Annotated in this window: 36 protein-coding genes and 1 tRNA gene; 19 read left to right on the forward strand and 18 right to left on the reverse strand. The window is 63.4% G+C overall.

What is annotated here, in order from left to right:
- Positions 1 to 70 precede the first annotated feature (70 nt).
- Together LB565_RS27890 and LB565_RS27895 are read right to left on the reverse strand one after the other, a co-directional pair.
- Positions 71 to 823, reverse strand: a complete 753-nt coding sequence (locus tag LB565_RS27890; RefSeq protein WP_224589300.1) for a sulfite exporter TauE/SafE family protein — start codon at positions 821 to 823, stop codon at positions 71 to 73.
- 134 nt (positions 824 to 957) lie between these two features.
- A complete protein-coding gene (locus tag LB565_RS27895; protein ID WP_040997220.1) occupies positions 958 to 1,425 on the reverse strand; it encodes an Hsp20 family protein in 468 nt (155 codons plus the stop codon).
- Between the two features lie 515 nt (positions 1,426 to 1,940).
- Between LB565_RS27895 and LB565_RS27900 the strand changes: the two genes are divergently transcribed.
- Complete coding sequence (locus LB565_RS27900) at positions 1,941 to 2,897, forward strand: alpha/beta fold hydrolase (protein WP_224589301.1); 957 nt, start codon at positions 1,941 to 1,943, stop codon at positions 2,895 to 2,897.
- Positions 2,898 to 3,194: 297 nt separating this feature from the next.
- Positions 3,195 to 3,647 (forward strand): hypothetical protein, encoded by a 453-nt coding sequence (locus LB565_RS27905; RefSeq protein WP_224589302.1) that lies wholly within the window; start codon positions 3,195 to 3,197, stop codon positions 3,645 to 3,647.
- A gap of 64 nt (positions 3,648 to 3,711) precedes the next feature.
- On the opposite strand, the gene hisN is transcribed toward LB565_RS27905, so the two are convergent.
- On the reverse strand, positions 3,712 to 4,485 hold the full coding sequence (gene hisN, locus LB565_RS27910; protein WP_224589303.1) for a histidinol-phosphatase: 774 nt from the start codon (positions 4,483 to 4,485) through the stop codon (positions 3,712 to 3,714).
- A 356-nt stretch (positions 4,486 to 4,841) separates the two neighbouring features.
- Positions 4,842 to 5,798 (reverse strand): N-formylglutamate amidohydrolase, encoded by a 957-nt coding sequence (locus LB565_RS27915; protein WP_224589304.1) that lies wholly within the window; start codon positions 5,796 to 5,798, stop codon positions 4,842 to 4,844.
- 149 nt (positions 5,799 to 5,947) lie between these two features.
- Here LB565_RS27915 and cpdR point away from each other — a divergent pair, with 149 nt between their 5' ends.
- Entirely contained in the window at positions 5,948 to 6,310 is a 363-nt protein-coding gene (gene cpdR, locus LB565_RS27920) for a cell cycle two-component system response regulator CpdR (RefSeq protein WP_006199474.1), read from the forward strand.
- A 127-nt stretch (positions 6,311 to 6,437) separates the two neighbouring features.
- Positions 6,438 to 6,512, forward strand: a tRNA-Val gene (locus LB565_RS27925).
- A 436-nt stretch (positions 6,513 to 6,948) separates the two neighbouring features.
- Here LB565_RS27925 and LB565_RS27930 read toward each other — a convergent pair.
- Together LB565_RS27930 and LB565_RS27935 are read right to left on the reverse strand one after the other, a co-directional pair.
- Positions 6,949 to 7,242 (reverse strand): DUF1330 domain-containing protein, encoded by a 294-nt coding sequence (locus LB565_RS27930; RefSeq protein WP_224589305.1) that lies wholly within the window; start codon positions 7,240 to 7,242, stop codon positions 6,949 to 6,951.
- Between the two features lie 180 nt (positions 7,243 to 7,422).
- Complete coding sequence (locus tag LB565_RS27935) at positions 7,423 to 8,577, reverse strand: dihydrodipicolinate synthase family protein (protein ID WP_224589306.1); 1,155 nt, start codon at positions 8,575 to 8,577, stop codon at positions 7,423 to 7,425.
- Positions 8,578 to 8,820: 243 nt separating this feature from the next.
- Between LB565_RS27935 and LB565_RS27940 the strand changes: the two genes are divergently transcribed.
- The 14 genes from LB565_RS27940 (at position 8,821) to LB565_RS28005 (ending at position 24,996) form a co-directional block, all read left to right on the forward strand.
- Positions 8,821 to 9,864, forward strand: coding sequence for a LacI family DNA-binding transcriptional regulator (locus LB565_RS27940; protein ID WP_224589307.1), 1,044 nt, complete (start codon positions 8,821 to 8,823; stop codon positions 9,862 to 9,864).
- A complete protein-coding gene (locus tag LB565_RS27945; protein ID WP_224589308.1) occupies positions 9,861 to 10,877 on the forward strand; it encodes a Gfo/Idh/MocA family protein in 1,017 nt (338 codons plus the stop codon). The genes LB565_RS27940 and LB565_RS27945 overlap by 4 nt, the downstream gene beginning before the upstream one ends.
- Positions 10,874 to 12,475, forward strand: coding sequence for an acyl CoA:acetate/3-ketoacid CoA transferase (locus tag LB565_RS27950; protein WP_224589309.1), 1,602 nt, complete (start codon positions 10,874 to 10,876; stop codon positions 12,473 to 12,475). Before LB565_RS27945 ends, LB565_RS27950 begins: the two co-directional genes overlap by 4 nt.
- Positions 12,468 to 13,244 carry an enoyl-CoA hydratase/isomerase family protein gene (locus LB565_RS27955; RefSeq protein WP_224589310.1) on the forward strand — a complete coding sequence of 259 codons (777 nt, stop codon included), beginning with the start codon at positions 12,468 to 12,470 and terminating at the stop codon, positions 13,242 to 13,244. Before LB565_RS27950 ends, LB565_RS27955 begins: the two co-directional genes overlap by 8 nt.
- 10 nt (positions 13,245 to 13,254) lie before the next feature.
- Complete coding sequence (locus LB565_RS27960; protein ID WP_224589333.1) at positions 13,255 to 14,766, forward strand: aldehyde dehydrogenase family protein; 1,512 nt, start codon at positions 13,255 to 13,257, stop codon at positions 14,764 to 14,766.
- Between the two features lie 59 nt (positions 14,767 to 14,825).
- Positions 14,826 to 16,079: an ABC transporter substrate-binding protein gene (locus LB565_RS27965; protein WP_224589311.1), complete on the forward strand. Its 1,254-nt coding sequence runs from the start codon at positions 14,826 to 14,828 to the stop codon at positions 16,077 to 16,079.
- Between the two features lie 125 nt (positions 16,080 to 16,204).
- On the forward strand, positions 16,205 to 17,164 hold the full coding sequence (locus LB565_RS27970) for a carbohydrate ABC transporter permease (protein ID WP_224589312.1): 960 nt from the start codon (positions 16,205 to 16,207) through the stop codon (positions 17,162 to 17,164).
- A complete protein-coding gene (locus LB565_RS27975; protein ID WP_224589313.1) occupies positions 17,161 to 18,105 on the forward strand; it encodes a carbohydrate ABC transporter permease in 945 nt (314 codons plus the stop codon). The genes LB565_RS27970 and LB565_RS27975 overlap by 4 nt, the downstream gene beginning before the upstream one ends.
- Positions 18,106 to 18,126: 21 nt before the next feature.
- Positions 18,127 to 19,242 (forward strand): ABC transporter ATP-binding protein, encoded by a 1,116-nt coding sequence (locus LB565_RS27980; RefSeq protein ID WP_224589314.1) that lies wholly within the window; start codon positions 18,127 to 18,129, stop codon positions 19,240 to 19,242.
- A gap of 6 nt (positions 19,243 to 19,248) precedes the next feature.
- Entirely contained in the window at positions 19,249 to 20,751 is a 1,503-nt protein-coding gene (locus tag LB565_RS27985; RefSeq protein WP_224589315.1) for a GMC oxidoreductase, read from the forward strand.
- A gap of 208 nt (positions 20,752 to 20,959) precedes the next feature.
- Positions 20,960 to 21,721: a 3-ketoacyl-ACP reductase gene (locus LB565_RS27990; protein WP_224589316.1), complete on the forward strand. Its 762-nt coding sequence runs from the start codon at positions 20,960 to 20,962 to the stop codon at positions 21,719 to 21,721.
- Between the two features lie 6 nt (positions 21,722 to 21,727).
- The gene (locus LB565_RS27995; RefSeq protein ID WP_224589317.1) at positions 21,728 to 23,356 is read left to right on the forward strand and encodes a GMC family oxidoreductase; all 1,629 of its coding nucleotides are present in this window, start codon (positions 21,728 to 21,730) and stop codon (positions 23,354 to 23,356) included.
- 10 nt (positions 23,357 to 23,366) lie between these two features.
- The gene (locus tag LB565_RS28000) at positions 23,367 to 23,684 is read left to right on the forward strand and encodes a Dabb family protein (RefSeq protein ID WP_224589318.1); all 318 of its coding nucleotides are present in this window, start codon (positions 23,367 to 23,369) and stop codon (positions 23,682 to 23,684) included.
- A 94-nt stretch (positions 23,685 to 23,778) separates the two neighbouring features.
- A complete protein-coding gene (locus tag LB565_RS28005; protein ID WP_224589319.1) occupies positions 23,779 to 24,996 on the forward strand; it encodes an MFS transporter in 1,218 nt (405 codons plus the stop codon).
- A 10-nt stretch (positions 24,997 to 25,006) separates the two neighbouring features.
- On the opposite strand, the gene LB565_RS28010 is transcribed toward LB565_RS28005, so the two are convergent.
- The 12 genes from LB565_RS28010 to LB565_RS28065 all read right to left on the reverse strand — a co-directional run bounded on the left by LB565_RS28010 (position 25,007) and on the right by LB565_RS28065 (position 39,391).
- Positions 25,007 to 25,852: an EamA family transporter gene (locus tag LB565_RS28010; protein WP_224589320.1), complete on the reverse strand. Its 846-nt coding sequence runs from the start codon at positions 25,850 to 25,852 to the stop codon at positions 25,007 to 25,009.
- A gap of 6 nt (positions 25,853 to 25,858) precedes the next feature.
- Entirely contained in the window at positions 25,859 to 26,776 is a 918-nt protein-coding gene (locus LB565_RS28015; RefSeq protein WP_224589321.1) for an endonuclease/exonuclease/phosphatase family protein, read from the reverse strand.
- A 103-nt stretch (positions 26,777 to 26,879) separates the two neighbouring features.
- On the reverse strand, positions 26,880 to 28,433 hold the full coding sequence (locus LB565_RS28020) for a cation:proton antiporter (protein WP_224589322.1): 1,554 nt from the start codon (positions 28,431 to 28,433) through the stop codon (positions 26,880 to 26,882).
- Between the two features lie 145 nt (positions 28,434 to 28,578).
- Positions 28,579 to 29,643 (reverse strand): ABC transporter ATP-binding protein, encoded by a 1,065-nt coding sequence (locus LB565_RS28025; RefSeq protein ID WP_224589323.1) that lies wholly within the window; start codon positions 29,641 to 29,643, stop codon positions 28,579 to 28,581.
- Between the two features lie 28 nt (positions 29,644 to 29,671).
- On the reverse strand, positions 29,672 to 30,463 hold the full coding sequence (locus tag LB565_RS28030) for an ABC transporter permease (RefSeq protein ID WP_224589324.1): 792 nt from the start codon (positions 30,461 to 30,463) through the stop codon (positions 29,672 to 29,674).
- A complete protein-coding gene (locus LB565_RS28035; RefSeq protein WP_224589325.1) occupies positions 30,460 to 31,374 on the reverse strand; it encodes an ABC transporter permease in 915 nt (304 codons plus the stop codon). Before LB565_RS28035 ends, LB565_RS28030 begins: the two co-directional genes overlap by 4 nt.
- 60 nt (positions 31,375 to 31,434) lie before the next feature.
- Positions 31,435 to 32,541, reverse strand: a complete 1,107-nt coding sequence (locus tag LB565_RS28040) for an ABC transporter substrate-binding protein (RefSeq protein ID WP_224589326.1) — start codon at positions 32,539 to 32,541, stop codon at positions 31,435 to 31,437.
- A gap of 244 nt (positions 32,542 to 32,785) precedes the next feature.
- Positions 32,786 to 33,958, reverse strand: a complete 1,173-nt coding sequence (locus tag LB565_RS28045; protein WP_224589327.1) for an iron-containing alcohol dehydrogenase — start codon at positions 33,956 to 33,958, stop codon at positions 32,786 to 32,788.
- 18 nt (positions 33,959 to 33,976) lie between these two features.
- Positions 33,977 to 35,365, reverse strand: coding sequence for an aldehyde dehydrogenase family protein (locus LB565_RS28050; protein ID WP_224589328.1), 1,389 nt, complete (start codon positions 35,363 to 35,365; stop codon positions 33,977 to 33,979).
- Positions 35,366 to 35,537: 172 nt separating this feature from the next.
- Entirely contained in the window at positions 35,538 to 36,908 is a 1,371-nt protein-coding gene (locus LB565_RS28055; protein ID WP_224589329.1) for a glutamine synthetase family protein, read from the reverse strand.
- Positions 36,909 to 36,995: 87 nt separating this feature from the next.
- Positions 36,996 to 38,552 carry an amino acid permease gene (locus LB565_RS28060; protein WP_224589330.1) on the reverse strand — a complete coding sequence of 519 codons (1,557 nt, stop codon included), beginning with the start codon at positions 38,550 to 38,552 and terminating at the stop codon, positions 36,996 to 36,998.
- Between the two features lie 11 nt (positions 38,553 to 38,563).
- Entirely contained in the window at positions 38,564 to 39,391 is an 828-nt protein-coding gene (locus tag LB565_RS28065) for an N-formylglutamate amidohydrolase (RefSeq protein WP_224589331.1), read from the reverse strand.
- A 142-nt stretch (positions 39,392 to 39,533) separates the two neighbouring features.
- On the opposite strand from LB565_RS28065, the gene LB565_RS28070 reads away from it, so the two are divergent.
- Positions 39,534 to 40,358: a MurR/RpiR family transcriptional regulator gene (locus LB565_RS28070; protein WP_224589332.1), complete on the forward strand. Its 825-nt coding sequence runs from the start codon at positions 39,534 to 39,536 to the stop codon at positions 40,356 to 40,358.
- The last annotated feature ends 71 nt before the right edge of the window (positions 40,359 to 40,429 follow it).

Here is a 40,429-nt window from a genome sequence, read left to right on the forward strand (position 1 = left end):
AGCCAGCATCTTGAATCACAAATCCAACCGAGCGGGAATCCCTTCCGATTCTATCGAGCGGTGAAACGCTCTAGGCGAGGAAGGGCCGCAGCAACAGCTCGACGCCGAGCAGGATCAGAAAAACCAGGAACCAGCGGCGGAAAGCAGCCGGACTGATCTTCTGGCGCAGCACCTGCCCCAGCCACATGCCGAGCAAGGCCGGCAGCACCGCAAAGGCAGACATCGCCAGATGTCCGGCATCGAATGCGCCATGTGACGCCAGTCCCAAAGCCAAGGCGATGGTGGAGACGGTGAAGGAAAGACCGAGCGACTGGATGAGATCGTCGCGGCTTAAGCCGAGCGCCTGGATATAAGGGACGGCAGGCACAACGAAGACACCGGTGCCGCCCGTCACCAGGCCGGTGAGGAAGCCCACGGCCGGTGAAGACCAGCGCTCTGTCCTCTCTGGAACCGAAGGCTGCCGCGCCAGCAATGTATAGGCAGCGTAAAGAATGAGCGCCGCGCCGAGGCCCGCGGTCGTCCATTTGACGTTGTCGCTGGCGAGCAGCCGCGCGCCGACGATCGTGCCGGCGAGAATGCCTGCCATCATCAGCCAGAGCCGGCGCAGGATCGCGGAAAAGCTCGGGCCGGCGAAAAGCTGCCAGACATTGGTGACGAAGGACGGAACGATGAGCAGCGAGGCGGCTGTCACCGGCGGCATGATCGTGCCCAGGAGGCCCATGGCCAGCGTCGGCAGGCCCATGCCGGTAACGCCCTTGACTATACCGGCGAGCAGGAAAGTGATTGCGACGGCGGCCGTCAACAGCAGGGAAAAATCGGACATAGTCCTTCATGATCCGCCGCTGCATGCTTCAAAAGAGCCAGAAAGACCCGTTGCCGATGGCACAATAAAAAGCGGCGCCTCGCGGCGCCGCTTTCGTCTCGGGAGGAGACTGGTATTACGGATGGACCCGCGGATTACGCGGCGGCTTTGGCCTCGATCTGCTTGGCCTTGTCCGAGGACGAGGTGATCGCGATCTTACGCGGCTTCAGTTCCTCGGGAATGTTGCGCTTGAGGTCGACGAAGAGCAGGCCGTTCTTCAGCGTGGCGCCTTCCACTTCGACATGATCGGCGAGCTGGAAGCGGCGCTCGAAGGACCGCGAGGCGATGCCGCGATAAAGCAGCTCCGACCCCTCGCTGTTGTTCTCTTCCTTGCGCTCGCCCTTGACAGTCAGCACGTTACGGTGGGCTTCGATCGAGATCTCGTCTTCCGAGAAGCCGGCAACGGCCATCGAGATGCGATAGGCGTTCTCGCCGGTGCGCTCGATGTTGTAGGGCGGATAAGTCTGCGCGGTCTCGGGCTGGCCGAGCGAATCGAGCATGGTGAACAGCCGGTCGAAGCCGACGGTCGAACGATAAAGCGGGGAAAAATCAACGTGACGCATAAGGTGTTCTCCTGTTGAGCAACATGGTTTGCGTGTGACCCGGTGCGAAACCCTTGCAAGGCGTTCCGGATAGGCCAGCGGCCCCGACAATCGGCGGCCGCAAGCTTCATTTGGGAAGCTCAAAAACCCATTTCAAGGCTTTCGTGACGGTCGCAATGCAGCCACGTTAATGAATGGTGGATGAACCACCGCTTCGGCGTCCGTTCAGTCAAGCAGCGCTAGGCTTTGTCCAAGCTCGAGCAATTCCGGGAAAAGTGTGAAGCGGTTTTCCGTCCGGAATTGCCTCAAGACAGAGAGACAAACGGCGCCTTCCCCTGCGCCGCGACGAGGCCGAACCGGGTGCAACGTCCCTTCCTCCCGGATCGACGAGGCCGGAAGTGCGCCGCAGGCACTTCCGGCCTTCCTCTCCGTGGCTTGCCGCGTAAATCCTCGCAACGCTTTGCTTTTGGCGGCTGGCCGTCTATCACCATGCCGACGCCTCGCCCGTCCGGGCAAAGAACAAGCAACGACGCCGAATGACGGATCTTTTCCATCTGACCGACGACAATCCCCCGCCGCAGAATGCCGCGGGCGGCTTCTTCACCACGCGTGACGGCAAGAAGATCCGCTACGGCGTCTTCGCCGCGGTCGCCCGTCCGTTGCAGGGCACGGTGGTTCTGCTGACCGGGCGCAACGAGTGCATCGAGAAATATTTCGAGACCATCCGCGATCTCGCCGATCGCGGCTTCGGCGTCGCCATCTTCGACTGGCGCGGCCAGGGCGATTCCAGCCGCCTGCTGCGCGACCGCCAGCGCGGCTATATCCGCAGCTTCCGCGACTATACGCGCGACCTCGAGCAATTCTTCGAGGAGATCGTGCTGCCCGACTGCCGCGGCCCCTATTACATCCTCGCCCACTCGACCGGTGCCGTGATTGCGCTGCTTGCCTCGCCGTCGATGGTCAACCGGGTGCGGCGCATGGTGCTGCTGGCACCTTTTCTGGAGGTGCCGGACCTGCCGGTCTCGATCGCCACGGTGCGACGCGTCTGCGCGATCTTCTGCGCGCTGGGTCTCGGCCGGCTCTACGCCGCGCTCGGTCCGCGGCCGAAAGTGCCGCCGGCTTTCGAGGTGAACAAGGTGACTTCGGATCCCGCACGCTACCGGCGCAATGTCGGCATCTACGAGGCCTGGCCGCAGCTGGCGCTCGGCGGCCCGACCATCCGCTGGCTGAAAGCTGCAGCCGCGGCCGCGAAAGCCATCAGCGATCCGGATTTCATGGCAAGGATCAAGGTGCCGATGCTGATCGTCGCAGCCGGCGCCGACCGGGTGGTCTCGACCAAGGCGGTTGAGGCCTATGCCCGGCGGCTGCGCGTCGGCTCGCTGTTGATGATCGACGGCGCCCAGCACGAAATCCTGCAGGAGAAGGACATCTATCGCGAGCAGCTCCTGGCCGCTTTCGACGCCTTCATTCCCGGCACCGGCGATGCCACTTGACGCCCGGTCGTGGGCAGGCGCCGCCGGCGGCGCCTTACGGCCGGCGCACGAGCTTCATGGCTAATGGGTTCGCGACCTCGCCGCTCCGTCCGCCCAATCTCGGCTGAACGCCGCCAGCGTTGACGGCGTTGTCACCTGCACGGTCATTCCCAATCCTGCGGCAAACGCGTGCAGAAACGGCTGACTGGAAGGCGCGCTCGCGCGGGAGCGACACCTCGTTTCCGCAAAGGCGCGGAACGCTAGATACCTCCCGAGGCGCCATGCGCCTGCCGACAAGGACCAGGAGGAGGAACGGACATGAACGCATCGCTGTCACGTCAGGGGCATCGCCTGTTGCAGATCGGCGTCGCCCTGCTGCTGTTTTCGTCATTCGAAGGATTTGCAATCCCGTACCTCGCCGCACCGCGCCTGGGGCTGTCGGCGCATACGCTCAGCGGCCTGGAGGCCGTTCTCCTCCTGGCGCTGGGTCTCCTTTGGGAAAGGCTCAACCTCAGCGCCGCCGCATCGCGGGTTGCGTTCTGGTTCCTGATCTATTCGGCTCTTGCCATTCTGGCCGCCTACGTGATGGCGAGCGTCTGGGGCGCCGGCAATGAGACGATGCCTTTGGCAGCCGGACCCTTCCACGGCAGCGCCTTTGAGGAGACGGCGATCAAGGGCATCGGGTATTCGTCGGCGCCAACCGGCCTCATTGCTTTCGCGCTCATTCTGTGGGGCTTGCGCCTTACAGACCATTCGTCAACCGACAGCTAGAGCGTGTAGTGCGCCGCAGTCTTACGCAGGCTTTGCATAAAACGGTCTCTTGGGCGCCTGGTGCTCAACCGCGCAGCGCCGCCATCGCCGCCGCATGCAGTTCCGGCGTCGCGGCCGCCAGTATGTCGCCGCCCTTCTCGGCCGGCCCGCCCTCGAAAGTGGTGATGACGCCGCCGGCCTTTTCGATGAGCGGGATCAGCGCGACGATATCGTAGGGCTTCAGGCCCGGGTCGGCGACGATGTCGATGCTGCCGGCCGCCAGCATGGCGAAGGCGTAGCAATCGGTGCCGTAGCGGGCGAGCTGCACCTTTGTCTCGAACTGGTCGTAGCGCTTGCGCGCATCGCCCTGGAACAGGGCCGGCGTGGTCGTAAACAGCGTCGCTTGCGCGAGCTCGGTCGTCTTGCGAGTCGCGAGCCGGCGCGGGCCGCCCGGGCCTTCGTAATGCGACCCGGATGCGTTGGCGTAGAACAGCTCGCCGGTGAAGGGTTGCGACATCATGCCGGCGACCGCGTCGCCATCGACAGTCAGCCCGACCAGCGTTCCCCAGACCGGGATGCCGGAAATGAAGGCGCGGGTGCCGTCGATCGGGTCGATCACCCAGACATGCCGGCTGGCGAGGTTCTGGCTGCCATGCTCTTCGCCGAGAATCCCATGTTCGGGGTATTCGGAGGAGATCAGCGCGCGGATCACGCGCTCGGCCTCGCGATCGGCCTCCGTGACCGGATCGAAGCTTCCCGCAAGCTTGTTCGTCACCGTTCCCTGGCTGCGGAAGCGCGGCAAGGTTTCCGCGGCGGCGGCACGCGCGATGCGCCGCATGAAATCGGTGCTGATATCCAAGTCGCTCTCCCCATCGCGGCTCTTGCCAGCCGCTCTTTCTCGCAGAACAGGCGCTTTGAAGACCGGTCAGGCGCCCGCTTTCTGTTGCCTGAATGCCACATCTGAACCGCCGAAGCGGAATTTCCACATCATATTGAATTAAAAAACCCTGATGTCGATTGACATTTGTGCGACGCACAATAATTTTGTTATCGGACAGGTTTTCCTGTCCATGCCCTCCTTGGGCGTTTCCTCCCTAGACTTCGACCGTGTCGTGAAAACGATGCGGTCTTTTTTTCGAGCAATTCCAGGAAAAGCGTGACGCGGTCTTCCGTCCGGAATTGCGTTTATAAGAACTCGGCCCGCCGACCGCGCCGTCATTCCGCCGCGAGCGGCAAATCGACGAAATGATGGTCGGGCATCGACATCAGGTCGGCCGAGAAGCGGGTCAGGTCACCGGCCAAAGCGTCGAAGCCGGCCGATTTCTGGAACGTCCGCTCGTCCATGTAAAGCCCGCGATTGACCTCGATCTGCAGCGCATGCAGATGCCGCGCCGGCCTGCCATAGTGCTCGGTGATGAAGCCTCCGGCATAGGGCTTGTTGTGCGCGACCGTGTAGCCCATGCCGACAAGCAGGCCGATCGCAGTTTCGGTGAGCGCCGGCGAGGCCGAGATGCCGAACCGGTCGCCGATGATGAAGTCGGGCCGCACGCCGCTGTCGCCGACGCGGATCGAGGCCGGCATCGAATGGCAGTCGATCAGCACGGCATAGCCGAACCTGGCATGCGTCCTGGTCAGGAGCCGCTTCAGCGTCTCGTGATAAGGCTTGTACACCGCTTCGATGCGTCCGACCGCCTCGGCCAGCGGCAGCCGGCCGGGATAGATATCGAGCCCCTCGCCGACCAGCTTCGGCACAGTGCCCAGCCCGCCGGCGACACGCGCCGAGCGGATGTTGCAGAAGGACGGCACCGGCTCCGCGAACATGCGTGGATCGAGTTCCCAGGGCTCGCGGTTGACGTCGAGATAGGCGCGCGGAAAATTGGCCGAAAGCAGCGGCGCGCCGAGCGGAACGGCGCCGCCGAACAGCTCCTCGACATAGCAGTCCTCCGACCGGCGGATGGCGTTGCGGTCGAGCCGCGCCATGGCAAGGAAACGCTCCGGATAGTGGCGGCCGCTATGCGGTGAGTTGAACAGGAAGGGGACGCGCTGTTCGGCGCCCGATCGGATTTCGAAGGGTGGAACGACCGAAAAATCCTCGGCTGCCGTCTTCAATTTGTACGAACCAGGAAACAGCACTGCATCATGACGCAAAACTTGCCACCTTGCGCCCGGCATGTCCAGCATTTCAGGCGGTGAAACCGCGCTTTGAACCGGATGTTGGATGCCCTTCATTCACTTGATGTTTACCGGCTCCGTCTCATATAGAGGATGGTTAACGGCCTTGCCCGGCGGCAGGCTTGGGCGGGTGATTCGGACGGGATATGATGGCACGCATTCTGCTGGCGGAAGACGATGACGATATGCGCCGCTTCCTCGTCAAGGCGCTGGAACGCGCCGGCTACCAGGTAAGCGATTTCGACAATGGCGCCAGCGCCTATGAGCGGCTGCGCGAGGAGCCTTTTTCGTTGCTTTTGACCGACATCGTCATGCCGGAGATGGACGGCATCGAGCTCGCCCGCCGCGCCACCGAGATCGATCCGGACCTCAAGGTGATGTTCATAACCGGCTTTGCCGCGGTCGCGCTCAATCCCGATTCCAAGGCGCCCAAGGACGCCAAGGTGCTGTCTAAGCCCTTCCACCTGCGCGATCTCGTCAACGAGGTCGAGAAGATGCTGCAGGCCGCCTGAGCCATCTTTGGCCTGCATCGAGGATCGCATCGGCAGGGACTTCACCGATGCGACAAACGGAAGCCGTCTTTCCACATTCCCGCTATTGACGCGCCGGATCAAAAATGGTGTATGCGCGGCTTCGGATGGGCGTGTAGCTCAGCGGGAGAGCACTGCATTGACATTGCAGGGGTCACAAGTTCAATCCTTGTCACGCCCACCATCCTTCCAATAACTGGCCGATCTCCGCCACTGGGACCCGAGCACGCCGGCCAGGAGCATCGCAGCCTCCGGGTCAGCCACTGGTCGCGCCCGGCAGCGACGTGAGCAGGCGGCGTCTTGATATTTGTGAAAGTGCACGCAGCGTGCTGCGATAGAATCCCCTCGCTGAACAGCCCATAGGCCTCTGTCGGCGGGATTTTTGTTGCGGCCTAATTTCATTAGTTGTCACTAAAATCATTGATGCAGAAACCCGCCAATTGGCGCATAATATTCGCCTGCCCCGCACAGCAATCCGGGGTAAGGGCCCGGCCTGTCTGCCCTAGTCCCCCGACTTCCCGCAGGCCGGGTATCGTATGTCTGGCCAGCTAATTCAGCCTGGGCGCCTTGTCGACAACGAAGGGCGCCAGCGCCCCCCGGAGCGGCGCTACGCGCGCTGATTATCCGAGATCTCCTTCGAACATCACGAGCACGCGATTCGACGCCTTGAGCGCGAAACGCATGGCTTCCTCATAGGCCGGGTCGGCGTAGCAGGCCTTGGCGATCTCCAGCGACGGAAACTCCACAAGCACCATGCGCTTGGCATCGCGCGCCTCGACGAGCAGAGGCGGCTGCTTCGTCGTGTTGGTTCGTGCCTGGTATTTTTCGCCGATCGGCTTCCAGAGGCGGCTGTACTCAGCCTGCGCTTCAGGGTCCGAAATCTCGGTTCCGACGATGAGCCAGTATCCCTTCACGCTGAAGCGCTCCCTGACGATTGCCGGCCTATACCATGAACTCGCCGATTGAAAGCGTCTCGTTCGGACCGATCGCCGATCTTGGCAGCCGCCGCGATCGCCGCATTGCCGCGCTCATCCAGAATTTGACAAGCGAATACGATTTGCCGGCGGAACGCAAATCCCGTCACGGGAACCGGCTCACACGCCCGCCATCGCCAGCAGTGCCTTCATCCTGGCGATAGCAAGCTCGGGGTCGGCCAGCAGGCCGGCCTGGTCGGAGAGGCGGAAGACGTCCGCGTAATGGCATATGCCGCGCGCCGACTGCATGCCGCCGACCATCGTGAAATGGTCCTGATGCCCGTTCAGCCAGGCCATGAAGACGATGCCGGCCTTGTAGTATTCTGTCGGCGCTTCGAAGATCTTGCGCGACAGCGACACGGTCGGCGCCATCAGCGCGTCGTAAGCGGCCTTGTCGCCCTGCGTCAACTTCGCCAGCGCAGCGTTGGCGACCGGGGCGATGGCGTCGAAGATGCCGAGCAGCGCGTGCGAATGCCTCTTGCCGTCCCCTGCGATCAGCTCCGGGTAATTGAAATCGTCGCCGGTGAACATCACGACGCCCTCTGGCAGCCGGTCGCGCAGCAGCACTTCCTTCTCCGCGTCGAGCAACGATATCTTGATGCCCTCGACCTTGCTAGCATGCCGCTCGATGATGGCGACGACCGTATCGAGCGCGGCATCGAAATCGTTGCTGCCCCAATAATCCTTGAGCGCCGGATCGAACATGTCGCCCAGCCAGTGCAGGATGACCTTGCCTGACGCCTGGGAGAGCATCCGGTCATAGACGCGGGCATAATCGTCCGGCCCCTTTGCCACTGCCGCCAGCGCGCGGCTCGCCATCATGATCGCCTTGCCGCCCTCGCCTTCGATGAAGGCGAATTGCTCTTCATAGGCGCGGATGACGTCGTCGAGCGTGTTGGCCGCCGCCGGTGCCAGGTGATCGGTCCCCGCCCCCGATGCGAGATCGGCGCCCGGCACCGTTTTCGCCTCCGCGATTGAGCGGCGGATCAATTCCTTGGCGCTCGCCCAGTCGAAACCCATGCCGCGCTGGGAGGTATCCATGGCCTCGGCGATGCGGAAGCCGAGCCGCCACAGATGGTGGCGGAACGCCATGGTCCGATCCCAGTCGATCGCCGGCCGCGACCAGGGATTGGTCATGGCGATTGGGTCGGCAACGACATGGGCGGCGGCATAGGCGATGCGCGAAAAACGCGCGTCCTTGATCGGTTCGGCCGGTTTGCCGACGAGCCGGTAGCTGACCCGGTCGCCATTTGCCGCAGGCAAGATGATGTCCATGGAATTCTCCCGTCGCGGCCGCTATAAATGGAACGTTCCAATAAATCAAGAAGCTTTATGATTCAAGACGTCGAGCCGGCGGAGCACTGTGCCTCCTTGGGTAGGCTCCTTGCATTCGTTGGAGTTTTGAACCGCTTCAATCAATTTTTCAAATCTCCGATGGAATCGCGATTGACTCCTATTTGGATCGATGATTAGAACGTTCCAATAAATTTTGCTCAAAATACGGAGGGCGCGAGGAGGATGGCCAGCCGGGCCAAGGCGACGATCCTGGACATCGCCCGCGAGGCCGGCGTGTCCAAATCGACGGTGTCGCTCGTGCTGCAGGGCAGCGGGCTGATCCGGCCTGAAACCGCGACCAGGGTGCGCAAGGCGATCGAGGATGTCGGCTATGTCTACAACCGCGGCGCCGCCAATCTGCGCAAGGCCCATTCCAACGTCATCGGCATGGTGATCAACGATCTCACCAATCCGTTCTTCGCCGAGCTTGCCGTCGGCATGGAGCGCGTCTTCCAGGCGGCAGGCGTCGTGCCCTTCATCGCCAACACGGCTGAAAACCCGGTGCGACAGGAAGAGGTGCTGAAGTCACTGATGGAGCAGGGTGTAGCCGGGCTCATCGTCTCGCCGGCGCGCGGCACCACGCCGGGCGCCTTCCGCCGCATCGAGGCGGCCGGCGTGCCGATCGTCTTTACCATGCGCCGGCTGCCTGAGAGCCGCATCCCGGTGATTGCGCCCGACAATCATCGCGGCGCCGTGCTTGCCACCGAGCATCTGATCCGCAGGGGTCATCGCCGCCTTGCGTTCTTTGGTGGCTCGTCCGACCTCATTGTCTATCACCAGCGACTGGGCGGGTTCATCGAAGCCTGCGAAACGCTCGGCATTCCGGCCTCCGACCGGCTGATCGTCGAGGGCGAGACCAGCCGCAAGGGTGGCATGGCCTGCCTGGAGACGGCGCTTGCCGCAGCGCAGCCGCCAACAGCGGCGCTCTGCTTCAACGATGCGGTCGCCTTCGGCGTCATGCTGGCGCTGCGTAAACGCGGCTTCGAGGCAGGGGCGGACTTCGCCGTCGTCGGCTTCGACGATGTCGCCGAGGCCGAGCATTACAGCCCGGCGCTGACCAGCGTTGCCGTCAATACCGCGGGCCTCGGCGAGCGGGCCGCCCACGTCATGCTGAAGATGATCCAGTCGCGCACCACGCGCGCCGAGGACCATATCGGCGCCGTCAGCCTCGTCGTTCGCGAAAGCAGCGGTCCGGACCGCAATAGCCAAGTGGGAGACGCGGCATGAGCGTGCGATGGGGATTGATCGGCGCCAGCACGATCGCCAGACAGTTCATGATCGATGCCATCCGCGCGCAGGCCGATGGCGAGATCGCCGCTGTGATGAGCTCAAATCCGGAGCGCGCGGAGGCTTATGCGAGGGAAAACGGCATCGCACGCGCCGTCTCGTCTCTCGACGCGCTGCTCAACTCAGATATCGACGCCGTCTACATCTCGACCACCAACGAATTGCACCTCGAGCAGGGGCTTGCCGCCATCAAGGCCGGCAAGCATGTGCTGTGCGAGAAGCCGTTGGCGCTGACCAGCGCCGATGCGCGTGAGATGGTTGTCGCCGCAAAAGCCGCCGGCATCGTCTTTGGCACCAACCACCATTTGCGCAATGCCGGCGCGCACCGCGCCATGCGGGAGGCGATCGCCGCCGGCCGCATCGGCAAGCCGATCGCGGCGCGCGTCTTCCACTCCGTCTATCTGCCGGAAAACCTGCAGGGTTGGCGTATCGCCAGGCCCGAAGCCGGCGGCGGCGTGGTGCTCGACATTACTGTGCACGACGCCGACACGCTGCGCTTCGTGCTCGGCGACGATCCGGTCGAGATCTCCGCCTTCACGCAGTCGGCCGGGATGGCAGCCGGTGGCCTGGAGGACGGGGCCATGTGCATCTGGCGCTTCAAGTCCGGCGTCATCGCGCAGTCGCATGAGGGCTTCACCACCAAATTCGCCGGCACCGGCTTCGAGGTGCATGGCTCGGAAGGCTCACTGATCGCTACCGATGTGATGACGCAGAAGCCGATCGGTTCTGTGCTACTGCGTACCGCCAATGGCGAGGAAGAGCTGAACTTCGACCGCGAGGACCTCTACACCCGCTCGCTGCGCTACTTCCATGCCGCGATACGCGGCGAAGGCCAGCCTGCCGCCACCGGCGAGGACGGCGTCTGGTCGCTGGCGTCGGCCGAAGCAGCACTGCAATCGTCGAACACCGGCAAGGCCGTCGCCATCGACCCGCAACTTGGGGGCCTCGCGTGAGCAAGCTCGTCTCGGCGGCCCATGCCGCCAGCCTGATCAGGGACGGCATGGTCGTCTCGGTGTCATCGTCGAGCGGGCTTGGCTGTCCCGATGCCGTGCTTGCCGCGATCGGCGAGCGCTTCGATGCGGAAGGCCATCCTAAGGGGATCACCACGCTGCACCCGATCGCCGCCGGCGACATGTACGGCATCAAGGGCATCGACCATCTCGCCAAGCCCGGCCTGCTCAAGCGCACGCTCTGCGGCTCCTATCCATCCGGCCCCTCTTCCGCCGAACCGCCGCAGATCTGGAAGATGATCGGCGACAATTCGGTCGCCGCCTACAACGTGCCCTCCGGCATCCTGTTCGACATGCATCGCGAAGCCGCCGCCAAGCGGCCGGGCGTGCTGACCAAGGTCGGCCTCGACACCTTCGCCGATCCGCGTCACCAAGGCTGCGCCATGAATGCGGCGGCTAATGAGCCGATTGTTTCGGTCGAGCAGTTCGACGGCGAGGAATGGCTCTATTTCCGCGCCATCGTGCCCAACATTTCGATCATTCGCGCCACCACGGCCGACGAGCGCGGCAACCTCACCTACGAGCATGAAGGCGCCTATCTCGGTGGGCTGGAGCAGGCGCTGGCCGCCCGCAACAATGGCGGCATCGTCATTGCGCAGGTCAAGCGCGTCGTCGAAAACGGCACCCTGAAGCCGCATGACGTGCGTGTGCCGGGCGTGCTGGTCGACCACATCGTGGTGGCGCCCGACCAGTTGCAGACGACCCAGACCCCTTACGACCCGGCGATCTCCGGCGAGATTTTTCGGCCGCTATCGACCTTCCGCACGCCGGAGATGAACATCCAGAAGGTCATCGCGCGCCGCGTCGCCATGGAATTGCGCAACGGTATGGCCGTCAACATCGGTTTCGGCATCTCGGCCAACGTGCCGCGCATCCTTCTCGAGGAAGGCCAGCACGGCAAGGTTACCTGGGTGATCGAGCAGGGCGCGGTCGGCGGCGTGCCATTGCTCGACTTCAAGTTCGGCTGCGCCTCGAATGCCGAGGCGATCATGCCTTCGCCGCACCAGTTCATCTATTTCCAGGCCGGCGGCTTCGACGCCTCGCTGCTCTCCTTCCTGCAGATCGACCGGCATGGCTCGGTCAACGTCTCGAAGCTCTCAGCGCGGCCGCATGTGACCGCCGGCGCCGGCGGCTTCGTCGACATCACCGCGCGGGCGAGGAAGATCGTCTTTTCCGGCTTCTTCAATGCCGGCGCGAAACTCTCGCTGGCGAACAGCGCCATCCGCATCGACCAGGAAGGCAAGGTTAAGAAGGTGGTCGCGGAGGTCGAGCACATCTCCTTCTCGGGAAAACGCGCCGTCGCGCAAGGGCAGGACATCACCTATGTCACCGAGCGCTGCGTGATGAAGCTGACGCCGGACGGGCTGATGGTCACAGAGCTGGCGCCCGGCATCGATCTCGAGCGCGATGTGCTGGCGCAGGCCGAGATCCCGCTCGCTGTGGCGAACGACCTCAAGGTCACGCCTGCGGCGCTCTATCAGGACCGGCCGATCGGTCTGTCGCTCAATGGCGGCGCTTCGCTCGGAGGCACGCATGGCTGAGGGTCTCGTCATCTTCGAAAAGGACGGCGCCATCGGCATCGTCACGCTGCGCCGGCCGGAAAAGTTCAACGCGCTCGACATCCCGATGCTGCACGCGCTCGAGGCGGCGGTTGACGAAGCAGAACTGGCCGAGAACGTTCGCGCCGTGCTCATCCGCGGCGAAGGCAAGGGCTTTTGCGCCGGCGGCGACGTCGAGGCCTGGGGACGATTAAGCGCCGCCGATTTCCAGGTGCAATGGGTGCGCTATGGCCACCGCGTCTTCGACCGGCTGGCGCGGCTCAGGCAACCGACCATCGCTGTGCTCTCCGGTCATGCGCTGGGCGGCGGGCTGGAACTGGCCGCGGCCTGCGATTTCCGCGTCGCCGAAACGCAGGTGAAGCTCGGCTTTCCCGAAACCTCGATCGGCGTCGTTCCCGGCTGGTCGGGTACGCAGCGCGCCGTGCGCCGCTTCGGCGCACAGATCGTGCGTCGGATGGCGATTGGCGGCGAGGTTTTCCTGGCAGCCGACGCGCTGGCGCACGGCGTCGTCGACCGCGTCGTCGAGACCGGCAAGGCCTTCGACGAAGCCAAGGCCTGGGCCGAAAAAATCGCCGAGCGCGGCCCGCTGGCGACCGAGGCCGCCAAGCTGATGATCGGCATCGCCGAGGGCGAGGAAAACGCCGCCGCGACCGAGGCGCTGGCCAGCGGCTTCATCGCGCTGACAGGCGACCTCAAAACCGGCGTCGGCGCCTTCAAGGCCAAGCAGAAGCCAGCCTTTTCGAGATCCTAGAGAAGACATGATGAACGCACCTCTCAACATTGCCATGCCGGCTGAGGCGTCCCAGGCGCCGAAGGCCTACAAGCTCTTGATCGACGGCAAGCATGTCGATGCTCGCGACGGCTGCAGCATCGAACGCGCCAGCCCCGGCCACGGCTTCATTGTGTCCCGCTATGCGCAAGCGAGCGCGACGGAAGTCGAGGCGGCGGTGCAGGCCGCGCACAAGGCTTTCGAGACCGGCCCCTGGCCGCGCATGAAGGCGTCGGAACGCGCGGCGGTTCTGCTGAAGGCGGCCGATCTGATCGAGACCCGGCTGGAAGAGATCGCCCGCCTCGACGCGCTGGAATCCGGCAAGCCGATCGCCCAGGCGCGCGGCGAGATCGGCGGCGCGATCGACATCTGGCGCTATGCCGCTTCGCTTGCCCGCACGCTGCACGGCGAAAGCTATGCCAATCTCGGCGACTCCATGCTGGGCGTCGTGTTGCGCGAGCCGATCGGCGTCGTCTCGATCATCACGCCGTGGAATTTCCCCTTCCTGATCGTCAGCCAGAAACTGCCCTTCGCGCTGGCCCCCGGCTGCACGGCGGTGGTGAAGCCCAGCGAGATGACGTCCGCTTCCACTTTCGTGCTCGGCGACATCCTGCTCGAAGCCGGATTGCCGGCCGGCGTCGTCAACATCCTTGCCGGCTTCGGCGCCGACGTCGGTGCGCCGATGGTCAGCCACCCGCTGGTCGAGATGGTCTCCTTCACCGGCTCGACCCGTGTCGGCAAGATGACCATGGCCGCCGCTTCGAATTCCTTGAAGAAGGTCTCGATGGAGCTCGGCGGCAAGAACGGCCAGATCGTCTTCCCCGACGCCGATCTCGAAGCGGCGGCAGATGCCGCGGTGTTCGGCGGCTTCTTCAACGCCGGCGAATGCTGCAATGCCGGCAGCCGCCTGATCGTGCATGAGGCGATCGCCGACGACTTCCTCAATACGGTCAAGGCGCTGTCCCGGAAGGTCCGCGTCGGCGATCCGCTCGACGACCGCACCAAGGTCGGCGCGATGATCTCGGCCGATCATATGGAAAAGGTAGCCGGCTATGTAACGGCGGCGCAGACCGACGGCGGCAACGTTTTCACCGGCGGTGCCCGGCTTGCATCCAATGCCGGCCAATATCTCGATCCGACCATCATCCGTAACGTCACGGAGGACATGGCGATCGCCCGCGAGGAAGTGTTCGGGCCGGTGCTGTCCGTGCTCACTTTTGAAACGATTGAAAAGGCATTGCACATTGCCAACAACACGCCCTATGGTCTGTCTGCAGGGGTATGGAGCGCCGGCATAGACACGTGCATGTCGGTGGCGCGCGGTGTGCGTTCGGGGACGGTTTGGGTGAACACGTTCATGGAAGGTTACCCCGAGCTGCCTTTCGGGGGTTACAAGCAGTCCGGTCTCGGACGCGAACTCGGCAAACGCGCCGTCGAGGATTATACCGAGGAAAAGACTATCCAGTTTCATCGCGGCCAGCGCACCGGATGGTGGGTCGGCTGAGTTGGGAGACCCCGGCGGCCACCCCGCCGGTTCTGTGAATGCAACAAGGGAGGTAGTACATGTTGCGCAAACTGCTTATCGGAACGGCTCTTGCGACGAGCTTTGCGTTCTCGGCGCATGCCGCGGACGTCAAGGAAGTGCAGATGCTGCATTGGTGGACGTCGGGCGGCGAAGCGGCTGCTCTGAACGTGCTGAAGCAGGATCTGGCCAAAGAAGGCTATGCTTGGAAGGACGTGCCGGTGGCCGGCGGCGGCGGCGACGCCGCCATGACCGCGCTGAAGGCGATGGTCGCGGCCGGCAACTACCCGACGGCGTCGCAGATGCTCGGCTACACCGTGCTCGATTATGCCGCCGCCGGCGTTATGGGCGATCTCACCGAGACCGCCAAGAAGGAAGGCTGGGACAAGTCGGTTCCGGCCGCCCTGCAGAAATTCTCCGTCTATAATGGCAAGTGGGTTGCCGCTCCGGTCAACGTCCACTCCGTCAACTGGCTGTGGATCAACAAGGCGGTGATGGACAAGATCGGCGGCACCGAGCCGAAGACCTTCGACGACTTCGTGGCATTGCTCGACAAGGCCAAGGCCGCGGGCGTTATCCCGCTGGCGCTGGGCGGGCAGAACTGGCAGGAGGCGACCATGTTCGACTCCGTCGTGCTGTCGACCGGCGGGCCGGAGTTCTACAAGAAGGCGATGAACGACCTCGATGAGGAGTCGCTCAAGTCCGACACGATGAAGAAGTCGTTCGATAACCTCGCCAAGCTCGTCAAATATGTCGACCCGAACTTCTCGGGCCGCGACTGGAACCTTGCCACCGCCATGGTCATCAAAGGCGATGCGCTGGTTCAGGTCATGGGCGACTGGGCCAAGGGCGAGTTCCACGCCGCCAACAAGACCCCGGGCACCGACTTCCTGTGCTATCGCTTCCCGGGCACCGACGGCTCGGTGATCTACAACTCCGACATGTTCGGCATGTTCAACGTTCCGGAAGACCGCAAGGCTGCCCAGATCGCTCTGGCCACGGCCACTTTGTCGAAGAGCTTCCAGTCGGCCTTCAACGTGGTGAAGGGTTCGGTCCCGGCCCGCACCGACGTGCCTGACACCGACTTCGACGCTTGCGGCAAGAAGGGCATCGCCGACCTGAAGAAGGCCAATGAAGGCGGCACGTTGTTCGGCTCGCTGGCCCAGGGCTACGGCGCCCCGCCCGCCGTCGCCAACGCCTACAAGGATGTCGTGTCGAAATTCGTTCATGGTCAGATCAAGACCTCCGACGAGGCCGTGACCGAGCTGGTCAAGGCGATCGACGACGCCAAGTAAGGTTCGCTTGAAACAACCCTCCCCCGCTTCGGCGGGGGAGGTCTCCTGTCGACAAAAGGTGCGGGACAGACCCTGGCGCGTTTTCGCGCCGGGCGGGTTCCGACCAACCGGTACTGGATGAGCCGATGAGCACAGTTGCCGAAACCCAGATCAAGCTGACACCGGAGCACGACGCTCGTCCCGGCGCGACGGTCCGTTCGTGGCTGCAGGATCTGTTGCCGAAGATCGTGTTGGCGCCAAGCTTCGCGGCGACGATCGTCTTCGTCTATGGCTTCATCCTGTGGACGATCTATCTGTCCTTCACCAACTCCAAGACCTTCCCGTCCTATGACATAACCGGAGCCCGGGCTTATCAGCGGCTGTGGCGCTGGACCTTCGAGAGCGACCCACCTTCGAGCTGGTACACCTCGATCACCAATATGGGGATTTTCGGCTTCCTCTATATCTTGATCTGTCTGGCGCTCGGCCTGTTCCTGGCCATCCTGCTCGACCAGAAGATCCGCGGCGAAGGCGTGCTGCGGCCGATCTATCTCTACCCGATGGCGCTCTCCTTCATCGTCACCGGCGTCGCCTGGAAATGGTTCCTCGATCCCGGCCTCGGGCTGGAGCAGACGCTGCATCAATGGGGCTGGACCAGCTTCCATTTCGACTGGATCAAGAACAAGGATTTCGTCATCTACACGGTGGTCATCGCCGGCGTCTGGCAGGCTTCCGGCTTCGTCATGGCGATGTTCCTGGCCGGCCTGCGCGGCATCGACGGCGAGATCATGAAGGCGGCGCAGATCGACGGCGCTTCCACATTCCAGCTCTACCGCCGCATCGTCATCCCGCTGCTCAGGCCCGTCTTCCTGTCGGCCTTCATCGTGCTCGCGCATCTGGCCATCAAGTCCTATGACTTGGTCGTGGCGCTGACCAGCGGCGGGCCCGGCGGCTCGGCCTGGCTACCGTCCAACTTCATGTATGAGTTCACCTTCAAGCGCAACGAGATGGCGGTCGGATCGGCGAGCGCGGTGATCATGCTGATGACTATCACCGCCATCATCGTTCCGTATCTCTATTCCGAGCTCAGGGAGAAGTCGCGATGAGCGCTGTCGCTTCACCCGCCGGCCAGGTTGCAAGCGGCGCCCGTGCCAGGACGCTCAACCGCATCGTCATCTACGGCCTGCTCGCGCTGTTCGCGATCTTCTATCTGATGCCGCTCTTCGTCATGCTGGTCACCTCGTTCAAGACCATGGACGAGATCCAGAACGGCAACATGCTGTCGCTGCCGCATGCGCCCACCTTCGCGCCATGGATAAAGGCGTGGAGCGAAGTCTGCTCGGGCCTGACCTGCGTCGGCATGAAGGGCTACTTCTGGAACTCCATCAAGATGGTCGTGCCGGCGGTGCTGATCTCGACGCTGCTCGGCGCGCTCAACGGCTATGTGCTGACCAAATGGCGCTTCCGCGGCCACACGCTGGTTTTCGCCATGATGCTGTTTGCCTGCTTCATCCCCTTCCAGTCGGTGCTGTTGCCGATGGCGACGATCCTCGGCAGCCTCGGCCGCTTCGGCGTCACTCTGCAGAACGCGACCGGATTCAACTTCGGTCTCGGCAATTCGACCGTGAACCTGGTCTTCGTCCATGTGGTTTACGGCCTCGGCTTCACAACGCTGTTCTTCCGCAACTATTACGAAGCCTTTCCGACCGAGTTGGTGAAGGCGGCACAGGTCGACGGCGCGTCCTTCTTCCAGATATTTCGGCGCATCATGCTGCCCAATTCGCTGCCGATCATCGTTGTGACGGTGATCTACCAGTTCACCAACATCTGGAACGACTTCCTGTTCGCCTCCGCCTATGCCGGCTCCGGCGACGTGATGCCAATGACGGTAGCGCTGAACAATGTCGTCAACACCTCGACCGGCGTGGTCGAATACAACGTCAACATGGCGGCGGCGATGATTGCCGCGCTCCCCACCCTGATCGTCTATGTCGTCGCCGGCCGCTATTTCGTGCGCGGCCTGATGGCCGGCGCGGTCAAGGGCTGACCACATTCGGAAGGAACGACCATGGCTTTTCTGGAAATTGATGGGCTTAAGAAGCGCTTCGGGAATGTCGAGATCCTGAAGGGCATCAATGTCGAGCTCGAAAAGGGCGGCTTCCTGGTGCTGGTCGGCCCGTCCGGCTGCGGAAAGTCCACATTGCTCAACACCATTGCCGGGCTGGAGCAGATCACCGAGGGCCAGATCCGCGTCGACGGTCGCGCAATCAACGACCTGCATCCTTCCAAGCGCGACATCGCCATGGTGTTCCAGAGTTATGCGCTCTACCCCAACATGACGGTTGCCGGCAATATCGCCTTCGGCATGGAGATGCGCGGCGTGCCGGCGGCGGAACGCCAGGCGGCGATCGACAAGGTGGCGAAGATCCTGCAGATCGGCCATCTGCTCAACCGCAAGCCCAGTCAGCTTTCCGGCGGCCAGCGCCAACGCGTCGCCATGGGCCGGGCGCTGGTGCGCGACCCGAAACTCTTCCTGTTCGACGAGCCGCTCTCGAACCTCGACGCCAAGCTGCGCGTCGACATGCGCATCGAGATCAAACGCCTGCATGCCACCACCGGCACGACGATCGTCTATGTCACGCATGACCAGATCGAGGCGATGACGCTGGCGACCAAGATCGCCGTCATGCGCGATGGCGAGGTGCAGCAGTTCGGCACGCCGGCCGAGATCTACAACAACCCCACCAACATCTTCGTCGCCGACTTCATGGGCTCGCCGGCGATGAACCTGATCCCGGCCAAAATCGACGCTAATGGCAGCGGGCTGTCGGTGGTGCTGGACCGCGAGGCGCGCCAGCCGATCGTGCTGCCGATGTCCGGCGCGCCCTCAGGTCTTGCGGCCTTCAAGGACAAGCCGGTGATCTTCGGCGTGCGCCCCGAAGCGCTGACCGACCCGGAAGGTGCGGAACGCAACGCTTCGAACATCGCCACAGCCGACTGCCATATCGAAGTCGTGGAGCCGGCGGGATCCGACACTTTCGCCGTCACCAATCTGGGCGGCAAGGGCGTGGTGGCGCGGCTGAGGGCCGATGCGAATATCCAGCCCGGCACCAGCACGCCCTTGGCCTTCAACCTCAGCAAGGCGGTGTTCTTCGACCCGGCGACCGAGAAGCGCATTCTCTAAAAGGCTATGGCAAACCCGGATATCGTCATCATCGGCTCCGGCATCGGCGGCGCCACGATCGCCTCAGGCTTGGCCGGCAGCGGCGCCTCGATCCTGATCCTGGAGCGCGGCGAGCCGCTGCCCGCGACGCCGCATGCGCGCTCGACGCGCTCCATCTTCCTCGACGAGCACTACCGGCCGAAGGAGATGTGGCGCGAAGCCGGCGGCGCTGCTTTCAACCCGGGGAACTACTACTATGTCGGCGGCAATTCGAAGTTCTTCGGCGCGGTCCTGATCCGTTACCGCAAGGAGGACTTTTCCGAGCTCGAGCATTTCGGCGGCGTCTCGCCGGCCTGGCCGTTCTCCTATGACGAATTCGAGCCATGGTATTCGAAGGCCGAGCAGCTTTTTCGCGTGCGCGGCGCGCTGGGCGAAGACCCGACCGAGCCGTTCCATTCGATCCCCTACGCCTTTAAGCCGGTGCCGGACGAGCCGCCGATCGCGCGTGCCCGCGCCGAGCTGAAGAGCCTTGGACTGCACCCCGCTTCGCTGCCGCTCGGCGTCGACATCGAGACCTGGCTGAAGGAAGGCAAGACGGGCTGGGACGCCTTCCCCAACACCGGCCAGGGCAAGATCGACGCCCAGACCGGACCGCTGACGGCAGCACTAACCGACAAGAACATCCGCCTCCAGACCGGCGCGCATGTCGACTGGCTCGAAACCGCGCCGGACGGCAGGTCGATCGCCGCCATCCACTACACCCAGGACGGCGCGCAAAAGACGCTGTCGCCGAAGCTCGTCGTCCTGTCGGCCGGCGCGATCAATTCGGCCGCCATCCTGCTGCGCTCGCCGTCGGCGAAAGGCAAAGGCCTCGCCAACAGCTCCGACCAGGTCGGGCGCAATTTCATGAACCACAATTCGAGCGCGATGCTGGCCATCGATCCGCGCCGCCGCAACGACAGCGTCTACCAGAAGACGCTGATGCTCAACGACTACTATCTGTCCGACGGCAAGGGCGGGAAGCCGCTCGGCAATGTGCAACTGCTCGGCAAGATCGACGGCAACATGCTCAAGGCCAATGTGAAGACGATGCCGAAATTCGTGCTCGACTTCATGGCCGGCCACGCCGTCGACTGGTACCTGATGTGCGAGGACCTGCCCGATCCTGAAAGCCGCATCATGGTCGACGGCAAGGAGATCGTCATGCAGTGGCGGCGCTCCAACATGCAGTCGCTGGAAGGCCTGACCAGGGTCATGCGCGAGAACCTTCGGGCCTGCGGGTATCCGATCGTGCTGTCGCGGCCCTTCGACAAGCGCACGCCTTCGCATCAGTGCGGCACGGTGAAGATGGGCAACGACCCGGCAACGTCGCCGCTCGATCCCTTCTGCCGCGCCTGGGACCATCAAAACCTGTTCGTTGTCGACGCCGGCTTCCTGCCGACCTCGGCCGCCGTCAATCCGGCGCTGTCGATCGCGGCGCAGGCGCTGCGCGTGGCCGACTATCTCCGCAGGACGGAGCTTTCTTCATGATAGGCCGGCGCCACCCCTCATCCGCCTGCCGGCACCTTCTCCCCGTAAACGGGGAGAAGAAGGCTGGCCGCAACGCCGGCACCCATTCTGCAGCGCGGGCGATTGGCGAAAGCGCCGGCGACGGCATCCTTCTCCCCGTCACTATACGGGGAGAAGTGCCCGGCAGGGGGATGAGGGGCAGCGCTGACGTCCACAAGGCTAATCTCCAATGAACCGCCCCTCGGCCATTATCACAGGCGGCGCGCGCGGCATCGGGTTCGCCTGCGCCGAAGCGCTGGCAGACGCCGGTTTCGACATTCTGATCGCTGATCTTGCTCAGAAGCCTGCGGCTGGTCTCGCCGAAAACATCGCCGGGCGCGACGCGAAATTAGCCTACGCTCAATGCGATATCGCCGACCTTGCCGACCATTCGAAACTGGTCGAAGCAGCCACGGACACCTTCGGCCGCATCGACTGCTTGGTCAACAATGCCGGCGTCGGCGCCGTGGTGCGCGGCGATCTGTTGGAGCTGAAGCCGGAGAATTTCGACCGCGCCTTGAACATCAACCTGCGCGGCACGGTGTTCCTCAGCCAGGCCGTCGCCAAGGCCATGCTTGCGGCACCCGTAAACGCCGCCAGGTCGATCATCACCATCACCTCGGTGAGCGCCGCCATGGCTTCGCCGGAACGCGCCGACTACTGCATCTCCAAGGCCGGGCTTTCGATGTGGGTGAAGAACCTGGCGCTGCGGCTCGCACCCGAAAATATCGGCGTGTTCGAGGTGCGGCCGGGCATCATCCGCACCGATATGACGGCGGGTGTTTCCACCAAATATGACGCGCTGATCGAGGACGGCCTGGTGCCGGCAAAACGCTGGGGTGAGGCCGGCGACATCGGCGCTGTGGTGGCCGCGCTTGCCTCCGGAAAATTCGGCTTTTCGACAGGATCGGTCATCGATGTCGACGGCGCGCTCTCCGTGCCACGCTTGTGAGGAACAATGGCTGACTACATCATTGTTGGCGCCGGCCCGGCCGGCTGCGTTCTCGCCAACCGGCTGAGCGAGGATCCGGGCAATTCGGTCCTGCTTCTGGAAGCCGGCGGCAGGGACTGGCATCCGCTGATCCATATGCCGGCGGGCTTTGCCAAGATGACCAAGGGCATCGCCTCCTGGGGCTGGTCGACCGTGCCGCAGAGGCACATGAAAGATCGCGTCTTCTGGTACACGCAGGCCAAGGTGGTCGGCGGCGGCTCGTCGATCAACGCCCAGATCTACACGCGCGGCAATGCCCGCGACTACGACACATGGGAGAAGGAAGAAGGCCTGACCGGCTGGGGCTACCGCGACGTGCTGCCCTATTTCAAGCGCGCCGAAAACAACCAGCGTTTCGCCAACGACTATCACGGCGACCAGGGTCCGCTCGGCGTTTCGAACCCGATCTCGCCGCTGCCGATCTGCGAGGCCTATTTCCGCGCCGGCCAGGAAATGGGCATACCCTTCAACCCCGACTTCAATGGCGCGAGCCAGGAAGGCGTCGGCTATTATCAGCTGACCCAGAAAGATGCGCGGCGCTCATCGGCCTCCGTCGCCTATCTGAAGCCGATCGGCACGCGCAAGAACCTGACAGTCAGGACAGATGTCCTGGTCACCCGCGTCGTCGTCGAGAAGGGCCGCGCCGTCGGTGTGGAGATCGTCGACAGGCGGGGCGGCGAAAAGACGATCCTGCGCGCCGAACGCGAGGTGATCGTCTCGTCTGGCGCGATCGGCTCGCCCAAGCTCCTCATGCAATCGGGCATCGGCCCGGCCGATCACCTGAAATCGGTCGGCGTCACGCCGGTGCATGACCTGCCCGGCGTGGGTTCAAACATGCAGGACCATCTCGACCTGTTCGTCATCGCCGAATGCACCGGCGACCACACCTATGACAATTACGCCAAGCTGCACCGCACGCTATGGGCAGGGCTGCAATACCTCTTGCTCAAGAAGGGGCCGGTCGCCTCGAGCCTGTTCGAGACCGGCGGCTTCTGGTACGCCGACCCGACGGCCGCCTCGCCCGACATCCAGTTCCATCTCGGCCTCGGTTCCGGCATCGAGGCCGGCGTCGAGAAGCTGAAGAATCCGGGCGTGACGCTCAACTCCGCCTTCCTGCGCCCGCGCTCGCGCGGCACGGTGCGGCTGAAGAGCGCCGACCCGGCCGACCATCCGCTAATCGATCCGAACTACTGGTCGGACCCTTATGATCGCGACATGTCGATCAAGGGGCTGAGGCTCGCGCGCGAGATCATGCGGCAGAAGGCGCTGCAGCCCTATGTGCTGCGCGAGGTGCTGCCCGGCCCTGCCCTGCAAAGCGACGCCGACCTCTTTGACTATGCCTGCCGCTCCTCCAAGACCGATCATCACCCAGTCGGCACCTGCCGAATGGGCCATGACGCAATGGCGGTGGTGACGCCGGATTTGAGGCTGCGCGGCATCGAAGGCCTGCGCGTCTGCGATGCATCGGTGATGCCGCGCGTCCCCTCCTCCAACACCAACGCGCCCACCATCATGGTCGGCGAAAAGGGCGCCGATCTCATCCTCGGCCGCGAGCCGCTGCCACCGGCCGTGTTCAAGGGCAACCAGGCGGCATGAGGCGTCAACGATGATCCGGCATTGCGTCTTTGTCCGCTTTCGCAACGACGTTCCTGAGACCGAACGCGCGGCAATTCACGCCGATCTCGAAGCGTTGCGCGCCGTCATCGACGGCATGGGCAAGGTGGAGTTCAGCGCCAATGTCAGCCCGGAGCCGTTCGGGCGCGGCTTCGGCCACGGCTTCACCATCGATTTCCGCGATGCCGCCGCCCGCGACGCCTATCTGGTACACGAAGCGCATCAGCGCGCCGGCGCCCGTCTGATCGCCGCCCTCGAAGGCGGCACCGACGGGCTGATGGTCATCGATCTCGAGGTGACGCAAATGTGACCGCTCGCCGGCTCAAATCCGGCAGCCGTCCCGTTCTCTTTTGCCCGCCCTGGAACATATCGTTCCGTTTGGGGGATGCAAAAGGAGGACCGCCTTGAACCTCACCACTGGGCAGAAGAAAACCGTAATCGCATCGTTCCTCGGCTGGACGCTCGACGCTTTTGATTTCTTCCTTCTGACTTTCCTGCTCACCGATATTGCCGCTGAGTTCCAGACCGACGTTCCGGCGGTCTCCAAAGCACTGTTCCTGACGCTGGCGACGCGCTTCATCGGCGCGTTCTTCTTCGGCATGCTTGCCGACAGATACGGCCGCAAGCCCATCCTGATGCTCAACATCGTGAGCTATTCGGTGATCGGGGCTTTAGCCGCCTTCTCGCCCAACCTCGGCGTATTCCTGGCGCTGCGCGCGCTGTTCGGCATCGCCATGGGCGGCGAATGGGGCCTGGGCAGCTCGCTCGCCATGGAATCCATTCCGCCGAGCGCGCGCGGCACGGTCTCGGGCATCCTGCAATGCGGCTATCCGACCGGCTATCTGCTGGCCGCGGTGGTCTACGGGCTGCTTTACGGGCAGAAGATCGGCGACTTCACCTTCGGCTGGCGCGCCATGTTCCTGCTCAGCTTCCTGCCGGCGCTGGTTGTGCTGTTCATCCGCTCGCATGTGCCGGAATCGCCGGCCTTCGTCGAGGGCCGCGCCCAGACGCGGCCCGGCCTCCTCGAAACGCTGCGGAAGCACTGGCGCATCGCGCTCTACGCCGTGGTGCTGATGATGTTCTTCAACTTCTTCAGCCATGGCACGCAGGATCTCTATCCGACCTTCCTGAAGAAGCAGCACGGCTTTGATCCGCACACGGTGAGTTGGATCACCATCGTCGCCAATATCGGCGCCATCGTCGGCGGCCTGGCCTTCGGCGCGCTGTCGGAGAGGATCGGCCGCATCAACGCCATCACGCTCGCCTGCGTGATCGCCCTGCCGGCAATTCCGCTATGGGCCTACACGACCACGCCCTTCATGCTGGCAATCGGCGCTTTTATCATGCAGGTCGCGGTACAGGGCGCCTGGGGGGTCATTCCGGTGCATCTCAACGAATTGTCGCCGGGCTCGGTGCGGGCGACGCTGCCCGGCTTCATCTACCAGGCCGGCAATCTGGCGGCATCCTATGGCGGTCCCTACCAGGCCGGTATCGCCGAAGCGCCGGGAGGCAGCTATGGCTATGCGCTGGCCCTGTTTGCCGGCGTAGTCGCCGTCTGCATCATCGTCGTCATCCGCTTCAGTCCGGAAAAGCGCGGCCAGGTGATGACCGTGCTCGGCTGAGGGTCTGTTTTCAACCCATTCTGAGCGCCGCGACGCCGGCAACAATGCCGAGCGCCGCGGCTGCGCGCCAGACGGTCATCTTCTCGCCCAGCGCCAGCACCGAGATCAGCATGGCGAACAGGATCGAGGTCTCGCGCAGCGAGGCGACCGAGGCGATCGGCGCCTTGGTCATTGCCCACATCACGATCCAGTAGGCCGCGCCGCTGAGAACGCCGGTGAACAGCCCAGCCTTCCAGTCGCGCGCCAGCACCGGAAGCGACTGCGGCCCGCGAAAGAAGATGCACAGCACAAGCGCCCACGTCGCATCGCAGACGAACAGCCAGGCGGCGTAGCTCTGCGCGGTTGCCGCGAGCCGCGCGCCGCTGCCGTCGGAGAGCGTGTAGCTGGCGATGAAGATCGAGGTGCCGAGCGCGAAGCCGACCGCGCGCAGATTGAGCTTCTCCAGATGCGCCCCGCCGCGGAACGACATGACCAGCGTGCCCGCCGACAAAAGCACGATGCCGAGCATGGCGAATGGCGCCGGGACCTCGCCGACCATGACAATGCCGCCGAGTGCGGAGAGCAGCGGTGCGGTGCCGCGCGCCAGCGGATAGGTCTGGGCGAAATCGCCCGCCTTGTAGGCGCCGATCAGGAAGGTCCGGTAGCCCATGTGGAAGATCACCGAGGCGATGATGTAGGGCCAGACCTCGGCCTTTGGCATCTCGACGAAGGGAAGCACGAACAGCGCCGCAAAGCCCATGCCGAGCGTCATCAGTGTGATCGACAGGAAGCGGTCGAGATGCACCTTGACCAGCGCGTTCCAGATCGCGTGCATGGCCGCCGCCGAAAGCACCGCGAGGAAGACGAACAGTGTCATGCTGCTTCACCTGCCCGCCAGGCCTGAGGCGACGCCCGGCGTTTCCAAATCGATATCCACCCGGAGCGGAAAATGGTCGGAAGCCACCTCGCCGACATCGGCGCTGACCGAACGCACGCGCCCGGCCAGCATGCCGCCGACGAAGCAATGATCGAGCCGTCGTTTCGCCAGCCTGCCATCGATGATCTTTTCGTGCGTATGGAAATCCGGCCCGGATTCGCTGGCGACGGCCGCGGCATCAACGAAGCCATCGATATAGGCAGCCCCGCGATGATAGGGCACATTGCCGACGATACGCCGGTATTCGGCGCTGCCCGGCTCCATGTTGAAGTCGCCCAGCCAGATCGCCGCCAGCGGGTTTTCCGGTTCCGGCTGGCCGTTCGCCCAGTCGCGCTGCGGTTCGTCGTCGACACCGCTCCAGGGGCCGCCCTCGGCCGGCGCGCGGCGATGCTCGGCAAGCAGATAGTCGATCTGCTCCAGCCGCTCTTCGGCCGCGATATGCGCCAGATGCAAGGAAAGCACCCGCACCGGTCCCGCCGGCGTGCGGATCATGCACTCCAGCGCCGCATTGCGGGTGTTGAGCGGCCTAAGCGTTCGCCGCAGCGGCAACGTGTGCAGCCGCGACCAGACGATCGGCAGCTTGGACAGCACCATCGTGCCGAACTGCCGCCTGCGGTTGACGATGCGGCCGCCCCGCTTCTCGCTGGCATCCATATCGAAGGCTGGGCCGTAGGCCCAGTAATAGTCGGCCAGCAAGCTGGACAGGATCTCGGGCTGGTCGTCCTCATTGGTGCGAGGCCAATGCCGCTCCACCTCCTGCAACGCGATGATGTCGGCGCCCTCCACCAGCCTGGCACAGCGGCTGAGATCGTAGCGCCCGTCGCTGCCGTAGCCGTACTGAATGTTGTAGCTGATCAGCTTCATTGATTAACCGGCTTACTTCTGGTGATCGCAGTAGCGCAATTCCAGGAAAAATGTGAGCGGTAAAGTTGGGCGCCTTCGCCGTAACCTTCCGTCGGGAATTGCTCTAATAGGTCGTCAGCGGCTGGAAGCTTCCGGCAGGCGACGCCGCCAGTTCCGACCAGTCGATCTCCTCTTCCAGCCGGTGGTAGGCCTCGTCGCCGATCGTACCGTTGCTGCGCAGTTCCTCCAGCGTGTCGCGCTGCCGCTTGATGGCGTAAAGGCGCAACCGGTCGTATTCCGTCGCGGCTTGCGCGTCGTCGGGATTTTCGGCGATCCGGCGTTGCGCCTCATATTGTTCGCGCACGACCGCGGCGGCGGACGAGGTTTTGCGGCTCAGCACGTCGAGCGCGGCCTGCATGATAGCCACCCGCGCCTCGGCCACCTCGCGGTCAATCGAAGTATCGCGCGGAAAATTGAGCCAGCGCAGCAGAGCCTTCAGGCTCATGCCCTGCAGCACCAGCGTGCCGAGCACGACCGCGAAAGCGGCAAGCACGATCGGGTCACGCCCGGGAAAGCCGGCCGGCAAGGCAACGGCGGCGACCAGCGTCACCAGCCCGCGCATGCCGCACCAGCCGACAAGCACGGCGCCGGCGAACGTAGGCGCATCCTTCTTTTTTTCCTCGCTGTCGTTGCGGGCAAACCATCGGATGACCGCGACGTATCCCGCCACCCAGACGAGGCGTGCCACGATAACGACGGCAAAAACTGTCGCCGCGAAGAGAAAGGCCTCGCCTTGCCCATCGCCGGCAAGCCGGCCGATGATCGACCGGGCCTGCAGGCCCATCAGCACGAACGCCAGCACGTTGAGCACGAACACTGCCGATTCCCAGACCGAATAGGCGCTGACGCGGCGTCTCGCCGACATCCGGCGTGGCCCGGTGCGCGCGATGGTGATGGCATAGACGACGATGGTGATGATGGCGGAAAGGCCGAGCCTGTCGGCAATGATCCAGACAGCAAAGGTTCCGGCGAACTGCACCACGGTGCTGCTTGCCGCATCCTCGATGCGCGTCAGCGTGAGCAGCGACGCCCGGCCGAACAGGTAGCCCGCCACGACGCTGCCGACGGTTGCAAGCAGGATAAGGGGCACCGCGTCTTTGAGCATGAGCGTGCCGATCGCTGCCGAAACCGATATCCGGTAGATCAACAACGCCGTGGCATCGTTGAGCAGGCTCTCGCCCTGCAGGATGGCTGTAATGCGGTGCGGCACCTTGAACTGGCTGAGCACCGCGCTTGCCGCCACCGCGTCCGGCGGCGCGACGATGGCGCCGAGTGCTATCGCCGCCGCGATCGGCAGGCCGGCCATCTTCCAGCCCACAAAGGCAACCACCACGGTGGTGAAGACGACCGCGCCAAGCGCCAGCAGGGCAAGTGACAGCCGGTACCGCTTCAGGTCGCGCAACGACGTGTCATAGGCGGCGTCGAGCAGCACCGGCGCGATGAACAGCGCAAGCGCCAGTTCCGGATCGATCTCGATCACCGGCGCGCCCGGCACGAACGCAAGCCCAACCCCGGCAAGCGCCAGCAGCGACGGATAAGGAATCTCCAGCCGCCGGGACAGCGCCGTCAGCGCGACGGCGATCAGCAGCAGGACAAGGGTGAGTTCGAACAGCGCCATGGCTCATCGTAGCGATGGAACCAGGCGTTTGGCACTGCAAAAGTGATGGTGAATGGTGAATGGTGAATGGGTATCATCAGAAGATCTCGAGCACGTAAAGTGCTGATCGCTATTCACCATTTACTATTCACCATTCACTCTTTCCCTAGTGCAAAACCAGCATATCACCCGACGAGAAGGAAATGTCCGCCTTGTCGCCTACGGCAGGGGGCGGTGTCGCCGAGTTGTTGAAGGTGTCTAGCGATACCGAGTTGCCGCCGATGCCGACGCGCACCCGGATGACTGAGCCGAGGAAATGCACTTCGGCGATCTCGCCCGACAGGCTGGTGTCGTGGCCGGGCTGCCGCGCCAGCGAGATGGCCTCCGGCCGCAGCGCCAGCGACAGCGTATCGCCGGACTTCGAACCGTTGAGCTTGCCTTTCAGCGAGACTTCCTGCGAGTTGACCTGCACCTTGCCGGACGCGGCGTCGGTGACCTTGCCCTCCAGCACGTTGAGCGTGCCGACGAAATTGGCGACGAATTTGGTCGCCGGCCGGTTGTAGATCTCGAACGGCGTGCCGACCTGCTCGGCCTTTCCGCCATACATCACCGCGATGCGGTCGGAGATCGACAACGCCTCTTCCTGGTCATGCGTGACGAAGATGGTGGTGATGCCGAGCTTCTTCTGGATCGAGCGGATTTCCTCGCGCAGCGACACGCGCACCTTGGCATCGAGTGCCGACAGCGGCTCGTCGAGCAAAAGCAGTTTGGGTTTGGGGGCAATCGCCCGCGCGAGCGCGATGCGCTGCTGCTGGCCGCCGGAAAGCTGGTAGGGATAGCGGTCGGCCATCTGCGGCAGCTTGATCATGTCGAGCATCTCGGCGACCCGCCTGTCGGCATCCGCCTTGGGCATGCCAGCCACTTTGAGACCAAAGGCGATGTTCTGCCCCACCGTCAGGTTCGGGAACAGCGCATAGGCCTGGAACACCATGCCGATATTGCGCTGGTTGGGCTTCAGCCTAGTGATGTCCTTGCCGCCGACCACGATCTTGCCGGCCGAAGGCTCCTCGAAACCGGCGACCATGCGCAGCACCGTCGTCTTGCCACAGCCGGACGGGCCAAGAAAGGAGACGAACTCCCCCGGCGCGACATCAAGATTGAAGTCCTCGACCACTGTTGTGGCGCCGAAGGATTTTCGCACATGCTGGATGGAGAGGAACGGCTCGGCCATGGTTTTTCTTTCGATCGGTACTTTTCGCTCAATTCGGGCGGTTCGCCGATTTCGGCGCGAAACGAGACAGGATCTGGATCAGGGACATGCAGCCCCAGGTTATCGCGAAGGCGATGATGGACAGCGCGGCCGGTTCGTAGGCGCGATTGGCCACAAGGTTCTGCAGATACGGACCAAAGGCAGGGCGATTGAGCAGACTGGCCATGGTGAATTCGCCAATGACGATGGCGAAGGTGAGAAACGCGCCCGACAATACCGCGATCAGCACATTGGGCAGAATAACCCGAGTGATGATCGTACCCCAGCCTGCCCCCAGAATCTGCGCGGCCTCCGTCAGCGTGCGTACGTCGATGGTGCGAAGACCGGTGTCCACGGCCCGGTACATATAGGGCAGCGCGAGCGCCGCGTAGCCGATGACCAGCAGCGCGTTCGCTCCCAAATTCGACCCGAGAAACGGCAGCGGCGAATTCGAGCCATACATTCTGATATAGCCGAAAACGATGACGATGGCTGGGATAACCAACGGCAACAAGGTGATGAACTCAACCACCGGGCGCAGTTGGGGCAGGCGCAGGCGGATCCAATAGGCGGTTGGCACCACGATCAGCACACCCAGGAGAATCGTGAAGATGGCGACGACCACGGAAAATATGAACGTCGCCTGGAACTGGCTGTCGCCCAGCACAACCTTGTACGCATCGAAGGAATAGACACCGCGCCGCATGCGCAGCGAGAACTCGACTGTCGCGATCAGCGGTATGAAGAAATAGGCCGCGCCGAGGATGAAGACGGCCCAGGCCCAGAACTTGCCAGCCTTCATTTGAGCCACCTCTCCGAGCGGGTCCGGAACCAGATGTAGAAGATGTTGGCAAGCCCGGTGATGAAGATCATGCCGAAGGCGATCGCATAGCCGAGATGGGCGTTGTGCAGCACGTCGCCGCGGATCTGCGCATAGAGCAGGATCGGAACGATGTTAAGCGACGAGCCGGTCAGCGCATAGGCGGTTGCGATTGCTCCGAATGCATTGGCGAAGAGCAGGATGACGGTGCCCAGGAAGCTCGGCCAAAGCACCGGAATGACCACCATGCGCCAATATTGCGCCTGGGTGGCGCCGAGCGTGGCGGCGGCCTCGCCCCATTCCCGTTTCAGCCCGTCGATCGCCGGCACGATGATGACCACCATCAGCGGAATCTGGAAATAGACATAGGTGATCGTCAGACCCCAGAACGATAGCAGGTTGAAGCCATGCGCGTAGAGGTTCAGGCCGACCAGCGTGTTGAGCAAGACAGTGACGAGACCGAGCCGCCCAAGCGTCGCGATGAAAGCAAACGCGAGCGGCACGCCGGCGAAATTGGATGCGACGCCCGAGAAGGTCAGTGTCGCTGAACGTATCCAGTCGGGCAGCCCGCCGCGCACGATGGCGATGGCGATGGCAAGGCCGGCGAAGGCGCCGATCAGTGATGACGCAAGGCTGACCTTTATTGATATCCAATAAGCCGCAACGATGTTGGCCGAAAAGAGCGCGACGATGTTTGCGAAGGTGAATTCGCCTGCCTCGTTCTGGAAAGCGCCCAGCATCAGATAGAGCGTGGGCAGGATCAGGAACATCACGGCGAAGATGAAGAAAGGCGTAACGCCAAGCCACTGCGTCGGCAGCCTCAGGCTCCGAGCCTCGGCCGGCGGCGCGGTCTTTCCCGCAATGGCCTTGTTGGAGAGCGAGAGATCGGTCATGCGCCGGTTACCGTTCTGAAAATAGGCCGGGCGGCCAGGCCGCCCGGCCGATATCGCCTGTTACTTCACATTGGCGCCGACGACGGCGTCCCAATTCTTAGTGATGGTTTCCTTGGCCTTGCCCTGCTCGTCGAGCGTCGGGAACACGGCGGAAGCATAGGACTCCGCCGGCGGCAGCTTCGCCAGCACGTCCGCCGGAATCTTGCCGTTCTTGGCGAGATCGTTGAAGCGGATCGGATGGCAATAGCCCTTCAGCCAACCGATCTGGCCTTCGTCGGAATAGAGATACTCCATCCACAGCTTGGCGGCGTTCGGATGCGGCGCAAAGGCGCTGATCGCCTGCACATAGACGCCGGCGACGACGCCGGTCTTCGGCACGATGACGTCGACGGGCGGGTTGCCCTTCAGCGTGTCGCGGCCCGAAAGCGCGTTGTAGTCCCAAGTGACGAGGATCGGCGTCTGGCCCTGGGCGAGCGTCGCCGTCTTGCCGATTACCGGCACGAAATTACCGGCCGCATTGAGCTTCTTGAAGTATTCGAGGCCGGCGGTACCCGCGGCTTCACCAGCGGCGGCCCCACCGGAAAGGCCGGCAGCATAAACGGCCTGAATGGCCTGGTTCGAAGCACGCGGATCACCGGCAAGCGCGACTGAGTTGGCGAATTCCGGCTTCTGCAGGTCGGCCCAGTCGGTCGGCGATTCCTTGACCAGATCCTTGTTCACCTCGAAGGCGAGCACGCCGTAATAGTCGCCGTACCACGCGCCATCGGCATCCTTGGCGCTGTCCGGGATCGAGTCCCAGGTCGACACCTTGTAGGGCATCAGCAGGCCGTCTTTCTTCGCAGTCGGGCCGAAGGACAGGCCGACGTCGATAACGTCGGGCGCCTGCGGGCCCTTGTTGTCCTTGTTGGCCCTGATCGCCTCGACCTCGTCGCCCGAGCCGGCGTCCGGGTTGAGCTCGTTGATGGTGATTCCGGGATACTTAGCTTTGAAACCTTCGATCACTGCCCCGTAGCCACACCAGTCATGCGGAAGCGCAATCGTGGTGAGTTGGCCTTCAGCCTTCGCGGCCTTGACGAGATCGTCCAGCGAACCCGCGGACGAAATCACCGTCGACGCAAAGAGCGCCGCGGCCGAGAGGGAAAGCACTTTCCCCGTGAACTTGAACATGTGTCCTCTCCGTTGAACTGGCGCGTTTAAGCGCCTGCGATGCGGGTATCGTTTTCGTGTGACAGCCGGATGAAGGCTTTTTGAAACCGGAGCCCCGCGGCCAAAAAAGTTAACTCTTTTTAACGGACCGTAGCAATTAGCCCGCGCTTAATTTTCCGGCTAATGGTTAGCTGCGTTGATTTTGCCCCTTCTCCCTTTCCTAGAGTGTTCCCTTATTTGACTTTTTGGTATTGAAAGCCGGCTCTCAGATGGAGCCGGCGATCGCATTCTCGAGCAGCGTCAGCGCCGCTTTCTTGGTGAGCTTCACCGGATTGCCGCCCGCCGTCGGATCGACCACCGCCATGTCGGCGATCAGCGCCTTGCGCTTCTTGTCCATGTCGAGCCCCTTGATCAGGCCCGGCAGCGCGTGCGGCACCTTGAGCTCCTTGCGCAGCTTGATAACTGCCTTGGCGAAGCCATCGAAGCCGCCCTTGATGCCGCAATAGGCGGCGAGCCGGGTGATACGGTCCTCGATCGCCTCGCGATTAAAGGCCAGCACATAAGGCATGAACACGGCATTGGTCATGCCATGGTGGGTGTCGTAGAGCGCGCCGATCGGATGCGACAGCGAATGGATGGCGCCCAGCCCCTTCTGGAAGGCGGCGGCGCCCATGGCGGCGGCGCTCATCATATGGGCGCGGGCGACCAGGTCCTTGCCGTTGGCAAAGGCCTTGGGCAGGTTCTCGAACACCAGACGGATGCCTTCCACCGCGATGCCGTCGGCCATCGGGTGGTAGCCCGGCGCGCAATAGGCCTCCAGGCAATGCGCAAGCGCATCCATGCCGGTGCCGGCGGTGATGAAGGCCGGCATGCCGACCGACAGCTCCGGATCGGCAATGACGATCGCCGGCAGAAGCTTCGGATGGAAGATGACCTTTTTGGTGTGGGTCTCTTCATTGGTGATGACGCCGGCGCGGCCGACCTCGGAGCCGGTTCCTGCCGTGGTTGGCACCGCGATGATCGGCGCGATCGCATCGGAATTGGCCCTGGTCCACCAGTCACCGATGTCCTCGAAATCCCACACGGGTCGCGTCTGTCCTGCCTGGAAGGCGATTAGCTTGCCGAGATCGAGCGCCGAGCCGCCGCCGAAGGCGATAACGCCGTCATGCTTGCCCTTCTTGAACACCGCGATGCCGGCGGTGAGATTGGACTCGACGGGGTTCGGCTTAACCTCCGAAAACACGCCATAGGGAACCTTGGCGTCATCGAGGATCTTCAGCGTCGAGGCGACGACCGGCAGCTTCGCCAGACCCGGATCGGTGACGAAGAGCGGGCGCTTGATGCCCGTGGCAGCCAGCACGTCCGGCAGTTCCTTGATACGCCCGGTGCCGAAACGGACGGTCGTGGGATAGTTCCATTTGGAAATCAGCTTGGACATGTCTTGTCTTTCAAAAAGTCAGATTGCTTCGCGCAGGTGATAGGATTTCGGCCGGGTCAGATTGTCGTAGCCGATCGCCGAAAGGGCTGCGCCCTTGCCGGTGTCCTTGACGCCGGTCCAGACCAGCGCCGGGTCGAGATAGTCGCAGCGGTTCATGAACACGGTGCCGGTCTCGACGCGGTCGCCGATGGCGATTGCGCGCTCCGTGTCGCGCGTCCAGATCGAGGTGGTCAGCCCATAGGGGCTGTCGTTCATCAGCGCAATCGCCTCCTCGTCGTTGCGCACCTTCATGATGCCGACGATCGGCCCAAAACTTTCCTCGCGCATGACGCTCATCTGGTGGTCGACCCCTGTCAGCACTTCCGGCGCCAGATAGGGCGAGCCCGGCTTGTCGTTCTCGACCTTCATGTTGATATGCGCGGTCGCGCCCTTGCGCAGCGCCTCGGCCTTCTGCTCGCGGATCAGGTCGGCGAAGCGCGCCTGCGCCATCGGTCCCAGAGTGGTCGCCTGCTCCAGCGGATTGCCGACGACATAGTTTCTGGTCTCGGCGACAAAACCCTCGACGAACTCGTCATAGACCTTCTCATGCACATAGACGCGCTCGATGCCGCAGCAGCACTGGCCGGAATTGAAGAAGGCGCCGTCGACCAGATTGGCGACCGCATGATCCATCTTGGCGTCGGGCAGTACATAGGCCGGATCCTTGCCGCCGAGTTCTAGGCCGAGCGTCATGAAGGTGCCGGCCGCGGCCTTCTCGATGGCGCGGCCGCCGCCGACCGAGCCGGTGAAATTGACATGGTCGATCTTGCCGGAGCCCAGCAGCTTTTCGGTCTGGGCGTGGTTCATGACTAGGTTCTGGAACAGCCCCTTTGGCAGGCCCGCCTTGTCGAAAGCCTGCTGGAAGCGCTCGCCGACCAGCAGCGTCTGCGCGGCATGCTTGAGGATAACGGCGCTTCCGGCCATCAGCGCCGGCACGATGGTGTTGACCGCGGTGAGATAGGGATAGTTCCAAGGCGCGATCACCAGGACGACGCCGAGCGGCACCTTCTTCACATAGCGGCGGAAACCGTCCTTCGGGTTGGAGGCCAGCACCGGCTTCAGCGCGGCTTCGGCGATCTCGACCATATAGTTGGTGCGTTCCTTGACGCCGCCGAATTCGCCGCCATAGCGCACCGGCCGGCCCATCTGCCAGGCGATCTCGGGCACGATCTCGTCGCTCATGGCGACCAGCGCCTCGAGCATCGCCAGCATGTATTTGCCGCGCTCGACGACCGGCGTCTCGGCCCACTTCTCCTGCGCCGCCCTGGCGCGCTCGACCGCCGCGTTGATCGCCTGGTCGCTGGCGACGGGCCGCTCGGCATAGATCGAGCCGTCGATGGGGGATTTGAGTTTGACCGTTTCGGTCATTTCTTCCTCGCAGTTTTACAACAATCGAAAATCACTTGGCTTGGCGCCGCCCTCATCCGGCTGCCGGCACCTTCTCCCTGTATAAGTGACGGAGAGAAAGGAGAAGCTCCTGCGCCGGCGCCCCCCGCTCCCCGGTCTTCACGGGGAGAGGGGCCAGCGCCGACGCTAACCCCTAGTACCGCTCAAAGCCCCGGTGCAGCTCCCAATCCGTGATGCGGCGGTCGTATTCGAACTGCTCCCAGCGGGCGGTGTGCACATAATGCTCGATCACCTCCTCGCCGAAGGCCTGCTTCAGCATTTTCGACTTGGCCAGCGTCTCGGTGGCGTCGCGCAAGGTCTTCGGGATCTCGGGCAGGCGCGAGGCCTGATAGGCGTCGCCGACGAAAGGCTTCTGCAGCTCCAGCTTCTCATCGATGCCGGCGAGGCCCGACGCGATCAGCGCCGCGAAGGCGAGATACGGATTGAGGTCGGCGCCGCCGATGCGGCACTCCATGCGGATGCCCTTGGTGCCTTCGCCGCAGAGCCGGAAGCCGGCGGTGCGGTTGTCTTCGCTCCACATGATCTTGGTCGGCGCGAAGGTGCCGGCCTGGAAGCGCTTGTAGGAATTGATGTAGGGCGCCAGGAACCAGGTGAACTCCTTGGCGTATTTGAGCTGGCCGGCCGCCCATTGCTGGCCGAGGCTCGACAGCGTCCAGTCGGCCTTCTTGTCGAAGAACAGCGGCGTCTTGCCGTCGGCGCTCCACAGCGAATTGTGGATATGGCTGGAATTGCCGGCGAGTCCGTAATTGTACTTGGCCATGAAGGAAATGGCCTTGCCTTCGGAATCGGCGATCTCCTTGGCGCCGTTCTTCAGGATGACGTGGCGATCGGCCATCTCCAGCGCCTCGGCGTAGCGCACATTGATCTCTTCCTGGCCCGGTCCCCACTCGCCCTTGGAGTTTTCGATCGGGATGCCGGCGGCCTCCATCTCGTTGCGAAGCCGGCGCATGACGCCTTCTTCCTTGCTGGTGATGCCGATCTGGTAGTCGCCGATATAGGGCGAGGCGCTATCGAGCCCCTGCCAGTGCTTCTTGCGCGCGGATTCGTAGGTCTCGCTGAACAGATAGAATTCGAGCTCCGAGGCGAAATAGCCGATATAGCCGCGCTCCTGCAGGCGCTTGACCTGCTTCTTCAGGATCGCGCGGGGTGAGTGTGCCAGATCCTCATGCGTGTGATGGTCGAGCACGTCGCAGATGACCAGCGCCGTCTTCTCCAGCCACGGAATGCGCCGCAGCGTCGACAGATCCGGCTTCATGACGAAATCGCCATAGCCCTTCGACCAACTCGCCGCCTTGTAGCCCGGCACCGGCTCCATATCGATGTCGCAGGCCAAGAGATAGTTGCAGCCATGCGTCTCGCCATGCGCGGAATCGACGAAATACTGAGCCAGGAAGCGCTTTCCCGCGAGCCGGCCCTGCATGTCGACGATGCAGGCCAGCACCGTGTCGATCTCGCCGTTCGAGACCGCATTCTTCAACTGATCGAACGAGAAATTCCCGGCCATTCCTTTGGCGCTCCAGTGCTTGTCGATTTGAAGGGAGAAACAAGACCATGGCCGGCGTTGCGCCGGCCATGGCCATGAAGTGACGTATCAGTGGCCGGTCTCGCCGACCGCCTGTTCGGCCGCCTTGATCGCCGCCTGGCGCGCCGCGATGATGTCGCCGAGCGGCGGGCCCTGGAAGCGGTTGCGCTCGAAGGCAAACCAGACGATCGCCGTCAGGATGAAGAAACCGACGGTGATGTAGAGCGCCCAGTCGTTGGGCGGCTGGATGCCGATGACAAAGATCAGGATCATCGACAGGATCGAGAGAACGCCGAACAGCATGAAGATGGCGCGCCCCATGTTCCAGGGGCCCATCTTGTCCCACTTCGGCGTTCCCCAGGCCATCATGCCGAGCACGATCGGCACGGTGAAGGAGAGGAACAGGAAGATGACGGTGCAGGACACCACGATCGTGTAGGCTGAGGTGCCGGCGACCGAGACCACCGACGAACCCCACACGAACAGCACCGACAGGATCGAGGCCGTCCAGATCGCCGCCACCGGCGTGCGGTAGGTCGGGCTCACCTTGGCGAGTGCCGCCGAGCCCGGCAGACCGCCGTCACGCGAGAAGGCGAAGATCATGCGCGAGGCCGAGGTAACAGTGGCAAGACCGCACAAGAGCTGCGCAATGAACACCACGAGGTAGACGAACTCCTTGAGGCCGGGGCTGACGCGCTGGTCGAAAGCCCAGAAGAACACGTTCCAGCCCTGCTTGGCGGCATCGTCCATGTTCGGGATCATCAACACGAAGGCGGCCAGGAACAGATAGCCGAACAGCGCCGACCAGACGACCGACATCACCATCGCGCGCGGCACGGAAGAAGCCGCTTTGATGGTCTCTTCCGACGTATGCGCCGAGGCATCATAGCCGGTAATCGTGTAGATCGGCAGCAGGAGGCCGAGCGCGAAGACCCAGGCGTTCGACACCGACGGCCACACACCGCCGCCTGCATCGCCGGAGTAGTTGTGGAAGGTGAAGAGGCGGCTGAAATCCCAGGTCTCGGCCGAAAACAGGCAGACCACCGCGATCAGGATCGAGCCGAAGAAGATCAGATAGCCGGAGAAGTCGGTCAGCTTCGCCGTCAGTTTGATGCCGAGATGGTTGATCAGCGCCTGGGCGCCGGTGATGATGACCAGGAAGATCATCTGGTTGGTCAGCGTGCCCTCGATGCCGAGCGCCGGACCGAAGGCGCCGACGAAGAAGGTCCATGTGCCCACATTGATGGCGCCGAGCACGGTGATCAGGCCGAGCAGGTTGAGCCAGGCCGTCACCCAGCCGGTGCCGCGATTGCCGAGGATCGAGCCCCAGTGATAGAGCCCGCCGGCCGTCGGATAGGCCGAGCTGATCTGCGACATGGCGACGGCAAAGGTGAGCGAGACAAAGCAGCCGACGAGCCAGCCGATACCGATGCCGATGCCGCCTGCGCCCGAGGTCGCCTGCGCCAGCGAATTGATGCCGCCGGACAGAATGCAGATGATGGAGAAGGAAACCGCGAAATTCGAAAAGCGGCTCAGGCGCCGCTCCAGTTCCTGGGCATAACCCATGCTGTGAAGGACCTGAATGTCCTCCGCCTTATCGACTTCGGTATAGTCGTCTGCTGCCATTTGGAAGTCCCCTATTGGTTCTTAGCTGGCCGATTGTACTGACTTTCCCATTGCGCTTTGTCGGGAGCCCTGGCCTCCTCGGGCTCCAGATTCGAAAATATGCCTGTGAGCAGATCCGCCCATTTCCGCTGCCCGGTCTCGCCGGCGATTTCGTCGTTGCGGATTTCGATCATCGCGCAGGCTAAGCCGCGCGAACGCGCGTGCCGCTCCAGCGTGAAATAGACGCGGTCGGCCGGCGAATAAGGTTCGTTGACGCCGACGGTGACGCCGGCAAGCCGCTGCAGCGCCGCGACCAGGGGCTTCGCCAGGCGGCGGTCGTCATCATGGATGATGCCGATATGCCATGGCCGGCTCTTGCCCTTGTAGACCGGCGTGAAGGAGTGCACCGACACCAGACGCGTCTCCTGACCCCGCGCCAGCCGCTGCTCGACGATCTCGGCGATCGTGTCGTGGAACGGGCGCCAGGCAAGATCTATGCGGGCGGCGCGCTGCTTGTCGGACAGGCTCGCATTGCCAGGAATGACTGTCGTCTCGCTGACCGGCGGAATGAGGTCCGGCGCGTCAGGCGGCCGGTTGCAATCGATGACGAGCCGCGACACGCGGGTCTCGATCAAGGTCGCGTCGAGCGCCTCGGCCATGCGGCTGGCGACGGGAAGCGCACCCGGGTCCCAAGCGATATGGCGCGAAAGATCCGCGGCCGGCAGGCCAAGCGTTCCGAACTCGGCGGGCAGGAAATTGGAAGCGTGGTCGCAGGTGAAGACGAAGGGACTGGATCCGCCGGGGTTGGTCACCCTCACGGTCCCAGACGGTGCAAGGCTAGCGGGCCGAGCTTTCTCCATATTGTCCCCTGCGGGGCGCTGTATCTTATGTTACGTATTTTGTCTCATTGCGTCCCTGTGAATGATTTCATACAGTTTGCCCGGCTTTGTCAAACGCGAATTCGGGAAAATGGCGGCGGCGGGTCAACGGGCGGGGGAAAACATGATTTCCAGCATTGCCGAACTGATCTCGGACCGCATCGGCACCATGCCGGCCGGCGAACGACGCGCCGCCCAGACGCTGATTGCCAACTATCCTTTGACCGGGCTGAAGACGGTCGCCGAATTCTCGGCCGCGGCCGGCGTATCCTCGCCGACGATCCTGCGCTTCGTCGCCCGGCTCGGCTTCCAGAACTACCCCGAATTCCAATCGGCGCTGCAGGATGAGCTGGCGGCGCAATTGCAGTCGCCGGCTTCGCGCACGCTCAATCCAAGCTCGGCCGGCAGCGCCGTTTCGCCGATGCTCGAGGCGACGCTCGACAATATGCGCGAGACCTTCCGGCACCTCACCGACAAACAGCTCGCCGACATCGCCGCGCGGCTTGCCGAACGGCGCGGCAAGACCTTCCTCATCGGCGGCCGTTTCACCGACCCGCTGGCGCGCTACATGGCTGCTCATCTCGCCATCATCCAGCCGGATGTCTATCACCTCGCGGGCCAGGAGAGCATCTGGCGCGACCGGCTGATCGACATGGGCAAGCGCGACGTCCTGGTGATCTTCGACATCCGCCGCTACCAGGACAGTCTCGTCCGCTTCGCCGAGAAAGCTCATCAGCGCGGCGTGCAGATCATTCTCTTCACCGACCAGTGGCTTTCGCCGATCGCCCGCTTCGCCCGCCACGTGATCGCCGGACGCACCGCCGTGCCTTCGGCCTGGGATTCGTCAGCCGCTCTGTTCGTGGTCGCCGAAACGCTGATCGCCGCCGTGACCAGGCAGCTGGAAGCGGCCGGTGCCAAACGCATCCGCGACCTCGAAAGCCTGCGCTAGAGTCTTTCATGTTTTGACGGAAGCGTATCCGGCGTTTTCGAAGTAGTTCTTGCATTCGGTTGCCTCGATGG

This window comes from Mesorhizobium sp. CA14 (assembly GCF_020165195.1).
Taxonomy (GTDB): Bacteria; Pseudomonadota; Alphaproteobacteria; order Rhizobiales; family Rhizobiaceae; genus Mesorhizobium.

Bases quoted from the DNA above. Each gene is read 5' to 3' on its own strand.
- LB565_RS27890 (WP_224589300.1), bottom strand. From the start codon at position 823: ATGTCCGATTTTTCCCTGCTGTTGACGGCCGCCGTCGCAATCACTTTC.
- LB565_RS27895 (WP_040997220.1), bottom strand. From the start codon at position 1,425: ATGCGTCACGTTGATTTTTCCCCGCTTTATCGTTCGACCGTCGGCTTC.
- LB565_RS27900 (WP_224589301.1), top strand. From the start codon at position 1,941: ATGACGGATCTTTTCCATCTGACCGACGACAATCCCCCGCCGCAGAAT.
- LB565_RS27905 (WP_224589302.1), top strand. From the start codon at position 3,195: ATGAACGCATCGCTGTCACGTCAGGGGCATCGCCTGTTGCAGATCGGC.
- LB565_RS27915 (WP_224589304.1), bottom strand. From the start codon at position 5,798: ATGCCGGGCGCAAGGTGGCAAGTTTTGCGTCATGATGCAGTGCTGTTT.
- cpdR (WP_006199474.1), top strand. From the start codon at position 5,948: ATGGCACGCATTCTGCTGGCGGAAGACGATGACGATATGCGCCGCTTC.
- LB565_RS27935 (WP_224589306.1), bottom strand. From the start codon at position 8,577: ATGGACATCATCTTGCCTGCGGCAAATGGCGACCGGGTCAGCTACCGG.
- LB565_RS27940 (WP_224589307.1), top strand. From the start codon at position 8,821: ATGGCCAGCCGGGCCAAGGCGACGATCCTGGACATCGCCCGCGAGGCC.
- LB565_RS27945 (WP_224589308.1), top strand. From the start codon at position 9,861: ATGAGCGTGCGATGGGGATTGATCGGCGCCAGCACGATCGCCAGACAG.
- LB565_RS27955 (WP_224589310.1), top strand. From the start codon at position 12,468: ATGGCTGAGGGTCTCGTCATCTTCGAAAAGGACGGCGCCATCGGCATC.
- LB565_RS27960 (WP_224589333.1), top strand. From the start codon at position 13,255: ATGAACGCACCTCTCAACATTGCCATGCCGGCTGAGGCGTCCCAGGCG.
- LB565_RS27965 (WP_224589311.1), top strand. From the start codon at position 14,826: ATGTTGCGCAAACTGCTTATCGGAACGGCTCTTGCGACGAGCTTTGCG.
- LB565_RS27970 (WP_224589312.1), top strand. From the start codon at position 16,205: ATGAGCACAGTTGCCGAAACCCAGATCAAGCTGACACCGGAGCACGAC.
- LB565_RS27975 (WP_224589313.1), top strand. From the start codon at position 17,161: ATGAGCGCTGTCGCTTCACCCGCCGGCCAGGTTGCAAGCGGCGCCCGT.
- LB565_RS27980 (WP_224589314.1), top strand. From the start codon at position 18,127: ATGGCTTTTCTGGAAATTGATGGGCTTAAGAAGCGCTTCGGGAATGTC.
- LB565_RS27985 (WP_224589315.1), top strand. From the start codon at position 19,249: ATGGCAAACCCGGATATCGTCATCATCGGCTCCGGCATCGGCGGCGCC.
- LB565_RS27990 (WP_224589316.1), top strand. From the start codon at position 20,960: ATGAACCGCCCCTCGGCCATTATCACAGGCGGCGCGCGCGGCATCGGG.
- LB565_RS27995 (WP_224589317.1), top strand. From the start codon at position 21,728: ATGGCTGACTACATCATTGTTGGCGCCGGCCCGGCCGGCTGCGTTCTC.
- LB565_RS28000 (WP_224589318.1), top strand. From the start codon at position 23,367: ATGATCCGGCATTGCGTCTTTGTCCGCTTTCGCAACGACGTTCCTGAG.
- LB565_RS28010 (WP_224589320.1), bottom strand. From the start codon at position 25,852: ATGACACTGTTCGTCTTCCTCGCGGTGCTTTCGGCGGCGGCCATGCAC.
- LB565_RS28015 (WP_224589321.1), bottom strand. From the start codon at position 26,776: ATGAAGCTGATCAGCTACAACATTCAGTACGGCTACGGCAGCGACGGG.
- LB565_RS28020 (WP_224589322.1), bottom strand. From the start codon at position 28,433: ATGGCGCTGTTCGAACTCACCCTTGTCCTGCTGCTGATCGCCGTCGCG.
- LB565_RS28025 (WP_224589323.1), bottom strand. From the start codon at position 29,643: ATGGCCGAGCCGTTCCTCTCCATCCAGCATGTGCGAAAATCCTTCGGC.
- LB565_RS28030 (WP_224589324.1), bottom strand. From the start codon at position 30,463: ATGAAGGCTGGCAAGTTCTGGGCCTGGGCCGTCTTCATCCTCGGCGCG.
- LB565_RS28035 (WP_224589325.1), bottom strand. From the start codon at position 31,374: ATGACCGATCTCTCGCTCTCCAACAAGGCCATTGCGGGAAAGACCGCG.
- LB565_RS28040 (WP_224589326.1), bottom strand. From the start codon at position 32,541: ATGTTCAAGTTCACGGGGAAAGTGCTTTCCCTCTCGGCCGCGGCGCTC.
- LB565_RS28045 (WP_224589327.1), bottom strand. From the start codon at position 33,958: ATGTCCAAGCTGATTTCCAAATGGAACTATCCCACGACCGTCCGTTTC.
- LB565_RS28050 (WP_224589328.1), bottom strand. From the start codon at position 35,365: ATGACCGAAACGGTCAAACTCAAATCCCCCATCGACGGCTCGATCTAT.
- LB565_RS28055 (WP_224589329.1), bottom strand. From the start codon at position 36,908: ATGGCCGGGAATTTCTCGTTCGATCAGTTGAAGAATGCGGTCTCGAAC.
- LB565_RS28060 (WP_224589330.1), bottom strand. From the start codon at position 38,552: ATGGCAGCAGACGACTATACCGAAGTCGATAAGGCGGAGGACATTCAG.
- LB565_RS28065 (WP_224589331.1), bottom strand. From the start codon at position 39,391: ATGGAGAAAGCTCGGCCCGCTAGCCTTGCACCGTCTGGGACCGTGAGG.
- LB565_RS28070 (WP_224589332.1), top strand. From the start codon at position 39,534: ATGATTTCCAGCATTGCCGAACTGATCTCGGACCGCATCGGCACCATG.